The 46,766-nt window shown below is 47.5% G+C and carries 40 protein-coding genes; 23 read left to right on the top strand and 17 right to left on the bottom strand.

Annotation, left to right across the window (positions count from 1 at the left end; translation table 11 throughout):
* The 3 genes from JWV37_RS09290 to JWV37_RS09285 all read left to right on the top strand — a co-directional run.
* Positions 1-405 (top strand): DpnII family type II restriction endonuclease (locus JWV37_RS09290; protein WP_240332141.1); only part of this gene is annotated, 405 nt, incomplete at its 5' end.
* 60 nt (positions 406-465) lie between these two features.
* Positions 466-600: a hypothetical protein gene (locus JWV37_RS12840; RefSeq protein WP_275898371.1), complete on the top strand. Its 135-nt coding sequence runs from the start codon at positions 466-468 to the stop codon at positions 598-600.
* Entirely contained in the window at positions 578-1,327 is a 750-nt protein-coding gene (locus tag JWV37_RS09285) for a TRM11 family SAM-dependent methyltransferase (protein ID WP_205459519.1), read from the top strand. Before JWV37_RS12840 ends, JWV37_RS09285 begins: the two co-directional genes overlap by 23 nt.
* A gap of 6 nt (positions 1,328-1,333) precedes the next feature.
* On the opposite strand, the gene JWV37_RS09280 is transcribed toward JWV37_RS09285, so the two are convergent.
* On the bottom strand, positions 1,334-1,753 hold the full coding sequence (locus JWV37_RS09280) for a YqaA family protein (RefSeq protein ID WP_205459518.1): 420 nt from the start codon (positions 1,751-1,753) through the stop codon (positions 1,334-1,336).
* Positions 1,750-3,069, bottom strand: a complete 1,320-nt coding sequence (locus JWV37_RS09275; RefSeq protein ID WP_205459517.1) for an MFS transporter — start codon at positions 3,067-3,069, stop codon at positions 1,750-1,752. The genes JWV37_RS09280 and JWV37_RS09275 overlap by 4 nt, the downstream gene beginning before the upstream one ends.
* A gap of 159 nt (positions 3,070-3,228) precedes the next feature.
* Between JWV37_RS09275 and rdgB the strand changes: the two genes are divergently transcribed.
* The 4 genes from rdgB to nspC are packed head-to-tail and all read left to right on the top strand — an operon-like array spanning position 3,229 to position 7,059.
* Positions 3,229-3,828 carry an RdgB/HAM1 family non-canonical purine NTP pyrophosphatase gene (gene rdgB / locus JWV37_RS09270; protein WP_205459516.1) on the top strand — a complete coding sequence of 200 codons (600 nt, stop codon included), beginning with the start codon at positions 3,229-3,231 and terminating at the stop codon, positions 3,826-3,828.
* Positions 3,825-5,039 (top strand): saccharopine dehydrogenase family protein, encoded by a 1,215-nt coding sequence (locus JWV37_RS09265; protein ID WP_205459515.1) that lies wholly within the window; start codon positions 3,825-3,827, stop codon positions 5,037-5,039. The genes rdgB and JWV37_RS09265 overlap by 4 nt, the downstream gene beginning before the upstream one ends.
* 4 nt (positions 5,040-5,043) lie before the next feature.
* Entirely contained in the window at positions 5,044-5,868 is an 825-nt protein-coding gene (locus JWV37_RS09260) for an SDR family NAD(P)-dependent oxidoreductase (protein ID WP_205459514.1), read from the top strand.
* Between the two features lie 39 nt (positions 5,869-5,907).
* A complete protein-coding gene (nspC, locus tag JWV37_RS09255) occupies positions 5,908-7,059 on the top strand; it encodes a carboxynorspermidine decarboxylase (protein WP_205459513.1) in 1,152 nt (383 codons plus the stop codon).
* A 19-nt stretch (positions 7,060-7,078) separates the two neighbouring features.
* Here the strand turns inward: nspC and JWV37_RS09250 are convergent, their stop codons facing one another.
* The 5 genes from JWV37_RS09250 to JWV37_RS09230 all read right to left on the bottom strand — a co-directional run bounded on the left by JWV37_RS09250 (position 7,079) and on the right by JWV37_RS09230 (position 15,875).
* Positions 7,079-8,536 carry a DEAD/DEAH box helicase gene (locus JWV37_RS09250; protein WP_205459512.1) on the bottom strand — a complete coding sequence of 486 codons (1,458 nt, stop codon included), beginning with the start codon at positions 8,534-8,536 and terminating at the stop codon, positions 7,079-7,081.
* Between the two features lie 156 nt (positions 8,537-8,692).
* Positions 8,693-11,581 carry a hypothetical protein gene (locus tag JWV37_RS09245; protein WP_205459511.1) on the bottom strand — a complete coding sequence of 963 codons (2,889 nt, stop codon included), beginning with the start codon at positions 11,579-11,581 and terminating at the stop codon, positions 8,693-8,695.
* A gap of 10 nt (positions 11,582-11,591) precedes the next feature.
* Positions 11,592-12,893 (bottom strand): molybdopterin-binding protein, encoded by a 1,302-nt coding sequence (locus JWV37_RS09240; RefSeq protein WP_205459510.1) that lies wholly within the window; start codon positions 12,891-12,893, stop codon positions 11,592-11,594.
* A gap of 10 nt (positions 12,894-12,903) precedes the next feature.
* Positions 12,904-14,472: a hypothetical protein gene (locus JWV37_RS09235; RefSeq protein ID WP_205459509.1), complete on the bottom strand. Its 1,569-nt coding sequence runs from the start codon at positions 14,470-14,472 to the stop codon at positions 12,904-12,906.
* 176 nt (positions 14,473-14,648) lie between these two features.
* On the bottom strand, positions 14,649-15,875 hold the full coding sequence (locus tag JWV37_RS09230; protein ID WP_240332140.1) for a dicarboxylate/amino acid:cation symporter: 1,227 nt from the start codon (positions 15,873-15,875) through the stop codon (positions 14,649-14,651).
* Between the two features lie 202 nt (positions 15,876-16,077).
* On the opposite strand from JWV37_RS09230, the gene JWV37_RS09225 reads away from it, so the two are divergent.
* Together JWV37_RS09225 and JWV37_RS09220 are read left to right on the top strand one after the other, a co-directional pair.
* On the top strand, positions 16,078-18,165 hold the full coding sequence (locus JWV37_RS09225; RefSeq protein WP_205459520.1) for a helix-hairpin-helix domain-containing protein: 2,088 nt from the start codon (positions 16,078-16,080) through the stop codon (positions 18,163-18,165).
* The gene (locus JWV37_RS09220; RefSeq protein ID WP_205459508.1) at positions 18,165-18,956 is read left to right on the top strand and encodes a TrmH family RNA methyltransferase; all 792 of its coding nucleotides are present in this window, start codon (positions 18,165-18,167) and stop codon (positions 18,954-18,956) included. The genes JWV37_RS09225 and JWV37_RS09220 overlap by 1 nt, the downstream gene beginning before the upstream one ends.
* On the opposite strand, the gene JWV37_RS09215 is transcribed toward JWV37_RS09220, so the two are convergent.
* From JWV37_RS09215 to JWV37_RS09205, 3 genes are all read right to left on the bottom strand, one after another.
* Positions 18,940-20,178 (bottom strand): ArsS family sensor histidine kinase, encoded by a 1,239-nt coding sequence (locus JWV37_RS09215; protein WP_205459507.1) that lies wholly within the window; start codon positions 20,176-20,178, stop codon positions 18,940-18,942. The genes JWV37_RS09220 and JWV37_RS09215 overlap by 17 nt on opposite strands.
* A complete protein-coding gene (locus JWV37_RS09210) occupies positions 20,175-20,846 on the bottom strand; it encodes a response regulator transcription factor (RefSeq protein WP_205459506.1) in 672 nt (223 codons plus the stop codon). The genes JWV37_RS09215 and JWV37_RS09210 overlap by 4 nt, the downstream gene beginning before the upstream one ends.
* A gap of 99 nt (positions 20,847-20,945) precedes the next feature.
* The gene (locus JWV37_RS09205) at positions 20,946-21,659 is read right to left on the bottom strand and encodes a thioredoxin fold domain-containing protein (protein WP_205459505.1); all 714 of its coding nucleotides are present in this window, start codon (positions 21,657-21,659) and stop codon (positions 20,946-20,948) included.
* A gap of 88 nt (positions 21,660-21,747) precedes the next feature.
* Here JWV37_RS09205 and JWV37_RS09200 point away from each other — a divergent pair, with 88 nt between their 5' ends.
* The 3 genes from JWV37_RS09200 to JWV37_RS09190 all read left to right on the top strand — a co-directional run bounded on the left by JWV37_RS09200 (position 21,748) and on the right by JWV37_RS09190 (position 25,518).
* The gene (locus JWV37_RS09200) at positions 21,748-21,954 is read left to right on the top strand and encodes a hypothetical protein (protein ID WP_205459504.1); all 207 of its coding nucleotides are present in this window, start codon (positions 21,748-21,750) and stop codon (positions 21,952-21,954) included.
* Between the two features lie 147 nt (positions 21,955-22,101).
* Entirely contained in the window at positions 22,102-23,985 is a 1,884-nt protein-coding gene (locus JWV37_RS09195) for a putative bifunctional diguanylate cyclase/phosphodiesterase (protein ID WP_205459503.1), read from the top strand.
* A gap of 120 nt (positions 23,986-24,105) precedes the next feature.
* Positions 24,106-25,518 (top strand): DASS family sodium-coupled anion symporter, encoded by a 1,413-nt coding sequence (locus JWV37_RS09190; protein WP_205459502.1) that lies wholly within the window; start codon positions 24,106-24,108, stop codon positions 25,516-25,518.
* On the opposite strand, the gene JWV37_RS09185 is transcribed toward JWV37_RS09190, so the two are convergent.
* From JWV37_RS09185 to nrfD, 7 genes are all read right to left on the bottom strand, one after another.
* Positions 25,515-26,648: a glycosyltransferase gene (locus JWV37_RS09185; protein WP_205459501.1), complete on the bottom strand. Its 1,134-nt coding sequence runs from the start codon at positions 26,646-26,648 to the stop codon at positions 25,515-25,517. The genes JWV37_RS09190 and JWV37_RS09185 overlap by 4 nt on opposite strands.
* A gap of 73 nt (positions 26,649-26,721) precedes the next feature.
* Entirely contained in the window at positions 26,722-28,719 is a 1,998-nt protein-coding gene (locus JWV37_RS09180) for a BCCT family transporter (RefSeq protein WP_205459500.1), read from the bottom strand.
* Positions 28,720-28,822: 103 nt separating this feature from the next.
* Positions 28,823-30,499 carry a methyl-accepting chemotaxis protein gene (locus JWV37_RS09175; RefSeq protein WP_205459499.1) on the bottom strand — a complete coding sequence of 559 codons (1,677 nt, stop codon included), beginning with the start codon at positions 30,497-30,499 and terminating at the stop codon, positions 28,823-28,825.
* A 1-nt stretch (position 30,500) separates the two neighbouring features.
* Positions 30,501-31,307 carry a phosphate ABC transporter substrate-binding protein gene (locus tag JWV37_RS09170; protein WP_205459498.1) on the bottom strand — a complete coding sequence of 269 codons (807 nt, stop codon included), beginning with the start codon at positions 31,305-31,307 and terminating at the stop codon, positions 30,501-30,503.
* A gap of 101 nt (positions 31,308-31,408) precedes the next feature.
* Entirely contained in the window at positions 31,409-32,125 is a 717-nt protein-coding gene (locus JWV37_RS09165) for a 4Fe-4S dicluster domain-containing protein (RefSeq protein WP_205459497.1), read from the bottom strand.
* Positions 32,126-32,138: 13 nt separating this feature from the next.
* Positions 32,139-34,688: a molybdopterin-dependent oxidoreductase gene (locus JWV37_RS09160; RefSeq protein ID WP_205459496.1), complete on the bottom strand. Its 2,550-nt coding sequence runs from the start codon at positions 34,686-34,688 to the stop codon at positions 32,139-32,141.
* Between the two features lie 10 nt (positions 34,689-34,698).
* Positions 34,699-35,535 (bottom strand): NrfD/PsrC family molybdoenzyme membrane anchor subunit, encoded by an 837-nt coding sequence (gene nrfD, locus JWV37_RS09155; RefSeq protein ID WP_205459495.1) that lies wholly within the window; start codon positions 35,533-35,535, stop codon positions 34,699-34,701.
* A gap of 122 nt (positions 35,536-35,657) precedes the next feature.
* Here nrfD and phnD point away from each other — a divergent pair, with 122 nt between their 5' ends.
* From phnD to JWV37_RS09100, 11 genes are all read left to right on the top strand, one after another.
* Entirely contained in the window at positions 35,658-36,524 is an 867-nt protein-coding gene (phnD, locus tag JWV37_RS09150; RefSeq protein WP_205459494.1) for a phosphate/phosphite/phosphonate ABC transporter substrate-binding protein, read from the top strand.
* Between the two features lies 1 nt (position 36,525).
* The gene (locus tag JWV37_RS09145; protein ID WP_205459493.1) at positions 36,526-38,205 is read left to right on the top strand and encodes a sensor histidine kinase; all 1,680 of its coding nucleotides are present in this window, start codon (positions 36,526-36,528) and stop codon (positions 38,203-38,205) included.
* The gene (locus tag JWV37_RS09140; protein ID WP_205459492.1) at positions 38,196-39,557 is read left to right on the top strand and encodes a sigma-54-dependent transcriptional regulator; all 1,362 of its coding nucleotides are present in this window, start codon (positions 38,196-38,198) and stop codon (positions 39,555-39,557) included. The genes JWV37_RS09145 and JWV37_RS09140 overlap by 10 nt, the downstream gene beginning before the upstream one ends.
* Positions 39,547-40,866 (top strand): saccharopine dehydrogenase NADP-binding domain-containing protein, encoded by a 1,320-nt coding sequence (locus JWV37_RS09135; protein ID WP_205459491.1) that lies wholly within the window; start codon positions 39,547-39,549, stop codon positions 40,864-40,866. The genes JWV37_RS09140 and JWV37_RS09135 overlap by 11 nt, the downstream gene beginning before the upstream one ends.
* A gap of 44 nt (positions 40,867-40,910) precedes the next feature.
* Positions 40,911-41,357: a rhodanese-like domain-containing protein gene (locus tag JWV37_RS09130; RefSeq protein WP_205459490.1), complete on the top strand. Its 447-nt coding sequence runs from the start codon at positions 40,911-40,913 to the stop codon at positions 41,355-41,357.
* Positions 41,358-41,455: 98 nt separating this feature from the next.
* Positions 41,456-42,763, top strand: a complete 1,308-nt coding sequence (gene bioA, locus JWV37_RS09125) for an adenosylmethionine--8-amino-7-oxononanoate transaminase (protein WP_205459489.1) — start codon at positions 41,456-41,458, stop codon at positions 42,761-42,763.
* 2 nt (positions 42,764-42,765) lie between these two features.
* Positions 42,766-43,881: an 8-amino-7-oxononanoate synthase gene (locus tag JWV37_RS09120; RefSeq protein WP_205459488.1), complete on the top strand. Its 1,116-nt coding sequence runs from the start codon at positions 42,766-42,768 to the stop codon at positions 43,879-43,881.
* Positions 43,881-44,513 (top strand): pimeloyl-ACP methyl esterase BioG family protein, encoded by a 633-nt coding sequence (locus JWV37_RS09115; protein WP_205459487.1) that lies wholly within the window; start codon positions 43,881-43,883, stop codon positions 44,511-44,513. The genes JWV37_RS09120 and JWV37_RS09115 overlap by 1 nt, the downstream gene beginning before the upstream one ends.
* Entirely contained in the window at positions 44,500-45,261 is a 762-nt protein-coding gene (bioC, locus tag JWV37_RS09110) for a malonyl-ACP O-methyltransferase BioC (RefSeq protein WP_205459486.1), read from the top strand. The genes JWV37_RS09115 and bioC overlap by 14 nt, the downstream gene beginning before the upstream one ends.
* A 63-nt stretch (positions 45,262-45,324) precedes the next feature.
* Positions 45,325-45,966: a dethiobiotin synthase gene (gene bioD / locus JWV37_RS09105; RefSeq protein ID WP_205459485.1), complete on the top strand. Its 642-nt coding sequence runs from the start codon at positions 45,325-45,327 to the stop codon at positions 45,964-45,966.
* Between the two features lie 137 nt (positions 45,967-46,103).
* A partial coding sequence (locus JWV37_RS09100; RefSeq protein ID WP_205459484.1) for an MCP four helix bundle domain-containing protein occupies positions 46,104-46,766 on the top strand: 663 nt, incomplete at its 3' end.

Genomic DNA, 46,766 nt, shown 5'->3' with positions numbered 1-46,766 from the left:
CAAAAGGTTTGTTCAAAATATAATATTACGTTGCTTGTGCAAAAGCAATTTAAATATTTAACAGAGAACTATAGATTAGAGATTAATGAAGATTTGGCAAATAGAAAAGCTGATTTTATTTTAATAAAAGATAATATAGTAATGAATATTGAAGCAAATTTTTATTTTGATGCGGGTTCAAAACCTGAAGAAATAATTGATTCTTATTTAAATAGAAACATAGAATTAAAGAGAGACAAAATTATATTCATATATCTAACAGATGGTATTAGATGTTGGGGAAATATTGATAAAAATCAATTAATTAAAGGATTTAAATCTATAGATTATATTATTAATTACCACATGCTAAAAGAAAGGTATTTTGAAGATATTATTATAAAAGAGTTCAATATCAATAATTAAATTTAAAGGAGATTACAAAATGGTAAGTGGAAAAATCAAATTGCCGCACAAATGTCCAAAATGTGGAAAAAAGTAAAAATATATCAAGAGTTGGATGATAAATTTGGTTTTCACAATATGGGTAAAGATTTACGAGAAATCAAAATTGATGTAGGAAAAAATTATAATAATTATGGCCAAGAAAAAACCCCTTAATCCAGAAAATTTTGAGCAAGAATGCACCACCGTGTGGAGTTTTGCACGTCGGGGGAATTGGGCAACACACAACTCAAAGTATCGCGGCAATTGGTCGCCCGATGTGGTGCGAAACCTGATTCTGCGTTACTCCAACGAGGGTGATTATCTGCTTGACCCCATGATAGGCGGGGGAACGACAGCGGTCGAATGTAAGCTTTTAAATCGCAATCTTTTAGCACTTGACATTAATCCAAATGCTATAGAGCTTACATGTAAAGCTTTAGAATTTGAAAGTGAATATGCCCCAAAGATAAAAATAAAACTCAATGATGCACGAAACCTTTCAATGCTAAAAGACGAGAGCATCGACTTTATACTCAATCATCCACCTTATGCCGACATCATCAACTACTCTGAAAAGCAAATCCCCGAAGATTTATCTAACATCCACGATTTAGAAAAATTTTGTGACGAGATGGAGAAAGTAGCCCAAGAGTTTTACAGAGTTTTAAAAGAGGGAAAATTTTGCACTATTCTCATAGGGGATACAAGACGCAAGAAGATGTATCAGCCCTTAGCTTTCATGGTTATGCAACGCTTTTTACATGTAGGCTTTGTCCTTAAAGAAGACATCATCAAGCACCAACACAACTGCAAAGCCACAGGATTTTGGGTTAAAAAATCCAAAGAAGCCAATTTCTTACTCATCATGCACGAGCATCTTTTTGTCTTTCAAAAACTCTAAGCTCCCCTACACATACCCCATCACGCCAAGCATCAGCGCCCCATAACGCAAGGTTTTGGCGATGGCGACAAGAATGAGAAACTTCCACCACCCATAGCGCGCGGCGCCTGCGGCAAACATGATTGGACCGCCGATAACGGGCGCCCATGTGAGCAGTAGTGACCACGGGCCGTAGCGCTCAAAGGTGCGCCGTCCTTTTTCAAAGACCACAGGCTTGATGTAGCCTTTTCCAAGCGCCCAGTCGATGGCAAAGCGCCCGATGCCATAGTTCACAAACGACCCAAGGGTGTTGCCTGCCGAAGCCAAAAACAACAACAACCCCCAAGAGCGCTCTTGGGTGAGTTCGTACACAAACAGCACTTCGCTGGGGATGGGGATAAACGTTGCCGCCCCAAAACACACAGCAAAGAGAGCGAGGTAACTCACGGCTTAAGCAGCTCCACGATGCGGGCTTCTTCTACCATTTTCGCGTCATATTTGACGATGAGCAAGGCTTCGGTTTCGTTTTGGTACCACTCTACCACGCCTTCGAGTTGTGCCAGTTTAGGGCGGTTTGCTAAGGCAATGTCTGCAAAAGGGAGGTAGAGGTTTTTGGTCTGATGGGGATTTGTCAGGGTAAATAGCAATCCAACCCACGCCACACATACCGCTACTACAATCCAACTAATGCCCTCAAGGCCCAGATGCAGGTATAGCCATCCGCCTAGCGCCCCGCCCAAAAACGTCCCCAAATGCCCAAAGGAGTTAAACACCCCAAGGGCCGTCCCTTTTTGGTGGACTCTGGCGTATTTGCTAGCGAGAGATTGCATGAGCGGTTCATGGATGTTAAAACCCACGAAAAACACCGCCACCCCCACGATGAACCCCCACGCACTTTGCGCGTTGCCCATGATGAGGTAGCTCGCGCCAAAGAGCACGACGCCAAGGATGAGCATGGCTTTACTTTGTTGTTTTTTCTCTCCATACACCGCCGAAGCGCCCATGGCAAGGACGCCAAGAAGCAGTGCGGGAAGATAAACTTTCCACAGGGCGGCTTTTTCCACGCCAAATTCGCCTACCATCATGAGCGGGATGACTAAAAACGCCAAGGTCATGAGCCCTTTTTGCAAAAAGTTTGTAAGATTCATCTTTAAAAGGGCGTAATTGTTCATGAGTTTGGGCATGTCGGATTCGTCCAGTTCATAGGCGTGGGTGATGCGCGGCGGGTTAGGCACTTTGGTAAAGAGCACGATGATAGCAAGCACTCCACAGGCCGCGGTGAGCAAAAACAACACCCCAACCCCATACAAGCCCCCCAAAACTGGTCCAAGCCCCATGGAAAACGCAAAGCTCAGCGCGATACTCCCGCCCATGACCGCCATGGCGCGGGAACGCATCTCTTCCTTGACAAGGTCGCTTACCAATGCCGCACCTACTGCGCCAATGGCTCCAGCCCCTTGCAAAAAGCGCCCAAACATAAGCATGTAAATGTCTGTGGCCGCCGCACACACCAAAGAGCCGATAATCAAAATCACTAACCCGATGGCGATGGTCACTTTGCGGCCAATCTTGTCTGAGAGCATCCCAAAGGGCACTTGCAACACCATTTGCGTCAGCGCGTACCCGCCAAGGGTGATGCCCACAAGCCATTCATTAGCACCTGGAAGTTCAAGCGCGTACACAGAAAGCACAGGCAAAACAATAAACAAACCCAAAAAACGTAAAGCAATAATAGCACTCAAGGGCGCAACGGTGCGAAGCATACAAACACCTTCGATGGTTAAGATAAAATTTGTCCTATTCTACTCTCTTAATGCTTTAAACTTCTTGCGCATTTTATGTTAAAATTGCGCACCATGTAACCTCTGTGCAAGAAAATTCTGTTATAAACCTTTACATGTAAAGCCCAATAAAGGAAGCCGTTGAAGATTGTATTAGCTACCTCCAACAAGGGAAAAATCCGCGAAATCAAAGCCTTTTTAGAAGGGTTTGATGTGGTGGGGTTTGATGAGCTTATGACCCCTTTTGACATCGACGAAACGGGCGCGACGTTTAAAGAAAACGCCCTCATTAAAGCGCGCGCGGTGCACGAGGCGCTCGAAGACAAAAACGCCATTGTGCTCTCTGATGACAGCGGGATTTCCGTGCCGCTTTTGGGCGGGGAACCCGGCATTTACAGTGCCAGATACGCGGGAATTGGCGCGAACGACAAAGACAATCTCGCCAAGCTCATTGCTACTCTTAGTGCGCGTGGTGTTGCCCAAACTCCCGCTTTTTACACCGCCGCTATCGCGCTAGCCACGCCGTGGGGCGAGTTTAGCGTACACGGTTGGATGCACGGACACGCCATTAACGAAGCCAGAGGCGAAAACGGTTTTGGGTACGACCCGATGTTTATCCCCGAGGGCTACACCACCACGTTGGGCGAGATGGACGCCCAAAGCAAGCGGGATATTTCCCACCGAACTAGGGCACTCAAACACGCTATGACCCTACTAAACACCCTCAAAGGAAACCAATGAAAACCGTTCTTATCATCGGCGCGGGCGGCGTAAGCCGTGTCGTGACCACCAAATGCGCTATGAATACCCAAACCTTCGGACGCATCGTCCTTGCTAGCCGCACCAAATCCAAGTGTGATGAAATCGCCGCAGAGATTAAAGAGCGTTTACATGTAAGCATTGAAACCGCCAGCGTTGATGCGGATGATGTTCCTCAACTCGTCGCGCTCATCCAAAGCGTCAAGCCTGATTTGGTGCTCAATGTGGCCCTTCCCTATCAAGATTTGACCATCATGGATGCGTGCGTGGAAACGGGCGTGGATTACCTTGACACTGCCAACTACGAACACCCTGATGAAGCTAAATTTGAGTACAAACTCCAGTGGGCCAAGCATGACGCGTTTAAGGCAAGGGGCATCATGGGTCTTTTGGGAAGCGGGTTTGACCCTGGTGTGACCAATGTGTTTTGCGCCTACGCTCAGCAGTATTTGTTCGATGAAATCCACACCATCGACATCCTAGACTGCAACGCAGGCGACCACGGCTACCCTTTTGCTACGAACTTTAACCCCGAGATTAACCTGCGCGAAGTCAGCTCCAAGGGGCGGTATTGGGAAGCGGGCAAGTGGATTGAGACCGAACCAATGGCCATTAAAATGGTGTGGGATTACCCAGAAGTTGGCCCAAAAGACAGCTATTTGCTCTACCACGAAGAGTTGGAGTCGTTGGTGCAAAACATCAAAGGCCTCAAACGCATTCGCTTTTTTATGACCTTTGGCCAAAGCTACCTCACCCACATGAAATGCCTTGAAAACATCGGCATGTTGGGCATTAAAGAAGTAGAGCACAAGGGCATGAAAATCGTGCCAATCGAGTTTTTGAAAACCTTACTCCCAGACCCAGCCAGCCTAGGGCCTCGCACCGTGGGCATGACCAACATCGGGTGCGTCATCGAAGGTCTTAAAGATGGCAAACCCAAAAAAGTGTACATTTACAACACTTGCGACCACCAAGCATGTTACCGCGAAACGGGCGCCCAAGCGGTGAGTTACACCACGGGCGTGCCTGCCATGATTGGGGCAAAACTCATACTTGAGGGCAAATGGAAAGGCGCAGGTGTCTTTAACATGGAGCAGTTTGATGCCAAGCCTTTCATGGATGAGCTAAACGCCCAAGGCTTGCCATGGAAACTCATCGAAATGAAACCGGGTGAAAGTTACGAGGTGGATTGATTTCATGCGCCACGTCCTTATCTCTGGCTGCTCTTCAGGCATCGGTCTTTACTGCGCGAAAGCCTTACATGTAAGGGAAGATTTTCGTGTCTATGCCACTGCACGAAAGGCGGAGGATGTGGCGCGTTTGCGGGAGATGGGGCTGTGGGCGTGCCGCTTGGATTTGGACAGCAATGAGAGCATCCAAGCGGGCTTGGCTCAAGTGCTCGAACAAAGCGGTGGGCGTCTTGATGTGCTGTTTAATAACGGTGCGTACGGACAGCCCGGAGCCGTGGAAGACCTGAGTGATGAAGCCCTAAAAGCCCAGTTTCAAACCAATGTCTTTGGCACCCAAGCCCTCACCAACCTCGTTTTAAAAACCATGCGCGTTCAAGGAAGCGGGCGCATTGTGTACAACAGTTCGGTTTTGGGCTTTGCCGCCATGGGCTACCGAGGGGCGTACAATGCCAGTAAATTTGCCATCGAAGGGTTGGCAGACACTTTGCGCTTAGAGTTAAGTGATAGCGGCATCCATGTGGTGCTCATTGAACCTGGCCCTATTGCTAGCGCCTTTCGCACCAACGCGTTGCAAAAATTTCGCGCCTACATTGATGTGCAAAACAGTCCCCATAAAACCACCTACGAAGCCACCCTTTCGCGCTTACAAGGGAGCAAACCCACCCCTTTTACCCTTGGGCCAGAAGCGGTGTATGACGCTCTTTTGGAGGCCATCACCGCACCTAAACCCAAAGCGCGCTACCGTGTCACTACGCCCACCAAGGTGCTGTGGTATGCCAAGCGGTTGTTGCCTACATTGCTTTTGGATAAGCTTCTTAAAAGGGCAACTTAGTCCTAAAATTGCGTTATAATTCGACCAAAAAGGCCCCTTATGCAACTCCAAAAACACTCTGCCATTGCTAAAGTCCTAGACCAAATCCCCACGCCGTGTTACGTGTGTGAAGAAGCGCTTTTGGAGGAAAACCTCAAGCGTTTAGCCTACGTGCAAGAACAAACGGGAGCAAAAATTCTTTTGGCACTCAAAGGCTTTGCTTTTACGCCCCTGTTTGATAGGGTGGGAAAATACCTGCACGGGTGTACTGCGAGTGGGCTTCACGAAGCCAAACTTTCCCATGAGGTGATGGGCAAAGAAACCCACACTTATTCGCCCGCGTTTAAAGAAAGCGAATTTGAAGAAATTCTCTCCATCAGCGACCATGTGGTTTTTAACTCCTTCGCCCAGTGGGAGAAATTTCGCGCGCTTGCCAAGGAGAGGGTCTCGTGTGGCTTGCGGGTTAATCCTGAGGTTTCGGCGTCTCCTGCGGATTTGTACAACCCGTGTGGGCTTTACAGTCGCCTTGGCATCACCCGTGCGCAGTTTCGGCCTGAGCAACTTGAAGGGATTGAAGGGTTGCATTTTCACGCACTGTGCGAGCAAAATGTAGACGCACTCGAAGCGGTATTGGAGGGGTTTGAGGCAAACTTTGGTGCGTTTATCCCGCAAATGCGTTGGATTAACTTTGGGGGTGGGCACCACATCACCCGCGAAGATTACGACGTGGAAGGGCTTATCCGCGTTATTCGCGCCTTTCGCGCGCGGTACAACAACATCCCTGTCTACCTAGAACCTGGTGAAGCCGTAGGCTGGCAAACAGGGCCATTGGTGGCATCAGTGCTTGACATCGTGGAAAACGGCATGAACATCGCCATCCTAGACACCTCTGCCGAAGCCCACATGCCTGACACCCTTGCCATGCCTTACCGCGCGCAGATTCGAGGAGCGGGCGAGGCGGGTGAGAAAGCTTACACGTACCGTCTTGGAGGTAACACCTGTTTGGCGGGAGATATCATGGGGGATTACAGTTTTGACGCGCCTTTACATGTAGGGCAAAAACTCATTTTTGAAGACATGATTCACTACACCATCGTGAAAAATACGACCTTTAATGGCATTAAATTACCCGACTTGGGTGTGTTGCGAAAAGATGGGCGATTTGAAGTGGTGAAGGAGTTTGGATACGAGGAGTACCGACGCCGCAATTAGCGTCGGTGGAAAGGGAGGCCTAGCGGCGTCCCCCGCCTTTATAATCACTGCGTCCACCGCTTGAACTTCTTCCACCACCGCCTGAGGGGCGACGGTTGCGGAAGCCGCCGCGATTTTTAGAATCTGTACGTCCAGCCAAGCGTTTGATGACCTTAGCAAAAGTTTGCTCATCTAGTCCGATTTTTTCGGGGCCATTGGCTTTTTCTTGTTCGAGTAAAAGCGAGATAGCTTTAAGAGCGATGTTGGCAAGGTCCGTTTCGTTTTCAAGAACCGTCAGTACTGCAGGGGCATTTTCGTTTAAGGGCGCTTGTTCGATGGTGCGCGCAAGGTTACTTAAACGGCTTTTTTGAAGCTCTCCGCGGGTGGGGAGCACACGGTGTTCAATGTTGGTACCCACTTTTTTACCAATGCGCTGGATAGAGTTGTACTCCATGGGTGTACACAAGGTGATGGCCATCCCTTTTTTGCCCGCACGTCCAGTTCTGCCAATGCGGTGCACATAGCTTTCTGGGTCAAAAGGAATGTGCACGTTGATGACGTGGCTGATTTCTTTCACGTTGAGTCCGCGCGCGGCTACGTCGGTGGCGACAAGCAAGTCAATATTGGAAAAACGGAAGGCTTTGATGACTTCTTCGCGCTGAGGTTGTTCCATGTCACCGTGCAAGCCTTTGACTGCAAAACCTCCAGCCGTGAGCTTGGTGGTGAGCATGTCTACCTCTTTTTTGGTACGGCAAAACATGATGGCTTTGTCGGGGTCTAGGGTGTCAAGCAAGCGGATAACCGCGTCATCGCGCTCCCACTCTTCAATGACGTAATAGCACTGTTCGATGTCCACGTTGGTGGTCATGTTCGCAGGTGTCACGCTGACAAATTTTGGTTCTTTGAGAATTTTTTTAGCCAATTGTTTAATGGGTTCAGGCATGGTGGCCGAAAAAAGCATGGTTTGGCGCGAGCTTGGGAGGTAGGTAAAAATCTCTTTAATATCGTCCAAAAAGCCCATGTCAAGCATCTCATCTGCTTCGTCTAACACTACAACAGAAGGGTTGAAGTCTTTGAGGCGGTTGTTTTTAAGAAGGTCTAGCATTCGTCCAGGGGTTGCTACAACCACACTCGCACCCGCTTCGATGAGCTTCATTTGGCGCGTGTAGGAGCTACCTCCATAAACGGTAACGGTTTTGAACCCTTTAAAACGTCCAAGCATGTAGATTTCATCACTGACTTGGGTAGCAAGTTCGCGGGTAGGGGTGATAACAAGAACGTGAACACCTTTTTCACGAGGGTCAACCTTGCTAAGGATAGGTAGAGCAAAGGCAGCGGTTTTTCCCGTACCTGTTTGGGCTTGGGCAACCATGTCGTGCCCTTCTAAAACAAGGGGAATGGCTTGTTGCTGGATAGGGCTTGGCTCTTTAAAGCCGGCTTCTTGAACAGCTTTAAAAATAGCTGCATCTAAGGCAAAAGATTCGAATGTGGTAGTCATGTAAAGGGTTCCTAGTAGATCAATGTAGCAAACACGCGGGCTAGATTGGTCGAAATTTGAACGATTATACCAAAATATATCTAAATTTAAGCAATAATTAAAATATTTTCAAAAAGCCTTACATGTAAAGGGTTTATATGTAAGGCCTAAAAAGAGTTAGCGCGTGGGCCAAAACCGTCCACCTGTTGTTTTAAGAATACGGGCTTTTCCCTCCTCGATCCCTACTTCTTCAATAACGGAAGATTTTTCCAAATGGCGAATGTCATTAGCATACATGTGCCCCTCAATAGTGATGGTGTAGGAGACAAAAAAACGGTCTTTCCCTTGGGGCTGAATACTTAAGCTGTCAATGACGCACTGAATGTCATCGAATATAGAAAAACTATTGCTTAAGGTATCTTCTAAGTCCATCAATGTCGTCCCGTCGCTACTACTACTCCAATCATCCGAAAGCAAGGCCATTAGTGAAGAGAGGTTTTTGTTAGAGTAATATTGGGCAAAAGATTGGTAGAGGATTTCGACAGGCTCAATAGAGGCAATTTCCTTTCGGGTTGCCATGTGTTCGGTATGGGCTGAAAGTCGTGCTTGGATTTTTTGAAGCAAGGTATTAAGGTCGCGCTTGTCGCTTGATAAAAGCTTGTTGGCATCGGTTACATTGATGCGTGTATCTAGTTGTTCATGCTGCTCCATGTAGGCTTTGTATTGCGCCACATACGCAGAGGTGTCGTCGATATAAAAATTTTCAACATTTTGATGCAGGGTGCGCACCTCATCCAACAAGGCACTTGCGTCTAGGAAAGTTGGTTTGAGTTTCACCTTTCCAGCCATCTCTTCGATTTCCTCAAGAAGCCCCTCAAGGGTTGATTTGGCGGGGTTGTCGCTTGTTAAACAGATAAGGTCTCTCTCAAATTCTTCTTTTCTTTTCTTGAACTGTGTTTCATAAGATTCTGCCCATTGGTCATGGATGCGTTCCATAGAAAGGGCATTTTTAAGCTCACTGGAGAGGTTTTTTAGGGCGCTGTTCATCTCCACTAGGGCTTTTTGCTGTGCGTCCCAAATGCGCTTAAACGCAGAATCGGGATACAAAGAAGCAAGAAGAAAAAAGTTTTCTTTTTCGAGGCTTTCAAGGATGTAGTTAGTGTTGTTAAGTATTAAACCACTGTTCGTGCTGTTGAGGTTTAGGGCATTGTGCGCTTTGTATGCTTCCTCAAAATTTGACGGTTCGAGCTCAAAAAAGGCATGGTGGGGGAAGTAGCCAGGAACTCCTGTGTGTAAAAGGGCATTGACGGCGATAGAAAACTCATGTTGGAGTTCGCTAATAAGGGCGATATCGCCCGTTGCTGTTTGTTTATGGATGGCACTAATGGCTTGACAAACCCCTTTTTCCAAGGAAACATCAAAGGTGAGTTGGTACGTGGTAAGGTCGCCATTTTTAACCGGCGTAAAGCGAGCACTTTTGTACTTGGCCAAAAGCTTTCGCTTGAGGGCTTCTACAGCGGCTTGACGTTGCGCGAGTCTGCTTAAATGGTCTTGGTAGCGGGAAATTTCATCCCGCATTTCTGATTTTCGTTTGGCAAAGTACCTAGGTAATGCTTCCATTTTTTCTTTGTGCTCTTTCTCGGATACTTCTAAGCGTTGCTCGATGCTTTGAATCTGTTTTAAAAGTTTAATCCTAAAAGCGCGCAAGTCATCAATGGCGGCATTAGAGACAAAATAGAGATCATGGTGGCCAATGGCGTTGGTAATAGGGGGCCGTGAAACACACTTGTTGTGGAAAGCTACGTACTCTCTTTCTGCAACAAGGGTGTTGGCTATGCCTTGGGCGATGAGGTTGTCGTAGTGTTGGGTGTCTAGGTTTGCCAGTAAGCCCTCCACAAAAGTCTGTAACGCTTCTTTGTAGGAGCTATTGTGCTCTTCCCATGCCTCGTATATACGTTGTGCGTCTGAAAGAAGTTTGTCAAAGGGAATCATTGGAAAATTACCGCTTCTGATTTCATTTAAAGCTACAGAGTCGGCACCCTCTGGGTATTTAAAGCGTTTGAATTCCTCCAAAATAGCGTTGTACCTCGTGTTGGCGTTTTCTTTATATTCATGAAGATACACTTGACGTTGGTGTTTATGGGCTTCTACTGTGGACTTCATACTGTTGAGTCGAGCACCGATTTCTCTAAGACGTTGGAAAATATCTCTCTCGAATTTAGGGCAGTCTCTATCGGGCTGATAGGGAATGCTTGGGCTAGCTGTTGGTAATGTGCCTTTCGCCTCTTCTTCTGGGGTTAAGGTGGGTTCTTCAAGTTTTTTAAGTTGTTCTTCCTTGTCTTTTTCGTGCAATCTGGCAAGCTCATCCCGTAGAAAATTAATCTCTTCTTGTAAGTCCTTAAGGTCTTCTTGGCTGTCTTTGAGTAAGTCTTTATAGTATTCTTCAAGGCTCTCAAGCTCCGCAATGGCGCTTTTTGCATGCTGGACAACAAGGCGCATACGCTGAATAAAAACACCCGCATCGCCTAATTCCCATTCGGGATAACGGCCATTTGCATTATAGTAAGCTTGCATTGCCTCATCGGAAGAGTTTGCAACGCGGTAAAGCATGTCTACTTTTTCGCTTATGCCTCGTTGTTTTTGACTAACGCCATCTAGCTTTCTTGTGTAGTGTGCTTGGCGACCCGCAAAAAAAGCTGACTTGCCCATGCCATACTCGGCAACTTTTCCTACGACCCACGTGCCTAGGTCAATGAGTTTGCCCTGATTGCGTGCCCCAAACATTTCTACAGCGAGGTTAATCCCGCCACTGGCTACGGCTTTGACGATGTTGGAGTTGAGATGGCTTTGTACCTCGTCTTTATAGCTGATAATGTCGCCTTTGGCTTTGCTGATGTTGGGAAGTTCGGTTTCGCAGTGACGGATAATCTTAAAAAGCTCAGGTTTGAGGTTTTCCAAATCTTGGATTTGGTTAGTCAGTTGGGAGCGAAGCACGCTCTCATCGTCTGCTTGCAAAGGAAGAAGCCAAAGGCAAAATGCAATGGCTAGACAAATGAGCGCGCGCATAGGGTTCTCCTTAGGGGAAGTAGCGCGAACCGTTGGGGTTGTATTTGTAGTCAAGGGAGATTGTATAGTTTCCTCCTCCTAGGTTGACAATAGTGGTTATTTTCAAAAGGGCATAAGTATTGTTTGGTAATTTTATAGCCAACACGTCGTCCGAATTTAATGTATCAAGGTCGCCCACCCAAAATTCGTTATATCCCGCTTCATCTACTGTGAGGCCATCAATGCTAACAGAACCATATTCTTTTGCCGCCGCTCCGCCTAAGGTCTCAAACCTATTTCCTTCAAACAATCCTATATGACCAGTATAGCTAGCGAGATTCATATGGTCTATTGGGGTAACGGAATCATCAGTGAAATCAAAACCTTGATTATTGTTTAAGGTAAAACTTCCACTCGTCATATAATCATCCCCGCCGCCCTCTTCAAGGTTTGCCAAAGAGGTTTGGGAAACTCCTCCGCTGTCATTGACTACCAAAAAATTCTCGTTATTTTGCGCGTTGGCGGTTGTGCCGCTTGCCACATCTGCGGCGTAAGAAAGGCCGAAGATGAGCGGATTTTTCATAGAAAGAAGCATCGCTCCTTTTTCGCCCACACTAAAGGAAAATTCTGTAACGCCCCTGTCTTGGTAGAGGGTACCATCACTAGTGGCCAAAACGCTGCGGTTAAAGAGAATGGAGGCGTAGTAGCGATTGTTTGAAAAGGCTACGCTACTGATAGAAAAGTCGATTTGAATGTTATCAAGGGCAGAAAAATCCTTGCGCAAGGCGCGTTCAAGAGTCATCTCATCGCCCTCAAAGTTTCTGTCCACGTACTGCATGAAGCCTGTATCGTTTTCTTGCTCGTAAAAGGTTTTAAGCTGTGTGAGGGTTTCTTGAATCATCCCGTACGCATCAAGGTCGCTAAAGCTTAGGCGAATTTGTGCATCTTCAAGGGTGTTGGCTTTGCCTGTGGTGTCGATGACTTTGGCGACGATATGGTAGGTCTGAGCAAGGTCAGGTTCAAAAGAGAAGTTAAACCCACCGTCTTTTTCAAAACGGGCCTTGTTCCATGTTTTTCCTCCATCAAGAGAGACTGACACGTCACCCACGGGGTTTTTGCCCGTGCGCGCTTTGCCTCTTACATGTAAGTAGCCATTGTCTAAACTTTCGCGCATCATGATGGCTTCTTGCCCCGCATCATCAAAAGAGAGAGTGTTGGCGTACAGGTAGTCAAATCCCACCTCTTCTTCGCCGCCCCCAAAAATCCACCATTTGGCATGAAGAGAACTTGCAAACAAGAGGCTTAAAAGTACTAGTATGAGTTTTTTTTGCATGGTTTATCCTTTAAAAGGTCATACGAAGACCGAGCGTCACACTGCGCTCTTGGTAATCGTTTGCGGAGGTAGTATAACTTAGGTCGTTAATGTGCGCCCTGAGGTAGACCATAATGCGCTTAAATTGTCCCCTATCACCCATATTCCAATGGGCATCAAAACTCCCAAAAACCTTGTCCAAATCATCCCCTGCATCTCTTTTTGAGCGGTTTTTTCCCACGCGAAGGTTGGTGGCGATTTTGTGTTTAGGAATGTCCACACCAAACCCTAGGGCGGCTTGGGTGTAGGTATTGTCACCGTTGCTTAGTTCATCGTTTACGTCCCATGTGCCAAAGATGATGGAGGGTTTGAGCACAAGGTCTTTGTAGGAGTGGCGGGTGTTGAAAGTAGAGTTAAAACGCCATTCTTCTTGGTTGCGCGTATTGTTGTTGGTGTGGTAGTCTGTGTAGGAAACCTGCATATCTGAGTGGACAATGCCAAAACGGTCACGGTAATTAAGGTCGTAAACGGAGTCTTTGGTTACGGAAGTTTTTTTGTCAATGTGATTGTATTTGTAGTTCACATCCACCACTGCATAGCGCCTGTCAAAAACCTGTTTAAAGGTAAAACCAAGGTTAGGGCGATAGGTGTGCGTAGTGTTTGTTTTGTCCCCATCAAGGTTGTCACGAAACCACAAAAGCCCCGTATTCATCGTGATAGTGTCTGTCATCATGTAGCGCCATGTGGCTTTGAATTTTTCGCGATCAGGCGTGGCGGAGCCTGTAACGGTTTTAAAATCAGGTGAAATGCGCTCGTATTCAAGCTGTACGCGGCTAGGCTTTTTGTTGCCGACGGCTTGAAGAAAAATCGCTGTGCCGTTGCGCTTGGTAGTAGCGGTAGCGGTTTGTGTCTCGTTGTCAGAGTAAGAGTACTCCCCGTAAAGCTTTAACCCTGGAATGGGACGATAGGTGGAGTTAATGGTGTAAAGTTTCGTTTCATACAAAGGGATACCCGTCACAACAGAGTTTGAATCATCTGTTGCTACCGCGTCAATTCCAATACTAAGGGCATCGCTGAGGTTTTTGTTAAAACGCACCCCCAAAACTTCGCGCTCCGTAGAATCTACTTCATTGTCCCAGAAGTTATCCCAGCGGGGATAGGCCAGACCGTACACAACCTCAAAGGTATCTTTTTGTTCGGTGGTATAGGTGTATGCCGCCCCTTTGAGGGAGGTGTTGAGGGAGTATTTGGAGTAGGATTTGAAAAAATCCCCCAAGTGTAACTGATGCGCTCCTTTTTGGATGTGGCCAGCAAGGGTGATTAGAGAGGCTTTTTTAACATCTTTTCGTCTGTCGTCTGTGAGTTTGAGGCCTGCGTTGAGGGTGTAGTCTATGTCCTCAAACTGACCTTTAGTGTAGAGCGTAAAAAGATTGTGGTACACAAATCCTTCAGTGAGCATAGAGCTTGAGGGACTGTTGCCTGTGATTTCATTATGCTGAATGTAAAAATCGTTTGTAAAACGATAAACAGTTTCTGAGGCACTAAGAGAGGAGAGGCTTAGGAGGACGAGGGGTGGGATTAAAGGACTTATAACACGCATAATACGCCTTTATGGTATGATAAAAGCCATCATATATCCGACATACTTAATAAAGTATTAAAAAAGTAAACAATTTATAAACAATTTATAAATAAATACTGGGAGTTACTTTAAGAAAAAAAAGTGTGTCTTACATGTAAGCTTTTTTACATGTAAGACACAAGAGAAGCTTATGCTTAGGCAGATTCGGGGTTGTATTTATCTACAATAACCGCGCACGCGGCATCGCCGGTGATGTTTAGGGCGGTGCGAATCATGTCAAAGATGCGATCAAGGGCAAACAACAAGGGTAAGCCCTCGATGGGAATTCCCGCGGCGATGAGTACCGCAACGACTAAAAACGTAGGCCCAGGCACGCCCGCTTGGCCGATGGCACCGATGGTGGCGGTGAGGATGATGGCGATGTATTCGCCCATGCCAAGTTCCATCCCAAAGACTTGGGCAAAAAAGATAGCCACAAGACCGTAATAAATGGCATTGCCGCTCATGTTGATGGTCGCCCCCAAAGGCAAGACAAAGGCGGCGGTAGACTTGGCAACGCCGAGTTCTTTTTCACATGTTTCGATGGTAACAGGCAAGGTTGCCATGGAAGAGGCGGTGGAAAGGGCTACGGCTTGGGGTTTTTTCATGGCGCTCATGAATGCTAACACGGGGGTGTTGGAGAAAAACTTGACCAACAAAGGGTAAAATACAAACCCATAAATGAGAATAGCGACTATATAAACAATAAAAAGCTTCATCACAAGAGTTAGCATGGAAAAACCAAAAGTTCCTACTGCGTCAGCCATGAGGCCAAAAACCCCCAGAGGTGCGATGCGCATCACCACGTGAATCATCCAAATAAACGCGTCAATGGTGGCATTTAGCGGGGAAAGTACCGCCGCACTTTTGCTTTTTTCTAGCTTAGAGATGGCGATGCCAAAAAAGAGACAAAAGACAAGGATTTGTAAGATGTTCGCATCGGTGAGGGACTGGAACACGTTGGTGGGAATCATGCCCGTGATGGTGTCAAAAAACCCAGGAAGCGCCCCTTGGTCGGCGTATTTGGTGGAAAACATGCCCTCAACACTGCTCAAATCCAGCCCGCGTCCTGGGCCAAAAACTTCACCCATAAACAGCGCAAGCCCCACGGCTAACGCGGAGGTTCCAAGGAAAAACCCAAAGGTAGTCACGCCAATTTTCCCCGCTGAGGGGCTGTCTCCAAGCCCTGCAGCCCCAGCGATGATGGAGATGGCCACCAAAGGGATAACAAGCATCTTAATAAGATGAATAAAGATAGTGCCAAGGGGCGCGAAGATTGCCGCACTTTCGCCCATGAAGGCGCCAACCAGTGTGCCGATGACCATAGCAATAACAATCTGAACGCCGATGTTACGCATGAGGCCTTTCTTTTGTGTGGTCAAAATGTATCCTTTGTTGTGGAAGTGGTAGTCAAAAAGAGCCCAGAATAGCGGGTTTTTGTGTATAAAAACAGCACAGCCTCTTTTTAAAGTAACAGGCATTATACATTTTTTTGATGGAATAAAAAGAAAGGCTTTTGGGTCGCCAGAATAAAATTTGCGTATAATGCGCCCTTTAAAACCCTTACATGTAAGAATGGAAACGATGCACACCTTAACAGACATCCTTATCAAACAAACAGGTCTTAGTGCGACCGCGGTTACCAACATTTTAACCCTCCTTGAAGGCGGGGCGACGGTGCCTTTCATCGCACGCTACCGCAAGGAGATGACCGAGGGGGCGAGCGATGAAGCGTTGCGCGATTTTGAAAAAATCGTTGAAAGTGCCAAGCACCTTTTGGAGCGCAAAGCCGACGTGGCAAGGCTTATTAGCGAGCGCAGTGTGCTAGATTCCGCGCTCAAACACCGCTTAGAGGCTGCCCAAACCCTCAGCGAAGTGGAAGACATTTTTCGCCCCTTTAAAGAAAAAAAGAACTCCCGCGCCCAAAGTGCCATCCAAAAAGGCCTTGAACCCTTAGCAGACGTATTAGAAAAAGGCGACGAGGCGATGTTTTACGAGAAGGCGAAAACCTACGTGGGCGAAAAGGTCGCTTCTGTGGAAGAAGCCGTGACAGGAGCCCAGGACATCCTCGCGGAACGTTTTGCGGATGCCCCAAGGGAGCGTGAAGCGGTGCGCACGCTCATGCTAAAGCACGGCGTTTTGGAAGTGAAAAAAACCAAAACCTTTGACGAAAAAGGGGCTTTTGTTTCTCTGGCCGATGCGCGTGAAAAGGTCGCCTTCATCCCTTCTCACCGCTACCTCGCCCTCATGCGTGGGGTCAAAGAAAAGCAACTGAGCGTCAAGATGGTCGTGGATGTGGCGCGCATCGAAGCAAACATTTACCAGTACAAACTTCCTAAAAACGCCAAAAATCCCTTCCTTTTTGAGGCGTACAAAGACGGCTTGAAGCGGTTGTTATTGCCCTCTTTAGAGCGCGAAGTACACGGCCTTTTAAAAGCGCGTGCCGATACCGCCGCCATCGACGTGTTTGGCAAAAACCTCCACCAACTGCTCATGAGCCCGCCCGTGCAACAACGGGTCATTTTAGGCGTTGACCCCGCCTTTCGCACGGGGTGTAAGCTTGCCGTGATTGACATGGAGGGAACCTACCTTGCCCATGAAGTCATCTACCCCACGCCTCCCCACAATGACACGCAAGGGGCGACCGCTAAAGTCGTCGCACTTGCCAAACGCTACGCCATCACCGCGGTGGCTATTGGCAATGGCACAGCCTCGCGGGAAACCCAAGAGTTTTTTGCCGCGCTCAACGCCAAAGGCGAGGTGGTGTTGCCTTACACGGTGGTTTCAGAAGCGGGTGCATCGGTCTATTCGGCCTCTAAGATTGCCTCGGAAGAGTACCCGCAGCTTGATGTGAGTATTCGGGGTGCCATTTCCATTGCCCAGCGGTTGCGTGACCCTATGGCAGCGTTAGTGAAAATCGACCCCAAAGCCCTTGGCATTGGGCAGTATCAGCACGATGTGGACCAAAAACAGCTAGAAAAAAAGCTCCAAGACGTGACGCAAGATTTGGTCAACCGCGTGGGAGTAGATGCTAACTCCGCTTCGGTTTCCTTGTTGGGGTATGTGGCAGGCATCGGCCCTAAAGTCGCCAAGGCGATGGTCGCTCACCGCGAAGCCCATGGACGCTTTACATGTAAGGCGGATTTACTAAAGGTAAAAGGCTTGGGGGCCAAAGCCTATGAGCAAGCCGCAGGATTTGTGCGCATCAAAGAGGGTAAAAGTCCGTTGGATAACACGGGCGTGCACCCTGAGAGTTACCCTCTTGCGCTGGCGCTCTTGAAAAACCCAGATGCCTCGCCCGAAGGGCTTATGGCGACCTTTGGCGCGGGCGAAGCAACGCTCAAAGACATCGTTTTTGAGCTGCAAAAACCAGGCTTTGACCCCAGGGAGGCCTTGCCGCCCTTGCCGTTTAAAGAGGGGGTGAGCGACATTGGGATGCTAGAAGAAGGGAGCGTGGTTTCAGGGGTGGTGCGCAACATTGTAGATTTTGGCGTGTTTGTGGATATTGGCTTGAAAAATGACGGGATGATTCACCTCTCCAAACTCTCCTCAAAGCGGGTGGGGCATCCTTTGGAAGTGGTGAGTTTGAACCAGTATTTGCCCGCCATCCGTGTCATCGGCATTGACCTTGCGCGGGGCAAAGTGAGTTTGAGCCTTGTGGAGGAAGGGTGATGGAACTCACAGAAGTCACCACCCTAGCCACACCCGAATTTGCCCTGTACCGCACCTTGCGCGATGGGGCAGTGAGTGCCAAGGGAGAGTTTATCGCCGATAGTCCCAAGGTGGTGTGCATGCTCTTAAAGCAAGGGGTGCAAGCCTTAAGCCTCCTAGCCACTCCTACTTTTTACGCACAAGAACGTGCGCTCTTGGAGCCTTTGCAAGGCGTAACGTTTTTTGTGGCAAGCCGTGAAGTAATGGAAGGCATCGTGGGCCACACGGTGCACCACCATGTCATGATGCATGGCCTTCGCCCGTCACCTTTGCCTCTTAATGCACTGGGCGAGCGGGTGCTCATGAGTACGATGCTCTCTAAGAGTGAAAATCTAGGCGTCATGGCGCGTAGTGCGGCGGCTCTTGGGGTGGATTCATTAGTCTGTTCGTCACAAGGTGCGCATCCTTACGGGCGGCGTGTTCTTCGGGTTTCCATGGGGCATGTGAGTCAGCTTAGGTTCCATGTGTACGACGACACAGTGGCGACGATTTTGGCGTTAAAAACCTTGGGGTATCACGTATTTGGCGCGGAAGTAACGCCTAAGGCAACGGCCTTGGCCCAAGTGCGCGTACCAAAACGTTGGGTGTTAGTAGTGGGCAATGAAGGGGAAGGGCTTTCCCCTGAGGTGTTAGCCGTGTGCGATACGTGCGTGCAAATCGAGATGGAAGAAGGCATCAAAAGCTTCAACGTGGGCGTGGCCGCTTCCGTGCTCATGTACCAGTTTGTGCATGGACTTAAAGCACCGGAGTAAGTTCAAGGGTAAAAGTGCTAACCCCTGCTTCGTGGGTGTAGTGGTAAGGCAAAGCGTGGAGGCGAAAAACGGCTAGGGCGATGTAAAGTCCAAAGCCAAGGCCACGGGATTCTTTTTGTTTGGAGCCTCCTAAAAAATAGGGTTTGGCGTAAGAATCAAGAGGGTGAGGCAAAGGGTCGCCGTGGTTGGAGATGGATAAGGTTGTGCCTTTACATGTAAGGCGCGCGCGTCCATCGGTACTGTAGCGCAGGGCATTGTCTGTGATGTTTTTAAGGGCCACACAAAACAAATCAAAGTCTACATGTAAGGTTTGGGGGTCGGCAGATACCTCCAAAGGCGCGGACTCATCAGGGAGCAAATCCCGCACTTGGGCCACAATGTCATCCAAATGGTAAGGTTTACGCACGAGGGTGAGCTCTCCCGCCCCTAGTTTTTCGATGCGCGCGAACTCTTCCAGCATCTGTTCTTGGGTGTCAAAAAGTACGTCAAGTTTGGTTTTATAAGGAGAGTCTTCCAACATGGCAAGGGCTAATTTCCCCTTGGTGATGGGGGTTTTAAGTTCGTGCATGATGTTGCGCAAAAACAGTTGCCGCGCTTCTTTGAGGTCTTTTATCTTTTGCACCGTGTCATGAAAGGCATTAGCAAGGGCGCCAATCTCGTCTTTGCTGTGGCTGCGAGGAGGTAGGGTATAATCTCCCTCCGCCAAGGCTTCAATCCGCGCTTTCAGGGGCAAAAGGGGGCGAATGCTGCGTAAAGTTAACACATATAAAAACACCAACGCCAGACCAATGAGACCAAACACACTTACATGTAAGGGGTGTGAGGGGTGAAAAGGAGTCTCATAAACGTGTACGGATGCCTCTTTTGAAAAAACCAAGGCATAGAGTTTGCCTTTAAATGCAACAATTTCCAAAGGAAGCATACGCCGTCCCATCTCTCCTTGGCGGCGAAAAGGTGTGGGAGAAAGGTTTTTAAGTAAGGGTGCTAAAGATGCAGCATTTTCGGGGATTACATACCCCTCTTGAGCGAGTAAAGCTGTATCAAGTTGTCCAGAATGGGGTGAGTAGGCACTACGAAAGAGGTTTTGGGTAAAACGGCGCACTTCAAACAATTGCTCTTTTTTTTGGTGCAAAGTAAAGCTTGTTCCCACTGCCACAAGCCCTGCTAGAGCGATGCCAAAAATCAGCGTGATTTTAAAAAAAAGGCTATGGTACCACTTCATCCAGCTAGCCTGTACCCGATGCCGCGCACCGAATGGAGGTGTTTGGGTTCTTTAGAATTTTCGCCCAGTTTAGCGCGAATACGGCTGATGAGCACATCTAGGCTTCGGCTTTCGCTCTCTTCGCCAAGGCTTGGCGCGGCACCGATGAGCTGTTCCCGTGATACCACACATCCGTGTTGGTGTACTAGCGCACCTAGAACTTCAAATTCGGCACGGGTAAGCTTCAAGGGCGTTTGGCGAAAGTATATAAGCCCCGCTTTTTCATCAAGAGTAAAAACAGAAGCAGGAGCAGGGGTGTCTTGAACTCCTTTTTTGTAGCGCCTTGCAACACTGAGGATGCGCGCATAAAGCTCCTTGGGGGCGTAGGGTTTGGGCAGATAATCATCCGCTCCCAAAGAGAGGCCAATGACCTTATCATCCAAATCGCTGCGTGCGGAAGAGATGATGATGGGGATGTCGCTTTTTTGGCGCACTTCGCGGCAAATCTCTAGCCCGTCCATGCCTGGTAAGGAGAGGTCAAGAATCAGCAAATCGTATGGAGTGATGGCTAAAGCGCTAATGCCAAGATAAGGGTCTTCGTAGTTGGTGACGTGGAGGTTGTATTGGGCTAAAAAAGCACACAACAGTTCGGCGAGTTCGGTGTCATCCTCAATCATCGCAATCTTCATGGCAAGGTCCTAAAAGGTTTTGGAAAGTATAACACGGGTGGGTTGATGGAGTGTTAACAAAGTTCGGATTCTGTGGCCTTTTGAGCCACAGAAAAGAAGTTATTGTAGAAGCTCTTTTTCATCGATATAAAAAGGAACACCTTTGAGGCCTGCTTGGAGGTACTTACGGCGCAGTTGGTTCATTTGTTCGACCTTATCATCCGAAACAGTCGCATCTACGGTTGCTGCTTCGTCAAAATACTTACGCAAAAGAGCGATTTTGGTGGCGTCATCTTTGGCTTTTGCTACACCTTGGTAGATGAGGTAGCTTTTTTGCAATGCCGTTGTATCGTGGACGGGCGTGAGGATAAGGCGGAGGTTGTGGGTCTTTAGGCGCTCTTCCACAGTTTGCAGTTCGTTGCGGCAATAAGGGCACTCTGGGTCAGAAAAAACCACCATAGTGGGCTTGTTTTTGTCATTTCCAAGGGCAATAATGTTGTTTTTGCTCTCTTGTTTGTATAAGGTGCCAAGCTTTTGTCCCAATTGCTTTTGTTCAAAAGATTGTTTCATGGAGACGCCAGAGTTTAGGTCAATGATGTCAGGAAACATCAAGCCGTCTTTGGCAAATAAGGTAATGACCTGACTTTGGGTGCCATCACTCAACTTGGTTGATACTATGTCGTAGCCTTTAAGTTCGCTAAGGGTTTGGCGACTTTCGATGGTGACGCTAATGTTTTCGGGAACTTGGGATTTGAAGTATTCGATTACTTGCGCATCGGTGGCAGCAAAAAGCGAAGACGTGGCGAGAAGGGCGACAAGACTAAGGTGTTTCATAAAGAACCTTTCGTATGTTAAAATGCGCCCATTATACAAGCCTTGAGTAAACCAAAGCTAAATTTTAGTGTTCTATAAGGAATCTCGCATGGAAAACCCCAAAAAAACAGAAATAGCCCAAGAAATAGCCGCACTTGTCGAGTCGGACCCTCACGCAACACCGCTCGATTATGAAGTGTTGATGTTGATGGAAGAGGCCGAGCTCAAGGCAATTCGCGATAACCTTGAGCGCACCAAGCGCACACGCAATAACGAAGCATGGTATGACGAACTGGTACAAAAATGTGGGAAATGAGATTTCTAAAAAAGAATTGATACGGCGGTATTAGTGCAATAAGGGATGTTTTTATGTTGCCATTTAGGCTATAATTTAACCTATCGGCTAAAAAGCAAAAAGAGAAAATACCTTTACATGTAAAGCTTATTTTCCAAGGAGTCCACTGTGAATTTTCGCCATGGTTCCCTTCGCATTGTTGGAGTATATGCGCTTTTTGCCGTGCTTTGGATTTTGTTTTCCGATGCCGTGTTGGGCTTTTTTGTTGATGATGTTTCGCTGCTTAATGTCTTGCAAACGTACAAAGGCCTCGCTTTTGTGGTGACAACCACGGTGTTGTTATACGGATTAATTCTTTCTCACTTTCGCTCACTCCAACACATTCAATCCCAACTCAAAGAGCAAAAACAGCGCTTAGAATACGTCATTCAAGGGGCAGGGCTTGGGTATTGGGATTATGATTGTGTGACCAAAGAACATTTTGTTAACGAGACGTGGCTGAGTATGTTGGGACTTACGCGAGAAAATTTAAAAGGCGAGGTTGAGGACTGGTTAAGCCTCTTGCATCCGGAGGACAAAACCCTTGCCCAAGAGGCTATCGCCAAAGCGATGGTAGGATTTGCCTCTTATGTTGTTGAGTTTCGGATGCGCCACCGTGATGGCCGTTGGGTGTGGATTGAAAGTTCAGGTGCCGTGGTAAAACGTGACGAAAAAACAGGAGAACCGTTGCGCCTAGCAGGAACACATAAAGACATCAGCGAGCGTAAAGAAGCCCAAGAAGCCATCACTTTTCTAGCCCACTATGACCCGCTAACAAAACTTCCAAACCGTATTCGCCTAAAAGACGAACTTGCAAAGCCTTTTTACACCAAAAAAGTGGCGCTGTTGTTTTTGGATTTGGACCATTTTCAACGGGTCAATGATGTGCATGGGCACAGTTTTGGAGATAAGCTCATCGAGGCGGTGGCAGCTCGATTTAGGGATTTTGCCCAAGACGTGGGCTTTCTTGCGCGTATGGGGGCAGATGAATTTGTAATGATCACCTCAGATACAGACCATGCTTATGCACACGGGATTGCTTGGCTTGAGAGTTTAAGAACGCCTTTTAGGGTTGAGGGAAGGGTGATACATGTAAAGGCAAGTGTCGGGGTTTCGTTGTTTCCCTCTGATGCTAAGAGCACCGAAGAGCTTTTTAGAAATGCTGACACCGCTTTGCACGAGGCAAAAAATTTGGGCAAAAATCAGGTTGCTCTTTATGCGAAAGCCTTGACAGAACACATTATCAACATGGATACCTTAGATAAAGAGCTTCAAGAAGCCCTTGAATCAGATGCCTTTGTGTTGCATTACCAGCCTCAATTTGATTTGTCAGATTTAAGCGTTGTTGGGGCAGAGGTTTTGGTGCGATGGCAACATCCTACTCGAGGGCTTTTGTCGCCTTATGCGTTTATCCCTAGGGCAGAAGAGAGTGGGTTTATCGTGCCACTTGGGTGGTGGATTATTGAAGAATCTTTAAAGCAATTAGCGCTTTGGCAAGAAACTGGGGCGTTTAAAGGAACCCTTGCCATTAACATCTCAACCCTTCAAATCGAAGAAGAGAGCTTTGTTTCAGCAATGCAAGCCCTATGTAAACACGAAAAGATTGCACCTTCGTGCATAGAGCTAGAAGTGACAGAAAGTTTTGTTATGAAAAATACCCAAGAGAGTATCAGTAAGTTATTGGCTCTTAAAAAAGCAGGGTTTAAGCTTTCAGTAGATGATTTTGGTACGGGTTATTCGTCCTTAAGCTACTTAAAACAGTTGCCCATTGATAAGCTCAAAATTGACCGTTCTTTTGTTAAAGATACCCCTCGTAGCGAAGAAGATTGCGCGATTGTGAAGGCCATTATAGCCTTAGCCAAGAACCTTCACTTGGAGGTCCTTGGCGAGGGAGTAGAGACACCAGAGCAATCGTTGTTTTTGAAAAAGGAGGGATGCCATTTGGTCCAAGGCTATTTATATGCCAAGCCCATGCCTCCAGAGCAGTTGGTGGCATTAAAACAAAATAATTAAAAGCACTTTTTAAAATATTTTCTTAAGATTTTACTGAAGAAAACCCCAAAAAAGTCTCAATAATATCCCATATCTTAATTTATAATGGTCACCAGAATGCAAATCTTTAAAGGAGATCGTATGTCACCAAAAATTTGGAAGATGATCGCCCCTGTGGCGGTCGTGGCGGTGTTTTGGTTTATGCCAACACCCGAAGGGCTAACCCCTGAAGCGTGGAAATTCTTCGCTATTTTCATGGGTGTGGTAGTGGGTCTTGTGCTTGAGCCTATTCCAGCCGCACTTGTGGGCTTTACGGGAATTTCGCTTGTGGCGGTGCTTGGGCTTATTGACCCAAAATCATCGGAAAATATCAAGTGGGCTTTATCGGGTTTTTCTAACACGGTTATTTGGCTCATTTTTGCGGCGTTCATGTTTGCCCTTGGTTATAAAAAGACGGGCCTTGGACGACGTATTTCACTGGTTTTAGTAAAATACCTTGGCAAAAGCTCTTTGGGTCTTGGTTATGCGGTCGCCTTTGCAGATTTAATCCTTGCCCCTTTTATGCCCTCTAACACAGCGCGTAGTGCGGGTACTATTTATCCAGTGGCTAGCAACATTCCTCCTATTTTTAACTCTACCCCAGATAATGAGCCACGCAAACTTGGTGCTTACCTTACGTGGGTTGCTCTTGCCTCTACGTGTGTGACAAGCTCTATGTTTCTCACCGCGCTTGCGCCCAACCTTTTGGCGGTCGATTTGATTGCTAAGGGCACAGGTAATGCGGTCATTACATGGGGACAATGGGCTTCAATTATGATTCCTTTAATGTTGCCTTTGTTTTTATTGGTGCCACTCATCACTTATGTGATTTACCCACCAACCCAAAAAACCTCTCCTGAGGCTCCAGCGTGGGCAGCAGCTGAGCTTAAAACCTTGGGCGGGATTAAAGGCAAAGAGATTTTGATGGGTGTACTTGCCGTTGTGGCCCTTGTGTTGTGGATTTTTGGAAAAGAAGTGGGTATTCATGGTACAACCGCGGCGATTGCGATTGTAGCGGTGATGGTACTTACTAACGTCATTACATGGGATGACGTGCTTTCTAATAAAGAAGCCTTTAACATCTTGATTTGGTTTGCGACCTTGGTGGCGATGGCCTCTGGGCTTAGTAAAACGGGTGTGCTTAAATGGATGGGTACAGGACTTGAGGGTTACTTGGTAGGTATGACACCCACCGTCTTGATGCTTTCTATGCTTCTCATTTTCTTTGTGCTTCACTACTTCTTTGCTTCTGTTACAGCACACACTACAGCACTCTTGCCTCTTTTCATGGCGATTGCTGTGCAGATGATTGCGCCTGAGCAATTGGTTCCCTTTAGTATCTTGATGGCTGGTACCTTGGGTATCATGGGTATTTTAACTCCGTATGCTACAGGACCATCACCGATTTGGTTTGGTTCACGCTTTATTCCAACAGGAACTTTTTGGCTCCTTGGTGGCGTATTTGGTGCCCTTTACATCGCTGTTTTATTGGTGGGTGTGTTTATTTTCGTCTAACCTTCTTCTTTCGTCGAGCCTTCGGGCTCGGCTTCTTCTTTGCGCATCCTTACATGTACTGCTAAAAAATCTTCAACACTCGTCTTAATGTCGTAATTTTCTGCACGCGCTGCTTCTGCCATCGCAGAAAGCCTAGGTTCATTTAATAAAAGTGATTTAATGGCATGTGCCCACGTGGAGGAAAAACGTGTAGAAAGAATGAGTCCACAAGGGCGAGTAGTGCTTGCCAAAATAGTGCGCGGGCCCCCTTGGTCAGAAACGACAACAGGCGTGCCGCAGGACAACGACTCAAGCACCACTTGCCCTAGGGTTTCGGTGAGTGAGGGAAAAACAAACAAATGGGCTTTGGCATACAAAGCAGGCAACGCTTCTTTGGGTTGTTTTCCCAAAAAATGCACCCCAAGCGCCTCTCCTTGGGTGCGCAAAAGCGGATGGGTACATTCCCCTACGCACCACAACTGCACCGCCTGAGGGCCTAAGAGGTTTTGGAGGATTTCCCACACTTCCCACAAAAATCCTATGTTTTTTTCAGGACTAATGCGCCCCACGTACAGCAGGGTCAAGCGCGCTTCTTTGGGGAGGGCTAAGGGCGTAAATACCTGTGTGTCTACTCCGGCTTTAAATAGTGTGAGGGTTTTGTGAAGAAGGGGTTGGAGTTTGGGGATTTCACTTTGACTACGGGCAAAGAGCAAAGAAAAGGGTTTGTAAAACCAACGCATAGACATTTGGGTGAGGCGTTTTAACCCCCAAAGGGGCAGGTTGTTGTGCACGTAAGAAGGAAAATCGGTGTGGTACACCCCTGCAAGGGGTTTGTGGTATTTGCGTGCCAAGGCGCGTCCAAGCAAACCAACGGGGCCAGGCGTGGAGACATGCACAAGGTCGGGGTCAAAGGTTTCAAACAAAGTTTTGGCGTGGGCGTAAGAGGGAAAACTAAGGTCAAGTTGGGGGTAAAAAGGCATGGCAAGGCGTAGGCGTACAGGAAGGTTTGTCCAGTTTTTAAAAGGAAGGTTGCAAGATTTACGCGTTGCCGTGACAAGATGAAAGGCAGGGCAGTGGGTGCCAAGGTCTTGCAAAAAGCGCGACACGCCGTTGGTGTCGCATAGGGTGTCGGTAAAGAGAAGTATCTTCATAAAAAAGTGTAACGCAAAAGGGTTACTAAACCCTTACATGTAAAGGAGATTGGCCCTTTACAGGGCCAGTGTCTCACTCGATAGGAATAGCAGGATTAAGACTGGAAGTATTGTGTAAAAAGTGGCGGTGTTTTTCAAACTGGTCGATGATGTCCGTGGCGATGACGTCTTCATCGTAGCCGTAGATGTCGTACGCCTTGTTGCCATCTTGCAAGTAGACTTCCGCGCGCCCGTATTTTTTCTGGGCTCTTGAAGGATTAACAGAATCAGGGAAGGCAAAGGTGGGGGTGTCGCCCGTTTTGATGCGCACTTCATAAATAAAATCCATATCACCTGAGTGTTCAACCCTAAACGTTGCAACTCCTTTGGTGTCATCATGGTTAATGTCCACTTCCCAGTGGTGGTCTTCAAGCTCTTTTTCTACCAAAAGCATGGCTTTGACCACATCTTTACGAATGTAACGTCTGGTCTCTTCCACGGAAGGAAACTCGATAAGCCGACTGAGCCGTGATTTCCACGTACCACTGATTTTGCCATGGCGTCCTGCGTTCATGTGGTGCTGTAAACTCTCATAGCGAATCGCCTCAAGGTGCAACGCGCGCCACAAGCCCCAACACGCCACAAGCATAATCAATGCAAAAGGCAGCGCGATGGCGATGGACGCTGATTGCAGCGCTCCAAGCCCTCCAGCGATGAGTAAGGCCGCGGCCACAACCCCTTCAAGTACGGCCCAAAAGATGCGTTGCCACACAGGGTTGTTGTCTTTACCGCCTGAGCTGATGGTGTCCACTACTAAAGAGCCCGAATCCGAAGAAGTCACAAAAAATGTCACCACTAAAAGCACCGCCAACACTGAAGTGATGCCCGAGAAAGGAAACAGTTCCAAAAATTGAAACAAGGCAGTGGAAACATCCGCAGAAACCGCAGCCGAAAGAGCATCGGCTCCTTTGTTCATAATGGCGTCAAGAGCGCTGTTGCCAAAAACAGTCATCCAGACAAAGGTAAAGCCTACAGGCACAAAAAGCACGCCCGCGATAAATTCACGGATGGTGCGTCCTCTTGAAACACGGGCGATAAACATGCCCACAAAAGGGGCCCACGCTATCCACCACGCCCAATAAAAGAGCGTCCACCATCCCATCCATGGCGTGCTGTCGTAGACGTGTTGGTTGAAAGTCATGGAAACTATACCACTGAGGTACGCTCCAATGTTTTGCACGAGGGCACTAAAAAGAAAAAAGGTTGGCCCCGCCAAAATAACAAAGAGCAACAAAAGCCCCGCGAGGTACAAATTGAGTTCCGAAAGGCGTTTAACGCCCCCATCAAGGCCAAGTATGACCGATACGGTTGCAATAGCAGAGATAAGGGCAATGAGAATGACTTGGGTAGTGATGCCCACAGGAATATCAAAGAGATAATTAAGCCCTGAGTTGATTTGCAAGACTCCAAAGCCTAGCGACGTGGCCACACCTAAGATGGTGCCAAGGACCGCAACCGTGTCAACGCTGTGTCCGATACCTCCATAGATGCGCTCTCCAATGAGTGGGTAAAGCGCAGAACGAATAGAAAGGGGAAGCCCGTGGCGAAAGGAAAAGTAGGCTAACACTAACCCCACAACCGCATAAATAGCCCATGCATGCATCCCCCAGTGAAAAAAGGTGATCTGCATGGCTTCGCGTGCGGCTTCTATGGTACTTCCTTCGCCCACAGGTGGAGAGGTGTAGTGCATCACAGGTTCGGCCACACTCCAAAACATAAGACCAATCCCCATGCCCGCTGAAAAGAGCATCGCAAACCACGAAAGGTAAGAGTAAGCTGGCTTTGATTGGTCTGGTCCTAATTTAAACCGACCATAGGGAGAGACCGCCAAAAAAACCACAAAAAGGGTGAAAATACCCACACTGAGCATGTAAAACCACCCAAATTTTTCTGCAAGGAGTTCCTTTGCACCGTTAAATACCTCGCCCGCGTGGGTGGGCATGAGTGCGGCGTAGAGCACTAAAATACAAAGAATGACAACCGAGGGGATAAACACCGGTTTGAGCATTGTTGTTTTGGGACTACTGTCCATAAAGCCTCCTGTGTGTTGTTTTAAGTGTTTTATATTGTGAGATAAGAAAGAAGGTCATTATAGCAAAAGAAGCCCTCCTTGTGTAGCACAAGGAGGGAAGTGATTATTTAGAAAGGGTAAAGGCGCGAAGGTTTTCCTCAAGATGTGCTGCAGAATCATTAAGATTGGAAGCTAGGGAAAGCATCTTGGAAGTAACGCTTTCCATGGAAGAAGCTTCTTTAGAAAGTCCTTCGGTCACAGAAACAATGGCACTGGTTTGGGTGCGTTGGTCTTTGGAGTACGCTTGCACGCCAAGCAAGTCTTTTTCAAGGGCCTTAACGCCATCATTGGTGACTTCAAAGGCTTGTAACGCTTCTTGGGTGTCGCCAATGACGTGCTGTAAGCTTGATGCGTTTTGTTCAATGTTGGATGAGACGTCTTTGGCCGAAGCGCGAATCATGGAGACGATGTGTTCGATGTTGGTGGTAGCTTTTTGGGACATTTCGGCTAGGTGACGCACTTCATCGGCAACAACTGCAAACCCGCGCCCGTGTTCTCCTGCGCGCGCGGCTTCGATGGCGGCATTAAGAGCGAGAAGGTTGGTTTGGTCGCTAATGTCTTCAATGCTTAGTAAAATGGTAGCCACTTCGGTGGTGGCGTTTTCCAAGGAGCGGGCGAGGTCAATCATCTGTGCCGAATCTACCGAAACGCGCTCTAAGTCTTTAAGAGCAGCGGTCACTTTGACAATGGAAGCCGCGTTGGTTTTAAGAAGTTCTTGGGATTCTTGAATGGTTTTGGTGGTAGTGGTGTCGATTTGTTCGCTAATGTTGGCAATGGCATGGTTGCGGGTTGTGATGGTTTTGGTTTGTTCTAGCATGGATTTAGCGGTGGCTTCAAGGTTTTTGGCCGTGCTATCAACCACGGTTGCTACGGATTTGACCTCTTTGGAGGTGTTGACTACAAGACCCAGCTTTGAGCTGAGGGTTTGGACAATCGTATTAAACAAAGTGCCAAGATTGGAGATTTCATCGCTTCCTTTAAAGTCAAGCTTTCCTGTAAAGTCCCCCTGTGACATGCCACTAAAAGCTTTCGCAAAAACTTTGAGCTGAGCAACCAAAATCCGCGGGAAAAAGACTGCCAAAAAGAGCATCACAGCCGCCACACCCATGGCCAAAACATTTAAAATGGTCATGGTTTTATTGAGAGCATCGTTGCGCTCTTTGAGAGTTTCCACTCCTTCCAAGGTGTGGCGCTGAATGACAAGGGCTTTGGCGATAACGTCCGTACGGTGCGCCTCATTGTTAAGAATAATAGCGCCAACCTCATCAACAAGCGCGGTAAGTTTTGGACGCAATGTCACCAGAGAAATTTGGCGCGCCCGTTCGTCTTGGTTTTGGATAATAAGGCTATCCATTTGTGAAAAATCGTTGGCGATAGTGTCAAGCTGTGCTTTACATGTATCGCACTGGGAGAACTCTTTTGCTTTAGCCAAAAAGCGTTCAAAATCAAGATAGTAGGCTCCATCTTGCAAGGAAGCGTAGTGTTGTTGGGAGGTTTGCATACGCTCTAAAATAGCTTTTAACCCTGTGTAGTATGTAATGGAGCGCTGGACTTCATTGAGGTCTTCTAGCTCTTTAATTTGGCTCTCTACTTCTGTTTCAATAGCATTAAACGTGCTTTGGATTTGGCGCTCAGAAAAGAAAAAAGAGACGGTCACAACCGTGCCATAAAGCCCAAACATCAAAAAGAAAGAAAACACAAGCAAAAAGATTTTGGTGACCAGTGTAAGTTTGAGCCCCATGTTACTCTCCTTCTCTAGCAGACACAAAGGATTTGTTAATTTCGGTTTGTGCTTCTTTGGTGTAGACGTAGTTTAAAAATTCTTTTACATGTAAAGAGGGGTTGCCTTTGGTTAGAAGCACCAAAGGACGTGAAATGGGGTAGGTGCCATTGGCGATGGCGTCATTGGTGGGTTCAGCCCCGCCTACGGCCACAAACGAAAGCCCCGATTGGCTTGTGGCAAAAACCATGCTCACCGGAGCGATAGCTCCAGGGGTTTTGGCCACATATTCGGCCATTTGGGCAGGCATATCAATTTCAGTGATAGTAGGCGCGTAAGTGCCAATGAGGGTTTTGGTGTTAAAGACGATTTCGGTAAAGACAATTTGTGTTGCCCGCTTGTCGGCTAAAATTTCCACCACTACATCAATGGCGAGGTCATTTCCACCCACCTCTTTCCAATTAGTGATGTTTCCTGCAAAGATGTCGGCAAGTTGTTGCATAGTCAGAGATTTAACAGGATTAGAAGCATGGGTGATGACCGCAATGGCGTCATACCCGACGATAAAAAAGCGCAAATTAGCTTCGCGCATGGCAGCAGAAACGGGGCTAGAAATGCCAGCGATGTCTGCTTGTCCTGCGATGAGGTTTGCAACTCCTCGCCCAGAACCTGGGCTTTCGATGCTGGTAAATTTGTGGGATGATTTTTGTTCAAACTGTTTGGCAAGTACGGGAAAAAATGTCTGGCCGATGGTGGAAGAACCCGAATAGGTAAGCTCAGCACTAAAAAGCGTAAACACAAAACATGCCACAAGGAGAAGAATGCGCATCGTAAAATCCTTTGAGAAGATTGCCCAAATCTAGGTAAAAATAATCATAACACAATTATGAGAAGATGCCTCCGATTTTTACAAATCGGAGGCGAAAAAAACTAGCGGTTGTAACTTCCTTGGCTGTAGTTGCCCACATAAAATACCTTGGGTTTTGTTCCTTTTTCAGGAAGCAATACCGTCGGTTTGTTAGCCGCAAGAATGGTAGCCACTTCGCTTTTAGCGTCATTCATGTCGCCAAAAATACGCGCATCCGCTGGACACGCTACTACGCACGCAGGGGCAAGGCCCTTTTCAACACGGTGGTCACAGAAGGTACATTTTTCAACGGCCCCTTTGCCACGAATGGCTTCATAATCATTCGCCCCACGCGCCGCGTTGAAGTTAGGGAATGGTGCGTTGGTGCGGTCGCTAAGTTCTTTTTTGGAGAACGAGCCACCCTTGATAGCCACGCTTGTGTCACTTGTGTAGTCACTAAAGGCGTCTTTAGGGTTATAGCTAATAACCCCATAAGGATCGGCCAACATACAGCTTTTGCACCCGATACAAATGCTTGGATCGTGCGTTACAAGACCGTCTTTGCCATAATGCATCGCCAGTGTAGGACACACACGCACACACGGCGCGTCTTCACAGTGGTTGCACAGCGTAGGCACGTGCTTGTAGGTCACCTTAGGGAAGGTTCCTGACATTTCTGTAAAATGGTGGGCCCAGTTAATTCCCTCGGGCGTATTGTTTTCACTTTTGCACGCGAGGTCACACGCGCCACAACCTACACATTGGTGGAGGTCGATAATCATTGCATATTTTTTTGCCATAGTTTATCCTTCCCTAAATCTTTTCGATTTTAACACGTGAAACACCACCGTGTCGTGGCGTAGAGCCACTCAAGCGCTCGTAATCGTACGCGTGAATTTCGTTATTGTTGCCACCGCGTGGCTTCGAACCAAATACTTCAGAACCGACCCGTCCGTATGCCCAATGTCCTTGGCCGTAGCATTTAATGACAACGCCAGGACGTGTGCCTTCCCAAAGCTTTACTTCGCTCTCGATACTGCCTTGTACGGAGGTGATGCGAATTTTATCGCCATCTTTGAGGCCGTATTTTTTCGCATCGATTGGGTTAAGTTTGGTGACATCTTTAAACGCTTCATCACCTGGGTCTACGTCTTTCATTTCGTAGTACCAAGGAGTATTTTGGCTTCGGCCTTCACGGTTAAGGCGTGAGCGGTGTTCAGCAAAAATGAGAGGATACGTTGCCGCGTCCCCGTGACGCACAGGTGGCTCATAGTGGGCTACATAGCCAAGCTCACCTCTACATGTATAGTTCGCCGCTTCAAAAGCTTCATCCACTGTGATGCCATTTTTCTCTGCATGGTCTTCCATGACTTTTTTCAAGGTTTCGCTGTAGAACTCAAATTTCTTTGTAGCGGTTTTGAAATTGTCAATTTTTTTGCCAATAGGATAAGGCTTAGATGTCCACACCCCTTTTTCAAGCAACTCTTCCCAGCTGTTGATGGTGTCGCCTTTGCTGTTGCTGCTGCCATCCCAAATGGGTTGTGTGGCACGTTTTACGGCAAAAAGGTCAAACTCTTCAGGCGTTTCAGGGGTTTTGCCCGTAACGGGGTCTTTAAAGTTGTCTTGCATCCAGCGAAGGGGGTCAGTAAACCCTTTTTTAGCCAGTGCTTGGGCAATCATGAACGGAATTTCTGTCTCATCCGTGCGGCCATCCACATGGGATTTAATCATGGGTTGGTGCATGGTAAGATAGCCACGCATGTTTTGGCTGCCTTTGGTATATCCCCAGCGTTCAAACATGTGAAGTTTAGTAGGAAGTACGATGTCAGCGTACATGGTCATTTCAGCAAAGTTAGGGGTAATGTGGATGTAAAAAGGCAATTTTTCCATCGCTTTTTCCCACACGTCTGCACCATTAATAGAGAATACAAAGTTATTCCAGTACCCCATTGCAAGCTTCAAATCATACGGATCTTCTTCTAGGATTGAGCTAGCCACACGCTGGGTAACAACCCCGCCACCACTTTTTTTGTTAAGGGCAGCAAACTGTGGTGTGCCGCGTTTGTCGATTTTTTTGCGTTTAGCAGCCGCTGCAATTTGTTCTGATTGGTAGCCATCCACCTTGGCCGCACCTTTAGAAGGGGCACCAGAGCCATCAAACATACCCCCGACGGACTCAATGGAGCCTACAAGACCATTAAGGGCTTCGCCAGCAAAAGATCCATACGCCCCACGTACTTGCATGCACGCCCCTGGGCTTACCCAAGAGATTGCTTTGCTTCCTGCTGCGGCAAATTCGCGCGCTACTTTACGGATGTCTTCTGCACTAATTCCTGTGATGGGTTCTGCCCACTCAGGAGTGCGGTTAAACACTTCAAGATTCCACCACTTCACTACGCCGTGGGTGTGGATTTCGTTGAAGACAACAGGCGTGTTTTCTTCGCCTGCGGTTTCAGGCACAAGCTCTCCAGAAACAAAGTAGTTTTTATTGTCCGCAAAGTTACCTACAAACCCTTTGTTCCACAAACCTTCGCTCATGATAACGTGGGCAATGGCAACTGCTAAGGCGCTATCAGTTCCTGGGATGATGGGTAGCCATCGGCTCGCTTTTGCAGCTGTGGCAGACATGCGGGGATCAATGACAGTCATACGACCATTTTTGTTAAGTTCGCCCAGTTTTTTCATAAACCAAGGGGTTTGGCGGTTAGAAGCAACCCCGTCCCATCCCCATGCAAGAAAGTATTCGGTGTTGTTAAGGTCTGCATCGGCGTATCCCCAGTAGCCTCGGGTATACATACGGCCAAATTTTTCCGCTTCAGCACAGATGGAACTGTGCGAGATGTTGTTTGGGCTTCCAATAAGTTTAGGGAAACTTCCGTAAAGAATGTCGTTCATGTGGGTATAGCGACCACGGAAAAGACAAAATTTATGGGTTTCGTCGGTTTTAACAAGGTCCATAATTTTATCTGCAATGGTGTTAATGGCCTCATCCCAAGAGATAGGTACAAACTGAGGGTCAACACCACGTCCTTTTTTGGGGTTGGTGCGTTTCATAGGTTGTTTGACACGGTCTGGGTCGTACACTTGCTGAAGGGCAAGGTGTGGGCGAGGACAGATGCGTCCGCCGTTGGCAGAATTGGGGTTGCCGCGCATCTTGACGACTTTGCCATCCACGACTAGTCCTTGGACTGCACACCAACTTGTACAGCCTTGACAGGTAGAGCCTACCCATTTTCCTGCTTCGCCTTCATACGCCAATTCACCTGTTTTTGCTTCCGCTTTGGGGGTAAAAACAGAGGTGCTTGCCGCAACTGCTGCTGTTGCTGCAGAGGTTTTGATAAAATCACGTCGATTCATACTCATTATTGACTCCTTAGACCGCTTGCCCGAGATAGACAATTAGATTTTTTAATACAAAACTTCCCACAAGGAAAAGAACACTCGCTGGGATAACGACAGATTTGAGGGTCGCTTTTTTCATTAGTGCCATCGTGAAAAGCACAAGAGGAATCACTAAACCTGCAATCGCAATGAAAAGCTCCATGCCAAAGCTACCAAACAAAGTGCTGTACATGGTTTTAGAGGCTAAGTCATTGAGTGCGAGGGAATAGATCCACGCTACGATAATGGCAAGGTTAAGGGTGATGAGTGCGTTTCCAATAACGGCAACTTTAAAGTTTTCCAAAATAGCATCAAACTCATCGCTTCCAAAAGCCAACAAGAGCGCCACCATCGCGCCACCTAGCATAGAAGAGACCATAAACATTACAGGAATTGCACCATTCCAAGGCTCAATGCCAATACCTGCAAGCAACATGCCGTGGTAAAAACCAATAAGGCCAGCTAGTGTTGCACCTACATACATTAGTGTGCTCGAAACTGCTTCAACACCTTTGGTGAGCGCAAGAAAAGCAATCCATACAGCCAAAGCAGTAAAAATACCTTGCAAGAAGATACCAATGGACATTACTGACGTTGGATTAATGTGAATTGCCGTCATGATAATGTTAAGGGGTCTTCCAAGCTCCGTTAGGAGTAGTAGTAGCCCTGCAATGACCAACACGGGTGCAATTACCATCGCTTTTTTGATGGTAGAAGCATACTTTTGCGATCCCATATAGAACAAAATCGCACCAAAGATAAAGGCGCCTACGCCCAATCCTCCCAAAAACACGTCGAGTGAAACCCGAACATCCCACAATAATTCCATCGTGGACTCCTTTAAAGAAAGATAAACACAATCTCATGTACAATCTCCTATAGGCAAAAAGCGTTCCAAAAATTCAAATCCCTAAATTTAGGGATTTAAAGTCACCTTAAGGGGAAAATTTCATGAAAATCGGTAAAAAATTTACCACCACCTGTAAAAAACTTACCATGGCACTCTTGTGCCTTTTTGTTCCAGTATTGGCAAGTGCTGCGCCCAATATTACCCTAGGGCTCACGGGCACGGTCTTTAAGGATGATTTGGAAAATTTTATGAAGTTAGAGCAGTATTTGGAGGAACACACTCCTCTTGGGGTATCGGTAATTTTTTCCAAAACCTACGCCCAAATGGTTTCGTTAATGGAAAATAAAACCGTAGATGTGGCGTACGTGTGCAATTCCACCTATACAAAGCTTGAACAAAACAATACAGGCAAGCTTTTGGTGATTCCTATTGTGGCAGGGGCAGACCAGTACTATTCGTATACGATTGTTAAAAAAGAGGCACCTTTTACAAAATTGGATGATTTTAAAGGCAAGATTTTTGCCTTTACAGATCCAGATTCAAATTCGGGTTCCATTGCGCCTAAATACTACCTTTATACCAATGGCTTTGGTGTTGATGATTTTTTTCACCGCTCCATTTACACCTTTGAACACGGTGAGTCCATTAAAGCAGTGTTGGAAGGTTTTGTGGATGGAGCCAGTGTGGATAGTATTGTGTACCACACATTTATGGAAAAATACCCTGAGGCTAAAGGAAAGCTCAAAGTGATTCAGATTTTGGGACCTTTTGCTAATTCGCCCATTGCAGTGCGCCAAGGGTTGAGTGAAGCGGTCTTTCAAGAGCTTCAAAAAACCCTCTCTACGATGCACATGAGCCAGCAAGGGCGAGAAATTTTAGCCAAAATGGGGCTTGACCGTTTTGACGTGCCCTCAACGCAAGATTATGAACCCGTGCGCCAGATGATTGAGTACTTGGAACGGCATTAGGATGGTAAAACGGTTTATCCGGTTTGTCCAGAGCTTTTCGCTTAAAATCAAGCTGGCTGTACTGATTACTTTTTTGGTGGGGTGTATCTCTTCTATCGCCATCGTGCTCTCGCTAGATATGGCCAAAAACCAAGCCGATAGGCTCATTGATGATTTGATTCAAACTACCATTCTCTCTAATTCTGCGTATGTGGGTGATTTTATTTTGACCGACAACCGTTGGGAGATTTTTAAATTTCTCAAAAGTCTCACGGGCTCTGAGCTCATTGAGCAAGCAGGATTCACTAAGCCTGATAAAATAGTGGTTGCCCATACGGATACGGAAAACTTTCGGATGGGAAGTGAATTTGTTAACCAGCCTCAATACGAAATGATACCGCTTTATAAAGACGGGGTCATGTTGGGTTTTTTTGCGTTAAAGCTTAAAAAACAGTCGTTATTTGAACTCATTGTCGAGATGTTTTTTGTGCAGATTTTATTGATGATTGGATTTGGGGTTGTTGCGCTTGTGATTGCGCGGTATTTTGTTGTCAAGACCATTGACCGTTTGAATTTGGTGGTTAATAACACCCAAGCTGTTGCCGATAAAACGTGGGAGAAGATTCTTCCCTATGAAGGCGATGAAAAAGATGAAATCACTGTGCTTTTAGAGACGACTACGGCGTTGATGCACGACATCCGAAACGCCATAGAACACGAGGAGAAACTCAAAGAGTTTTACCATTCTATCCTATCAAAGGTAGACACACTTATCATCATTTTTGACAAGCAGATGCACGTGCAGTTTCACAACAACCATCCTCTACGTGTAAACGTATTGGAAAATCAAACATTTTTTCCTAAAATCGCAGAAAAAATTAAAGAAATTATGGAAGAAGAGGTGCAAACCATTGCCATCCCTTCGGCATACAATGATGGCAAAAGTACATTATCGCTACTTTTGCGCATTGAGCACATTCAGGAAAACTATGTGGCGACCATTTTAGACATCACGACCTTAAAAAAAGAGGAAAAAGATGCGCGGATTTTGCACTCATTGCATGCAATTGGCGAGATTAGTGCCTCCTTTGCCCATGAGATTAAAAACCTGCTTCAGCCTTTGAAATTGCTGTTGCCTAGAGAAAGTTTGCCCGACAAAGAAGATTTGCCTATCATCCATACTACCTTGGCGCGGATGGATGGCCAAGTGAGTGATTTTCTCTCTTTGGGGCGGCCTGTGGCGGCTTCAGGGGTAGTGAGTTCCATCAATCCCATTGTGCGTGAAGTGCGCGAGCGGCTTTCTAAAAAGATAAAACAAAAAGCCTTACATGTAGAGGTGAATGCAACAGAGGCCTTTTGTGTGCCCTTTGACCCCGAGGCGTTGCATTTGATTTTTGTGAACCTTCTTTCCAATGCGATTGAAGCCGCCTTTGAGGGGACAACCATTTTTGTAGTGTTGGAGCGAAAAGGAAGAAAGCAAGTGCACGTCGGTGTCTCAAATACGGGCAATCCTGTCCCTGAAGCAGTGCGTAAAAACTTTTTCAAACCCTTTTTCACCACCAAAAAAGAGGGCTCGGGATTAGGACTTTTTACGGTGTATAAAATCGTTTATCTTAACCACGGATTCATGGAAGTGGAACAACAAGAAAATACCATTACCTTTCATCTTTTTTTACCTTTAGAGGAGTGCACGTGCGCATAGCAGTGATTGATGACCAGCCTGATATTCGGTATTCGGTTGCAAAGATTTTAAAACGCCACGGGCACGAATCCATTGCCTTTGATGGTACCGAAGCAGAGTTGTGCGAAACCCTGAGCTCACAGGGGATTGAACTACTGATTGTGGATGTGCAGTTGGGGGTGGAGCTTAGTGGCATCGACATTATTCGTGAGCTTAAAAAAACTTCCCAAATGCCTATCATTTTGATGACCGCGTATACCACCGCGCAAAACATGATCGAAGCGTCTAAGCTCGGGGTGCAAAACATCTTAAAAAAACCCTTTGACGAAGAGGCACTCATGGAGCTTGTGGCGCCTTATGAAGAGCACGCCAAAGAAGAAGCCTCTCCTGTGCACGAGCGCGACGGAGAAAGTTTCATAGGTTCCTATGAGACCATGAAAGAGATTTATCGGCGCATTGGCTTGGCGGCCAACAATGATCTAAGTGTGCTCGTCCACGGGCAAACAGGGACAGGCAAAGAGCTCATTGCAGGACTTATCCACCAAAATTCTTCACGGGCAAAACATCCTTTTGTAGCCCTTAACTGCGCGGCCATTCCACTGGAACTTTTTGAAAGCCAGCTGTTTGGGCATGAAAAAGGATCGTTTACCAGCGCAGAAACCCAGCACGTAGGCTACGCGGAGCAAGTGGGCGAGGGGACGCTTTTTTTGGATGAGATTGGGGAGTTAGAGCCTTTGGCGCAGGGGAAATTACTGCGTTTTTTAGAGACACGCCAATTTCGTCGTATGGGGGGAAAGGAAGATAAAGTCTTTTCAGGGCGCATTGTGAGTGCCACAAACATTGATTTGCGTGAAAAAATAGAGGCTAAGGTATTTCGGGAGGATTTGTACTTTCGCTTGGCGATGCTTAGCATCGAAGTACCCTCTTTAAAAGAGCGTGCGCAAGACATTCCTATTTTGGTGTCGCATTTTATTGCCAAGGCTAACGAAAGCTTACATGTAGAGATAGCGGGCATAAGCGCTGAAACCCTTGAAACTCTACAGCGCCGTGTGTGGAGCGGCAACATTCGCGAGCTTCGCAATGCTGTCTTTGGGGCGTGCTTGAACCGCCAAAAAGGGATGCTCAAAGTTAAAGATTTTGCGCAAAAAGAGAGCATGGTGGAAGACTGGACACAACAGCTTGAAGTGGCGTTACGCCAAGGATTGGACCAAGGGATTGCTTATGGAGAAATCGATAGGGCTTTAAATCAAATTTGGCTTAAAGTTGCCTACGAGGCAACTCCTAATCTCTCTAAGTTGGCCGAAGCCTTGGGTGTGGCGCGGCTTACCTTGCGCAAGCGCCTCAAAGAAGCAGGACTTTACAATGAAGAGTAAACAAAGCATGAACATCGCCTTTTTTGGGGTAGGTGCAGTGGGCGTGGTCATGGCGCGTGCCTTGTTTGAACTGTGTCACAAAAATGCTCTTGGGACGCCTTCTTTTGTCTTTGTGGTGCGCTCAAAAGAGCGGGCGGAGGCGCTTTTTTTTAGGAACCCTGAGCTTTTGGAATGTAGCACGTTTGTGGAGGTAGAGGATTTTGAGGGTGTGTTTAAAAACCCCGATGCCTACGCTAAAACCTTTAAAAACTGCGATGTGCTTATCAATGCTTCAGTGCCCTCTTTTAATCTTCCTATCATGGAGCTTTCCCTTGTTTTTGGGGCTCATTATGCGGATTTGGCTAGTGATATTTACACCAAAACGTTGCTAAAAACCCAACGCTTTACCCAGCAAGACCATGCTGAGGCCTTTGAGACTAAGGGACTTTTTGGACTTATAAATCTGGGCATTTCACCTGGTGTGAGCAATTTTCTCATTGGGGAGCGCATTGCTCATTTTCATAACTTTCCCTACAAAACGCGGGTCAAAAAAATTACCCTTGCACTGCTCGAAGAGATCTGCTCTAAAGAGTTGGTCTTTTCGTGGGCGCCCCATGTGGCCATTGAAGAGATTTCTTTTAAACCTGCTTATTTTAAAAACCACGCGCTTGAAACCCTTGCACCCTTTTCTGAATCCAAAACTTACGCTTTTCCCTATTTTCAAAACAGCGTGGAGGTGTATCCCGTGTTTCAAGAAGAGGTGATTTCTCTCAAGCAAAGCTTTCCTGAGGTGCCTGAAATCCGCATACATGTGGGAGGCAATGAGGTTGAGCTAATGAAAAACCTCTACCAGCTTAACTTGCTCTCTAATCGCTACTGTTACGGCTATAAGGATTCGGAAATTTCTCTTAGTTCTATCATTAAAGAGGTCATTCCCAAGATGAAATCCCCTGAAGCCATTGAAGAGTACATTCATAATGGCACTATTAAACATGCGCAGTTTTGTGCCGTGGCTGATTTGACCTTGGAGGTGCGTTACCCTAATAATCCCAAAAAAGTAACCTCTTCTGAGTCAGTAGGCGTGAGCTTTTCGGAAGTAACAAGCCTTGTTAAGACTCCGTTTTCAGGAGCGACGTACATCTCGTATCCTACGGGTATTGGCGCAGCGGTGTTGTTGTTTCATGGGTTAATGTACGCCCAAACCCACCCCTTAAAAGGGGTGTTGGTAACTGAAGCCCTGCCACAGCTTTTTGGACCCGCTTTGTGTGACGTTATAAAGCGAGAACTTGGTAGTTATAAACTTAATCTTTTTCATGCCATCACCTCGTAGAGGGCTTACATGTAAAGGATTTTATCGCATAAGGAGACATTATAATGAAAAATATAATAGTGGCATTGGTGTTGGCTTTTGGGGCTTTGTTTGCTAAAGAGACAACAACGGTAGACTTTGAAACATACCTTGAGCATTTTGACTACGAAGAGCGTAGCAACATGAAAATAAGAACCGTAGAGATGTTGGTTGCGTTAGAAGAAAACGACGCGGTTTTGGTGGACATTCGTTTTCCTGATGAGTACGAAGCGTGGCATATTAAGGGGTCTGTTAACATTCCGCTAAACGATTTGCCAAAGCGCATGCACGAACTCCCTAAAGAGAAGCTAATCGTTACTGCTTGTCCCCACAACGACAGGTCCAATATGGTTTTAACCCTTAATGGATACAATGCAAAATACCTCAGCGACGGGCTTTTAAAAACCGCTGATTTTTTACGTGGAGAAAACGCCAAAGAGTTTTTAGAAGCGTACAGACAAAGCCGTAAGTAAGCCTTACATGTAACGCCTCTTTGGGTCGGTCCTGTTTGGGCACAGAGAAGGCGTTGTATTAACCTCATTTTAACACCGCTTTAGTTACACTTTTGCCCATGAAAAGCCTAGCCAAAACTCCCGAAATTTCAGCCGATTTGGCCTTTGACAAGGCCCATTTGTGGCACCCGTACACGTCCATGGTCAAGCCTCTTCCTGCTACGTTTGTTAAAGGCGCAAAGGGGTGTTCTTTGGTTTTGGAAGATGACACCCGCGTCATTGATGGGATGGCCTCGTGGTGGTGTGCTATTCATGGGTACAACCATCCTGTGCTTAACCGCGCTATCAAAACCCAGCTCTCTTTCATGGCGCATGTGATGTTTGGGGGGTTGACCCACGGGCCTGCTATTGAACTAGGCAAAGTGCTCCTTGCCATCACGCCGCCTTCGTTGGAGAAGATTTTTTACGCGGATTCGGGTTCGGTGGCGGTGGAAGTAGCGCTTAAAATGGCGGTGCAGTATTGGTTTGCCAAAGACCGCCCTCACAAGAACAACTTTCTTACCCTGCGCCAAGGCTACCACGGTGACACGTGGAACACCATGTCGGTGAGTGACCCCGAAACAGGAATGCACCGCATCTTTGGCCCCGCACTTCCAAAACGCTTGTTTGCTCCGGCACCCCAGTCGGTGTTTGGGGGCGCGTGGTTTGAAGAAGACGCCCATGAGCTTGAAACCTTTTTAAAAGCCCACCACCGCGAGATTGCCGCGTTTATTTTAGAGCCCATCGTCCAAGGGGCGGGCGGGATGCGCTTTTACCACCCCACCTACCTCAAACGCGCCAAAGCCTTGTGCGAGGCGTATGAGGTGTTGCTCATTTTTGATGAGATTGCTACAGGATTTGGGCGCACGGGCAGGCTATTTGCCTGTGAACACGCGCAAGTAGAACCCGACATTATGTGCATTGGCAAAGCCTTGACGGGCGGGTACATGACCCTCGCCGCGGTGCTCTCAACCGCAAAGGTGGCCGAGGGCATTTCAAGCAAACCCCCAGGCGTATTCATGCACGGCCCTACGTTTATGGCCAATCCGCTTGCGTGCGCGGTGGCCGCTGCGTCGGTGAAACTCTTGGTGGAGAGCCCATGGGCCAAGCGGGTGCAGGGCATTGAGGCGGTACTGCGCAAGCATCTTTCCCCTCTTAGTGCGTTGCCTCATGTGGCCGATGTGCGGGTGCTTGGAGCGATTGGTGTGGTGGAACTGCATGCGAACGTGGACGTGGAAAAGACGTGCGCGCGGTTTTTAAAAGAGGGCGTTTGGGTACGGCCTTTTGGAAAGCTCATATACGTGATGCCGCCTTTTATTATGAAAAAACACGAACTCCTCCACCTTGCCAACGCCATCGCGCGTGTAGTGCGTTTCTTGGGGGAATAGGCATGGAAAGATTTTTGCAAGAGCGTCTTGACGCGCTGGAGCTAAGTGGCGGCAAACGCACCTTACATGTACACAAAGCACAGGGGCTGAATCTGGCTTCTAATGATTACTTGGGCCTAGCTAGCAACATCCCTTTGCAACAGGAATTTTTACGTACCCTAGAAGACAAACCGCCGCTTTTTTCGGCCTCTTCTTCGCGCCTTTTAACGGGTAATGTGGCGGCGTATGAAGTGCTTGAAACCACGCTAGCGCGCCTTTTTGGCACCCAAAGCGCCTTGGTCTTTAACAGTGGGTACCACATGAACGTGGGTATTTTGCCCGCTCTTTGTACCGACAAAACCCTCATCCTTGCGGACAAACTGGTCCATGCGAGCTTGATAGATGGTATTCGCCTCTCTAAGGGCAAATTTTTGCGTTACGCCCACAACGACTTAAATCACCTCGAAACCTTGTTGCGCACCCATCATGAGGCCTATGAGCACATCATTGTGGTGACGGAGAGCATCTTTAGCATGGACGGAGACGAGGCGGATTTGAAAGGGTTGGTGGCCCTAAAACACCGCTACGAAAAGATGGTGTTGTACGTAGATGAAGCCCATGGCGTGGGCGTGCGCGGCGAGAGTGGGCTAGGGTGTGTGCAAGGGTGCGGGTGCATGGGGGAGATTGACATCTTGGCAGGAACCTTTGGCAAGGCGTTGGCTTCGGTGGGCGGGTACATCGCGTGTTCGGCGCTCATGCGGGAGTTTTTAGTCAACCACATGCGCACCCTCATCTTTACGACCGCTTTGCCACCTATCAACTTGCTGTGGAGTACGTTTGTGTTGGAACGTCTAAGCGGATTTGAGAATGCGCGCGCCCAGTTGGCGAAGGTAAGCACACTGCTTCGTGAAGGGCTTGTGCAAAAAGGGTACGCGCATCCTTCTTCGAGTCATATCATCCCGCTCATGGTAGGGGAGAATGCTCCGACCCTCAAAAAAGCGCGCGCCTTGCAAGCCCTTGGGTTTTACGCCTTGCCCATTCGTCCGCCCACGGTGCCCAAGGGCACGTCGCGTATCCGTTTTTCCTTGACTTCATTAGTGCAAGAAGCGGACATTCGCGCAATCTTGGACGTGCTCTGATGCAAACGCGGTTTTTAGCCAAAGGACAAGGGAGCCATGTGGCGGTCTTTTTTGCGGGATGGGGGATGGATGAGCGCCCTTTTGAAGCCTTTAACCCCTTGGGAAAAGACCTGCTGGTGTGTTTTGATTACCGCAGTGTGGCATTTGATGAAGCCTTGTTAACACCCTATGAGAGCATCGGCGTGGTGGGGTGGTCGATGGGTGTGTGGGCGGCGTGCGCGTGTGGTGTGTTGGATGACCCGCGTGTGGTGCGTTCCCTAGCCTTTAATGGCACGCCTACCCCTGTGGATGATGCCAAAGGCATCGCGAGTGCCGTCTTTGAGGGAACCTTAGCAGGGCTAAATGAAATCACGTTAGAGAAATTTACCCGTCGCATGTGCGGGAATGGGTACGAAAAGTTTAAGGCACACGCACCAAAGCGTTCCTTGGAGAGTTTGCGCGAAGAGTTAGCGTGGATAGGGGCGCAAGAGTGCGTACCTTGTCCGTGGGATGAGGCGATGGTGGGGCGAAAAGACCGCATTTTTACCCCGCAAAACCAACGCGCAGGATGGGAAGGGTTGGCCAAGGTTTATGACGTGGACGCGAGCCATTACGACAAAACTGTCTTGGAGGATTTGCTTGCGCGCGCTTAAAGACCTCATGACCCAGCGTTTTGCCAAGGCGACCACCTCTTACGAGGGTGCCGCAAAAGCCCAAGAGGCCATCGCAGAGCGTTTTCTTGAACGCTTACATGTAAAGGGATTTCCCAAAGGCGTGCGCGTGCTAGAAGTGGGGTGTGGAACGGGGCTGTTTTCGCGCCCGTTTCAAGAGATGTTTTCCCCAAGCGCGTTGACACTCAATGACATTTGCCCTTCCGTGGAAGAAAAAGTAGCCTCCTTGTGCGACGCGCGCACCCAGTTTAAGGCGGGGGACGCGGAACGTTTGGCTTTTGAACCCTCCTATGACGCCCTCGTGTCGTGTTCAGCTTTGCAGTGGTTTGAAGCACCTGGGGACTTTTTGGCGCGCATGGCGGAGCCTGAACTGACGTGGATAGCTTTTTGCGCTTTTGGAGAAGGTAACATGCGCGAAATCAAAGCGGTTTCGGGGGTGGGGCTTTCGTATCCCACTAAAAAAGCGTGGGCGAGGATGGTGCCCGAAGACTTTGAAGTACTCGTGTGCGAAGAAGAACGGCTCACCTTGTGGTTTGACACGCCCTTAGACGTGTTGCGCCACATCAAAGCTACGGGCGTGGGCGGCGTAGCGCGTGTGCGTTGGGGTAAAGAGGCACTTGGGGCGTTTTGCACGGCGTATGTTGAGGCGTTTGAAGACAAAGGAAAAGTGCCCTTGACGTACCATCCGGTGTATGTCATCGCACGGAGAAAGCCGACACGTTCGAGATAAAGTCTCTCGACCCTCTTTTTATTTTGAGGCGTTTTGCCTTACCCTTACATGTAAAGGAAGTTCATGAGTGCGCGTGTATTTTTTGTGAGCGGGATTGACACGGACATCGGAAAGACCTATGCGACGGGCTATTTGGCGCGGTTGTGGAATGATGAGGGCATCGTGACCTTGACACAAAAACCTGTGCAAACGGGGGTGGAAGAGGGGCTTGGGGATATTGCGACCCATTGCGCGCTCATGGGAACGCCTTTGCCTAGTGGCGAAGAGGCGGCGTTGCGGTTGCCCCAAGTGTTTGCCTACCCTGCTTCGCCCCATTTTGCGGCGCAACAAGAGGGCAAGGAGGTGGATGTGGAGGCCATCGACGCGGCGACGGCACAGCTTGCGTTGCGTTGCGAGCGGTTGTTGCTTGAAGGTGCGGGCGGGTTGATGGTGCCTTTAACGCCGACTTTTTTGCAGATAGATTTCATCGCCCAACGAGGGTATGAGGTCATCTTGGTGACCTCAGGGCGCCTTGGGAGTATTAATCACACGTTGTTGAGCTTGGAAGCGTTGCGCAGTCGTGGGTTAAAATTACACACTTTGGTTTTTAATGAAGTATGCTCGGGCGAAGATGATGAAGTTGCAAATAACACCAAGGCATACCTTCAACATTACCTTAACACCTATTTTCCTCAAACGCACTTCACAACGCTTTCCAAAATGTAATTAAATTTACATTAAAATCTCTGAACCTAGGGATTTGATAACTATTTTCAACGATTAATTTGCCACATAAATGCAACAATTTTTGCCTATAATACCCTTAGAAGTTTTTAAACTTCATTTCAACGAAAGGGTTTTCCATGAACCTCTCAAAACAACTACTTGCCATGATTGGCATGACTGTTCTTGGCCTTGGCGCCATTTTTGGCATCAGTTATGTAAAATTGGAACAGGTGTATCACCAAACCAATTACGCAAATGTTAATTCCATTCCTAGTATTATGTTACTGGTTGATACACTTCAAGATGGTTACCGCCTACGTCTTAACTTGTGGGAGCACATCTCTTTTGAGGAGGCGGAGAAAAAAGAAGGGGCAAAAAAAGCCATCGAAACCGTCAAAGGGCGTATAACTACAAACCTAAAAGCCTACGAGGCGATGCTCAGTAGTGATAAAGACAAGGAACATTTGGTAAAAAACTCAGTAGCCTTTAAAAACGCTACTGAGGTAATAGAGCGCGTTATGGCACTTTCGGCTTCGGGGCAAAAAAGTGTAGCGGAAAATCTTCTCAACGAAAACAGACCGGTTCTACTTGCTTTTACAAGAGCGCTAGATGCCCATATGCGGTACAATCAAGAAAAAGCAAACGAAGAAGCACAGATTGCCATAGCAGAAAAAGATAAAGCCGTGCTAACGATGTTGTTGTTGTTTTTGGGTGTTGCAGTTGCTTGTGTGGCGTTAGGAATGTTGATTCGTAACAATATCCTTGAGAGCGTAAAGTTAATGCGCGCTGGAATTGGGGAG

Origin of the sequence: Sulfurospirillum tamanense, from assembly GCF_016937535.1 — a bacterium.
GTDB lineage: Bacteria > Campylobacterota > Campylobacteria > Campylobacterales > Campylobacteraceae > Sulfurospirillum_B > Sulfurospirillum_B tamanense.
Note: the sequence above shows the minus strand (reverse complement) of the source record. Positions and strands in the feature narration are given on the sequence as shown.

Excerpts from the sequence above, each read along its gene's own strand:
- JWV37_RS09175 (WP_205459499.1), bottom strand. The coding sequence starts at position 30,499 with ATGGGGCTCAAACTTACACTGGTCACCAAAATCTTTTTGCTTGTGTTT.
- bioD (WP_205459485.1), top strand. The coding sequence starts at position 45,325 with ATGAGTGCGCGTGTATTTTTTGTGAGCGGGATTGACACGGACATCGGA.
- JWV37_RS09260 (WP_205459514.1), top strand. The coding sequence starts at position 5,044 with ATGCGCCACGTCCTTATCTCTGGCTGCTCTTCAGGCATCGGTCTTTAC.
- phnD (WP_205459494.1), top strand. The coding sequence starts at position 35,658 with ATGAAAATCGGTAAAAAATTTACCACCACCTGTAAAAAACTTACCATG.
- nrfD (WP_205459495.1), bottom strand. The coding sequence starts at position 35,535 with ATGGAATTATTGTGGGATGTTCGGGTTTCACTCGACGTGTTTTTGGGA.
- JWV37_RS09190 (WP_205459502.1), top strand. The coding sequence starts at position 24,106 with ATGTCACCAAAAATTTGGAAGATGATCGCCCCTGTGGCGGTCGTGGCG.
- JWV37_RS09205 (WP_205459505.1), bottom strand. The coding sequence starts at position 21,659 with ATGAAACACCTTAGTCTTGTCGCCCTTCTCGCCACGTCTTCGCTTTTT.
- JWV37_RS09200 (WP_205459504.1), top strand. The coding sequence starts at position 21,748 with ATGGAAAACCCCAAAAAAACAGAAATAGCCCAAGAAATAGCCGCACTT.
- JWV37_RS09115 (WP_205459487.1), top strand. The coding sequence starts at position 43,881 with ATGCAAACGCGGTTTTTAGCCAAAGGACAAGGGAGCCATGTGGCGGTC.
- JWV37_RS09185 (WP_205459501.1), bottom strand. The coding sequence starts at position 26,648 with ATGAAGATACTTCTCTTTACCGACACCCTATGCGACACCAACGGCGTG.
- JWV37_RS09130 (WP_205459490.1), top strand. The coding sequence starts at position 40,911 with ATGAAAAATATAATAGTGGCATTGGTGTTGGCTTTTGGGGCTTTGTTT.
- JWV37_RS09180 (WP_205459500.1), bottom strand. The coding sequence starts at position 28,719 with ATGGACAGTAGTCCCAAAACAACAATGCTCAAACCGGTGTTTATCCCC.
- JWV37_RS09120 (WP_205459488.1), top strand. The coding sequence starts at position 42,766 with ATGGAAAGATTTTTGCAAGAGCGTCTTGACGCGCTGGAGCTAAGTGGC.
- JWV37_RS09245 (WP_205459511.1), bottom strand. The coding sequence starts at position 11,581 with ATGCGCGCGCTCATTTGTCTAGCCATTGCATTTTGCCTTTGGCTTCTT.
- JWV37_RS09265 (WP_205459515.1), top strand. The coding sequence starts at position 3,825 with ATGAAAACCGTTCTTATCATCGGCGCGGGCGGCGTAAGCCGTGTCGTG.
- bioA (WP_205459489.1), top strand. The coding sequence starts at position 41,456 with ATGAAAAGCCTAGCCAAAACTCCCGAAATTTCAGCCGATTTGGCCTTT.
- JWV37_RS09215 (WP_205459507.1), bottom strand. The coding sequence starts at position 20,178 with ATGAAGTGGTACCATAGCCTTTTTTTTAAAATCACGCTGATTTTTGGC.
- JWV37_RS09160 (WP_205459496.1), bottom strand. The coding sequence starts at position 34,688 with ATGAGTATGAATCGACGTGATTTTATCAAAACCTCTGCAGCAACAGCA.
- JWV37_RS09145 (WP_205459493.1), top strand. The coding sequence starts at position 36,526 with ATGGTAAAACGGTTTATCCGGTTTGTCCAGAGCTTTTCGCTTAAAATC.
- JWV37_RS09275 (WP_205459517.1), bottom strand. The coding sequence starts at position 3,069 with ATGCTTCGCACCGTTGCGCCCTTGAGTGCTATTATTGCTTTACGTTTT.
- JWV37_RS09170 (WP_205459498.1), bottom strand. The coding sequence starts at position 31,307 with ATGCGCATTCTTCTCCTTGTGGCATGTTTTGTGTTTACGCTTTTTAGT.
- JWV37_RS09220 (WP_205459508.1), top strand. The coding sequence starts at position 18,165 with ATGGAACTCACAGAAGTCACCACCCTAGCCACACCCGAATTTGCCCTG.
- JWV37_RS09210 (WP_205459506.1), bottom strand. The coding sequence starts at position 20,846 with ATGAAGATTGCGATGATTGAGGATGACACCGAACTCGCCGAACTGTTG.
- nspC (WP_205459513.1), top strand. The coding sequence starts at position 5,908 with ATGCAACTCCAAAAACACTCTGCCATTGCTAAAGTCCTAGACCAAATC.
- JWV37_RS09225 (WP_205459520.1), top strand. The coding sequence starts at position 16,078 with ATGCACACCTTAACAGACATCCTTATCAAACAAACAGGTCTTAGTGCG.
- JWV37_RS09285 (WP_205459519.1), top strand. The coding sequence starts at position 578 with ATGGCCAAGAAAAAACCCCTTAATCCAGAAAATTTTGAGCAAGAATGC.
- JWV37_RS09250 (WP_205459512.1), bottom strand. The coding sequence starts at position 8,536 with ATGACTACCACATTCGAATCTTTTGCCTTAGATGCAGCTATTTTTAAA.
- JWV37_RS12840 (WP_275898371.1), top strand. The coding sequence starts at position 466 with ATGTGGAAAAAAGTAAAAATATATCAAGAGTTGGATGATAAATTTGGT.
- JWV37_RS09165 (WP_205459497.1), bottom strand. The coding sequence starts at position 32,125 with ATGGCAAAAAAATATGCAATGATTATCGACCTCCACCAATGTGTAGGT.
- JWV37_RS09135 (WP_205459491.1), top strand. The coding sequence starts at position 39,547 with ATGAAGAGTAAACAAAGCATGAACATCGCCTTTTTTGGGGTAGGTGCA.
- JWV37_RS09235 (WP_205459509.1), bottom strand. The coding sequence starts at position 14,472 with ATGCGTGTTATAAGTCCTTTAATCCCACCCCTCGTCCTCCTAAGCCTC.
- JWV37_RS09240 (WP_205459510.1), bottom strand. The coding sequence starts at position 12,893 with ATGCAAAAAAAACTCATACTAGTACTTTTAAGCCTCTTGTTTGCAAGT.